Annotated in this window: 54 protein-coding genes and 1 pseudogene (1 of these 55 running past the window's edge); 15 read left to right on the top strand and 40 right to left on the bottom strand. The window is 41.8% G+C overall.

The genetic code is table 11. From position 1 onward, the window contains the following. The 3 genes from ACHEVO_RS12960 to ACHEVO_RS12950 form a co-directional block, all read right to left on the bottom strand. Nucleotides 1-1,996 (bottom strand): ESPR-type extended signal peptide-containing protein (locus ACHEVO_RS12960; protein WP_394125178.1); only part of this gene is annotated, 1,996 nt, incomplete at its 3' end. Between the two features lie 630 nt (nucleotides 1,997-2,626). Beyond that, nucleotides 2,627-3,541: a CDP-diacylglycerol--serine O-phosphatidyltransferase gene (gene pssA, locus ACHEVO_RS12955; protein WP_335731921.1), complete on the bottom strand. Its 915-nt coding sequence runs from the start codon at nucleotides 3,539-3,541 to the stop codon at nucleotides 2,627-2,629. A 26-nt stretch (nucleotides 3,542-3,567) separates the two neighbouring features. Continuing rightward, the gene (locus ACHEVO_RS12950; RefSeq protein WP_394125177.1) at nucleotides 3,568-4,455 is read right to left on the bottom strand and encodes a 23S rRNA (adenine(2030)-N(6))-methyltransferase RlmJ; all 888 of its coding nucleotides are present in this window, start codon (nucleotides 4,453-4,455) and stop codon (nucleotides 3,568-3,570) included. Nucleotides 4,456-4,596: 141 nt separating this feature from the next. Here ACHEVO_RS12950 and ACHEVO_RS12945 point away from each other — a divergent pair, with 141 nt between their 5' ends. Both ACHEVO_RS12945 and dapE read left to right on the top strand, forming a co-directional pair. Next, nucleotides 4,597-5,352: a 2OG-Fe(II) oxygenase gene (locus ACHEVO_RS12945; protein ID WP_394125176.1), complete on the top strand. Its 756-nt coding sequence runs from the start codon at nucleotides 4,597-4,599 to the stop codon at nucleotides 5,350-5,352. A gap of 62 nt (nucleotides 5,353-5,414) precedes the next feature. Continuing rightward, nucleotides 5,415-6,632 carry a succinyl-diaminopimelate desuccinylase gene (gene dapE, locus ACHEVO_RS12940; RefSeq protein WP_394125175.1) on the top strand — a complete coding sequence of 406 codons (1,218 nt, stop codon included), beginning with the start codon at nucleotides 5,415-5,417 and terminating at the stop codon, nucleotides 6,630-6,632. A gap of 142 nt (nucleotides 6,633-6,774) precedes the next feature. On the opposite strand, the gene ACHEVO_RS12935 is transcribed toward dapE, so the two are convergent. The 6 genes from ACHEVO_RS12935 to ACHEVO_RS12910 all read right to left on the bottom strand — a co-directional run bounded on the left by ACHEVO_RS12935 (nucleotide 6,775) and on the right by ACHEVO_RS12910 (nucleotide 11,561). After that, entirely contained in the window at nucleotides 6,775-7,278 is a 504-nt protein-coding gene (locus ACHEVO_RS12935; RefSeq protein WP_238052249.1) for a GyrI-like domain-containing protein, read from the bottom strand. Nucleotides 7,279-7,343: 65 nt separating this feature from the next. After that, nucleotides 7,344-7,553, bottom strand: a complete 210-nt coding sequence (gene iscX / locus ACHEVO_RS12930) for a Fe-S cluster assembly protein IscX (protein WP_021812734.1) — start codon at nucleotides 7,551-7,553, stop codon at nucleotides 7,344-7,346. Between the two features lie 189 nt (nucleotides 7,554-7,742). Then, nucleotides 7,743-8,279, bottom strand: coding sequence for an acyl-CoA thioesterase (locus ACHEVO_RS12925; RefSeq protein ID WP_394125174.1), 537 nt, complete (start codon nucleotides 8,277-8,279; stop codon nucleotides 7,743-7,745). A gap of 279 nt (nucleotides 8,280-8,558) precedes the next feature. After that, nucleotides 8,559-9,959 carry an NAD(P)(+) transhydrogenase (Re/Si-specific) subunit beta gene (locus tag ACHEVO_RS12920; RefSeq protein WP_379543873.1) on the bottom strand — a complete coding sequence of 467 codons (1,401 nt, stop codon included), beginning with the start codon at nucleotides 9,957-9,959 and terminating at the stop codon, nucleotides 8,559-8,561. Further along, a complete protein-coding gene (locus ACHEVO_RS12915) occupies nucleotides 9,956-10,294 on the bottom strand; it encodes a proton-translocating transhydrogenase family protein (protein WP_197707696.1) in 339 nt (112 codons plus the stop codon). Before ACHEVO_RS12915 ends, ACHEVO_RS12920 begins: the two co-directional genes overlap by 4 nt. A 115-nt stretch (nucleotides 10,295-10,409) precedes the next feature. Then, the gene (locus ACHEVO_RS12910) at nucleotides 10,410-11,561 is read right to left on the bottom strand and encodes a Re/Si-specific NAD(P)(+) transhydrogenase subunit alpha (RefSeq protein WP_394125173.1); all 1,152 of its coding nucleotides are present in this window, start codon (nucleotides 11,559-11,561) and stop codon (nucleotides 10,410-10,412) included. Between the two features lie 497 nt (nucleotides 11,562-12,058). Here ACHEVO_RS12910 and yaaA point away from each other — a divergent pair, with 497 nt between their 5' ends. Further along, nucleotides 12,059-12,871 (top strand): peroxide stress protein YaaA, encoded by an 813-nt coding sequence (gene yaaA, locus ACHEVO_RS12905; RefSeq protein ID WP_394125172.1) that lies wholly within the window; start codon nucleotides 12,059-12,061, stop codon nucleotides 12,869-12,871. Nucleotides 12,872-12,965: 94 nt separating this feature from the next. Here the strand turns inward: yaaA and ACHEVO_RS12900 are convergent, their stop codons facing one another. Next, on the bottom strand, nucleotides 12,966-14,570 hold the full coding sequence (locus ACHEVO_RS12900) for a glucosamine inositolphosphorylceramide transferase family protein (RefSeq protein WP_394125171.1): 1,605 nt from the start codon (nucleotides 14,568-14,570) through the stop codon (nucleotides 12,966-12,968). 281 nt (nucleotides 14,571-14,851) lie between these two features. On the opposite strand from ACHEVO_RS12900, the pseudogene ACHEVO_RS13430 reads away from it, so the two are divergent. Beyond that, nucleotides 14,852-14,953 (top strand): annotated as a pseudogene (locus tag ACHEVO_RS13430) (peroxide stress protein YaaA); the annotation flags it as partial. 108 nt (nucleotides 14,954-15,061) lie between these two features. Here the strand turns inward: ACHEVO_RS13430 and ACHEVO_RS12895 are convergent. Genes ACHEVO_RS12895 through ACHEVO_RS12885 form a run of 3 tightly spaced genes read right to left on the bottom strand, consistent with a single transcriptional unit; the run spans nucleotide 15,062 to nucleotide 17,870 of the window. Further along, a complete protein-coding gene (locus ACHEVO_RS12895; protein WP_394125170.1) occupies nucleotides 15,062-15,730 on the bottom strand; it encodes a glutathione S-transferase family protein in 669 nt (222 codons plus the stop codon). 25 nt (nucleotides 15,731-15,755) lie between these two features. Beyond that, nucleotides 15,756-16,934, bottom strand: a complete 1,179-nt coding sequence (locus tag ACHEVO_RS12890; RefSeq protein ID WP_394125169.1) for an aromatic amino acid transaminase — start codon at nucleotides 16,932-16,934, stop codon at nucleotides 15,756-15,758. An 18-nt stretch (nucleotides 16,935-16,952) separates the two neighbouring features. Further along, nucleotides 16,953-17,870, bottom strand: coding sequence for a DMT family transporter (locus tag ACHEVO_RS12885; protein WP_394125168.1), 918 nt, complete (start codon nucleotides 17,868-17,870; stop codon nucleotides 16,953-16,955). Between the two features lie 147 nt (nucleotides 17,871-18,017). Here ACHEVO_RS12885 and ACHEVO_RS12880 point away from each other — a divergent pair, with 147 nt between their 5' ends. Further along, complete coding sequence (locus tag ACHEVO_RS12880; protein WP_057758867.1) at nucleotides 18,018-18,473, top strand: Lrp/AsnC family transcriptional regulator; 456 nt, start codon at nucleotides 18,018-18,020, stop codon at nucleotides 18,471-18,473. Nucleotides 18,474-18,680: 207 nt separating this feature from the next. Here ACHEVO_RS12880 and ACHEVO_RS12875 read toward each other — a convergent pair whose 3' ends face one another. From ACHEVO_RS12875 to groES, 4 genes are all read right to left on the bottom strand, one after another. Next, nucleotides 18,681-19,298: a HEPN domain-containing protein gene (locus tag ACHEVO_RS12875; protein ID WP_394125167.1), complete on the bottom strand. Its 618-nt coding sequence runs from the start codon at nucleotides 19,296-19,298 to the stop codon at nucleotides 18,681-18,683. Beyond that, nucleotides 19,291-20,322 (bottom strand): ParA family protein, encoded by a 1,032-nt coding sequence (locus tag ACHEVO_RS12870; RefSeq protein ID WP_394125166.1) that lies wholly within the window; start codon nucleotides 20,320-20,322, stop codon nucleotides 19,291-19,293. Before ACHEVO_RS12870 ends, ACHEVO_RS12875 begins: the two co-directional genes overlap by 8 nt. A 176-nt stretch (nucleotides 20,323-20,498) precedes the next feature. Beyond that, nucleotides 20,499-22,148 carry a chaperonin GroEL gene (groL, locus tag ACHEVO_RS12865; protein ID WP_101204842.1) on the bottom strand — a complete coding sequence of 550 codons (1,650 nt, stop codon included), beginning with the start codon at nucleotides 22,146-22,148 and terminating at the stop codon, nucleotides 20,499-20,501. A gap of 123 nt (nucleotides 22,149-22,271) precedes the next feature. Further along, on the bottom strand, nucleotides 22,272-22,562 hold the full coding sequence (groES, locus tag ACHEVO_RS12860) for a co-chaperone GroES (RefSeq protein ID WP_057758860.1): 291 nt from the start codon (nucleotides 22,560-22,562) through the stop codon (nucleotides 22,272-22,274). Between the two features lie 476 nt (nucleotides 22,563-23,038). Here groES and ACHEVO_RS12855 point away from each other — a divergent pair, with 476 nt between their 5' ends. Further along, the gene (locus ACHEVO_RS12855) at nucleotides 23,039-23,818 is read left to right on the top strand and encodes a DUF3108 domain-containing protein (protein ID WP_296207610.1); all 780 of its coding nucleotides are present in this window, start codon (nucleotides 23,039-23,041) and stop codon (nucleotides 23,816-23,818) included. A gap of 110 nt (nucleotides 23,819-23,928) precedes the next feature. Here the strand turns inward: ACHEVO_RS12855 and ACHEVO_RS12850 are convergent, their stop codons facing one another. Both ACHEVO_RS12850 and wrbA read right to left on the bottom strand, forming a co-directional pair. Beyond that, on the bottom strand, nucleotides 23,929-24,378 hold the full coding sequence (locus tag ACHEVO_RS12850; protein ID WP_298810399.1) for a hypothetical protein: 450 nt from the start codon (nucleotides 24,376-24,378) through the stop codon (nucleotides 23,929-23,931). A 140-nt stretch (nucleotides 24,379-24,518) separates the two neighbouring features. After that, nucleotides 24,519-25,136 (bottom strand): NAD(P)H:quinone oxidoreductase, encoded by a 618-nt coding sequence (gene wrbA, locus ACHEVO_RS12845; RefSeq protein WP_394125165.1) that lies wholly within the window; start codon nucleotides 25,134-25,136, stop codon nucleotides 24,519-24,521. 256 nt (nucleotides 25,137-25,392) lie between these two features. On the opposite strand from wrbA, the gene ACHEVO_RS12840 reads away from it, so the two are divergent. The 3 genes from ACHEVO_RS12840 to ACHEVO_RS12830 all read left to right on the top strand — a co-directional run bounded on the left by ACHEVO_RS12840 (nucleotide 25,393) and on the right by ACHEVO_RS12830 (nucleotide 30,030). Next, entirely contained in the window at nucleotides 25,393-26,976 is a 1,584-nt protein-coding gene (locus ACHEVO_RS12840) for a YihY/virulence factor BrkB family protein (RefSeq protein ID WP_394125164.1), read from the top strand. Beyond that, nucleotides 26,969-28,585, top strand: a complete 1,617-nt coding sequence (locus ACHEVO_RS12835) for a DUF2254 domain-containing protein (RefSeq protein WP_394125163.1) — start codon at nucleotides 26,969-26,971, stop codon at nucleotides 28,583-28,585. Before ACHEVO_RS12840 ends, ACHEVO_RS12835 begins: the two co-directional genes overlap by 8 nt. A 170-nt stretch (nucleotides 28,586-28,755) precedes the next feature. Beyond that, nucleotides 28,756-30,030 (top strand): cation:proton antiporter, encoded by a 1,275-nt coding sequence (locus tag ACHEVO_RS12830; protein WP_160022600.1) that lies wholly within the window; start codon nucleotides 28,756-28,758, stop codon nucleotides 30,028-30,030. Between the two features lie 78 nt (nucleotides 30,031-30,108). Here the strand turns inward: ACHEVO_RS12830 and ACHEVO_RS12825 are convergent, their stop codons facing one another. Genes ACHEVO_RS12825 through ACHEVO_RS12815 form a run of 3 tightly spaced genes read right to left on the bottom strand, consistent with a single transcriptional unit; the run spans nucleotide 30,109 to nucleotide 32,994 of the window. Beyond that, on the bottom strand, nucleotides 30,109-30,594 hold the full coding sequence (locus ACHEVO_RS12825) for a DUF2127 domain-containing protein (protein WP_379544943.1): 486 nt from the start codon (nucleotides 30,592-30,594) through the stop codon (nucleotides 30,109-30,111). 55 nt (nucleotides 30,595-30,649) lie between these two features. Next, nucleotides 30,650-31,861, bottom strand: coding sequence for a dihydroorotase (locus ACHEVO_RS12820; protein ID WP_290178737.1), 1,212 nt, complete (start codon nucleotides 31,859-31,861; stop codon nucleotides 30,650-30,652). 59 nt (nucleotides 31,862-31,920) lie between these two features. Further along, complete coding sequence (locus ACHEVO_RS12815) at nucleotides 31,921-32,994, bottom strand: aspartate carbamoyltransferase catalytic subunit (RefSeq protein ID WP_394125162.1); 1,074 nt, start codon at nucleotides 32,992-32,994, stop codon at nucleotides 31,921-31,923. Between the two features lie 389 nt (nucleotides 32,995-33,383). Here ACHEVO_RS12815 and ACHEVO_RS12810 point away from each other — a divergent pair, with 389 nt between their 5' ends. Next, the gene (locus ACHEVO_RS12810) at nucleotides 33,384-34,367 is read left to right on the top strand and encodes a class 1 fructose-bisphosphatase (protein ID WP_394125161.1); all 984 of its coding nucleotides are present in this window, start codon (nucleotides 33,384-33,386) and stop codon (nucleotides 34,365-34,367) included. Nucleotides 34,368-34,472: 105 nt separating this feature from the next. Beyond that, nucleotides 34,473-35,267: a TrmH family RNA methyltransferase gene (locus ACHEVO_RS12805; protein WP_201569467.1), complete on the top strand. Its 795-nt coding sequence runs from the start codon at nucleotides 34,473-34,475 to the stop codon at nucleotides 35,265-35,267. A 208-nt stretch (nucleotides 35,268-35,475) separates the two neighbouring features. On the opposite strand, the gene ACHEVO_RS12800 is transcribed toward ACHEVO_RS12805, so the two are convergent. The 8 genes from ACHEVO_RS12800 to ACHEVO_RS12765 all read right to left on the bottom strand — a co-directional run bounded on the left by ACHEVO_RS12800 (nucleotide 35,476) and on the right by ACHEVO_RS12765 (nucleotide 43,263). Further along, nucleotides 35,476-36,408, bottom strand: coding sequence for an electron transfer flavoprotein subunit alpha/FixB family protein (locus ACHEVO_RS12800; RefSeq protein WP_057758839.1), 933 nt, complete (start codon nucleotides 36,406-36,408; stop codon nucleotides 35,476-35,478). 152 nt (nucleotides 36,409-36,560) lie between these two features. Continuing rightward, nucleotides 36,561-37,310: an electron transfer flavoprotein subunit beta/FixA family protein gene (locus tag ACHEVO_RS12795; RefSeq protein ID WP_057758837.1), complete on the bottom strand. Its 750-nt coding sequence runs from the start codon at nucleotides 37,308-37,310 to the stop codon at nucleotides 36,561-36,563. Nucleotides 37,311-37,760: 450 nt separating this feature from the next. Further along, a complete protein-coding gene (locus ACHEVO_RS12790; RefSeq protein ID WP_394125160.1) occupies nucleotides 37,761-38,330 on the bottom strand; it encodes a DUF421 domain-containing protein in 570 nt (189 codons plus the stop codon). A 267-nt stretch (nucleotides 38,331-38,597) separates the two neighbouring features. After that, nucleotides 38,598-38,810 (bottom strand): cold-shock protein, encoded by a 213-nt coding sequence (locus ACHEVO_RS12785; protein WP_057758834.1) that lies wholly within the window; start codon nucleotides 38,808-38,810, stop codon nucleotides 38,598-38,600. Nucleotides 38,811-39,173: 363 nt separating this feature from the next. After that, nucleotides 39,174-39,605, bottom strand: coding sequence for a hypothetical protein (locus ACHEVO_RS12780; RefSeq protein ID WP_101204855.1), 432 nt, complete (start codon nucleotides 39,603-39,605; stop codon nucleotides 39,174-39,176). 297 nt (nucleotides 39,606-39,902) lie between these two features. Continuing rightward, entirely contained in the window at nucleotides 39,903-40,919 is a 1,017-nt protein-coding gene (gene ilvC / locus ACHEVO_RS12775; protein WP_101204856.1) for a ketol-acid reductoisomerase, read from the bottom strand. Between the two features lie 134 nt (nucleotides 40,920-41,053). Next, nucleotides 41,054-41,551: an acetolactate synthase small subunit gene (ilvN, locus tag ACHEVO_RS12770; RefSeq protein ID WP_057758828.1), complete on the bottom strand. Its 498-nt coding sequence runs from the start codon at nucleotides 41,549-41,551 to the stop codon at nucleotides 41,054-41,056. After that, on the bottom strand, nucleotides 41,551-43,263 hold the full coding sequence (locus ACHEVO_RS12765; RefSeq protein ID WP_197411831.1) for an acetolactate synthase 3 large subunit: 1,713 nt from the start codon (nucleotides 43,261-43,263) through the stop codon (nucleotides 41,551-41,553). The genes ilvN and ACHEVO_RS12765 overlap by 1 nt, the downstream gene beginning before the upstream one ends. Before the next feature lie 989 nt (nucleotides 43,264-44,252). Between ACHEVO_RS12765 and ACHEVO_RS12760 the strand changes: the two genes are divergently transcribed. Continuing rightward, nucleotides 44,253-44,750: a DUF4124 domain-containing protein gene (locus tag ACHEVO_RS12760; protein WP_296207630.1), complete on the top strand. Its 498-nt coding sequence runs from the start codon at nucleotides 44,253-44,255 to the stop codon at nucleotides 44,748-44,750. Nucleotides 44,751-44,771: 21 nt separating this feature from the next. Here the strand turns inward: ACHEVO_RS12760 and ACHEVO_RS12755 are convergent, their stop codons facing one another. Beyond that, nucleotides 44,772-46,595, bottom strand: coding sequence for an NAD(P)H-hydrate dehydratase (locus ACHEVO_RS12755; RefSeq protein ID WP_394125159.1), 1,824 nt, complete (start codon nucleotides 46,593-46,595; stop codon nucleotides 44,772-44,774). A gap of 190 nt (nucleotides 46,596-46,785) precedes the next feature. Between ACHEVO_RS12755 and queG the strand changes: the two genes are divergently transcribed. Next, entirely contained in the window at nucleotides 46,786-47,997 is a 1,212-nt protein-coding gene (gene queG, locus ACHEVO_RS12750; protein WP_394125158.1) for a tRNA epoxyqueuosine(34) reductase QueG, read from the top strand. Between the two features lie 146 nt (nucleotides 47,998-48,143). Here queG and lysM read toward each other — a convergent pair whose 3' ends face one another. From lysM to ACHEVO_RS12720, 6 genes are all read right to left on the bottom strand, one after another. Next, complete coding sequence (lysM, locus tag ACHEVO_RS12745; protein WP_057758817.1) at nucleotides 48,144-48,653, bottom strand: peptidoglycan-binding protein LysM; 510 nt, start codon at nucleotides 48,651-48,653, stop codon at nucleotides 48,144-48,146. Between the two features lie 282 nt (nucleotides 48,654-48,935). Further along, nucleotides 48,936-49,172 (bottom strand): acyl carrier protein, encoded by a 237-nt coding sequence (gene acpP, locus ACHEVO_RS12740; RefSeq protein WP_057758815.1) that lies wholly within the window; start codon nucleotides 49,170-49,172, stop codon nucleotides 48,936-48,938. 270 nt (nucleotides 49,173-49,442) lie between these two features. After that, on the bottom strand, nucleotides 49,443-50,171 hold the full coding sequence (gene fabG, locus ACHEVO_RS12735) for a 3-oxoacyl-ACP reductase FabG (protein WP_057758813.1): 729 nt from the start codon (nucleotides 50,169-50,171) through the stop codon (nucleotides 49,443-49,445). Beyond that, nucleotides 50,168-51,136, bottom strand: coding sequence for an ACP S-malonyltransferase (gene fabD / locus ACHEVO_RS12730; protein WP_394125157.1), 969 nt, complete (start codon nucleotides 51,134-51,136; stop codon nucleotides 50,168-50,170). The genes fabG and fabD overlap by 4 nt, the downstream gene beginning before the upstream one ends. A gap of 425 nt (nucleotides 51,137-51,561) precedes the next feature. Continuing rightward, nucleotides 51,562-51,744, bottom strand: coding sequence for a 50S ribosomal protein L32 (gene rpmF, locus ACHEVO_RS12725; RefSeq protein WP_057758809.1), 183 nt, complete (start codon nucleotides 51,742-51,744; stop codon nucleotides 51,562-51,564). 318 nt (nucleotides 51,745-52,062) lie between these two features. Beyond that, nucleotides 52,063-52,656 carry a YceD family protein gene (locus ACHEVO_RS12720; protein WP_102077932.1) on the bottom strand — a complete coding sequence of 198 codons (594 nt, stop codon included), beginning with the start codon at nucleotides 52,654-52,656 and terminating at the stop codon, nucleotides 52,063-52,065. A gap of 181 nt (nucleotides 52,657-52,837) precedes the next feature. Between ACHEVO_RS12720 and ACHEVO_RS12715 the strand changes: the two genes are divergently transcribed. Together ACHEVO_RS12715 and ACHEVO_RS12710 are read left to right on the top strand one after the other, a co-directional pair. Further along, entirely contained in the window at nucleotides 52,838-53,581 is a 744-nt protein-coding gene (locus ACHEVO_RS12715) for an elongation factor P hydroxylase (protein WP_394125156.1), read from the top strand. A 232-nt stretch (nucleotides 53,582-53,813) separates the two neighbouring features. Next, complete coding sequence (locus tag ACHEVO_RS12710) at nucleotides 53,814-54,434, top strand: L-threonylcarbamoyladenylate synthase (protein WP_394125155.1); 621 nt, start codon at nucleotides 53,814-53,816, stop codon at nucleotides 54,432-54,434. Between the two features lie 110 nt (nucleotides 54,435-54,544). Here ACHEVO_RS12710 and rplQ read toward each other — a convergent pair whose 3' ends face one another. From rplQ to rpsD, 3 genes are all read right to left on the bottom strand, one after another. Then, entirely contained in the window at nucleotides 54,545-54,904 is a 360-nt protein-coding gene (rplQ, locus tag ACHEVO_RS12705) for a 50S ribosomal protein L17 (protein WP_021813387.1), read from the bottom strand. Nucleotides 54,905-54,923: 19 nt separating this feature from the next. After that, entirely contained in the window at nucleotides 54,924-55,931 is a 1,008-nt protein-coding gene (locus ACHEVO_RS12700) for a DNA-directed RNA polymerase subunit alpha (protein ID WP_021813386.1), read from the bottom strand. A gap of 80 nt (nucleotides 55,932-56,011) precedes the next feature. Beyond that, nucleotides 56,012-56,463 carry the 3' portion of a 30S ribosomal protein S4 gene (gene rpsD / locus ACHEVO_RS12695; protein WP_057758723.1) on the bottom strand. The gene runs 190 nt beyond the window's last position, so 452 of the gene's 642 nt are visible here — the last part of the coding sequence; its start codon lies off the right edge, out of view; its stop codon occupies nucleotides 56,012-56,014.

Genomic DNA, 56,463 nt, shown 5'->3' with positions numbered 1-56,463 from the left:
CATTGATGCCGTCAGATCCTGCTGGACCTTGCGGACCGATTGGTCCCTGTAAACCATCAACACCATCTTTACCGTTAATGCCATCAATACCATTTAAACCGTCAACACCATCCTGACCTGCTGGACCTTGTTCACCCTGAGGACCTTGCGCGCCATCTTGACCATTGATGCCGTCAGATCCTGCTGGACCTTGCGGACCGATTGGTCCCTGTAAACCATCAACACCATCTTTACCGTTAGTGCCATCAGTACCATTTAAACCGTCAACACCGTTTTGACCCGCTGGTCCTTGTTCACCCTGAGGACCTTGCGCACCATCTTGACCATTGATGCCGTCAGATCCTGCTGGACCAATTGCTCCTGTATCGCCTTTAGGCCCAGGTGTTAGCTCGATCGTATTTATCTGTGTTTGCAAATCTGTCAACTTGCCATCAACTGCAGCAAATGCAGCACCCACGTTATTGTAGTTCGCATTGCTTATTTTATATGTAGGTGCTTGGAACACACCTGTATTACTGAACTGTGCACCCCCACCTAAAGCTGTTGCTACATTACTAAAATAAGAAATGCCTGTTGTTTCTAATTTTTTTAACTGAGCAATATTCACTGCATCAGTATCGGATGTGCCTGCTGCTACACCCGTAATTTGGCGAGTTTTCCAATTATTTGAGTCAGCACTAGACGTATCGCCAACACTAAGTGCTGCCAAAGTAGATTGCCACGTTGAACTAGTATTACCGTCAGCTGAATAACCTGCTACACTTGCATCTACAGTAGTGACGCTTCGCTCTCCTAGAGCAATGCTGTTATCAATATTAGCGGTCGCGTTTGACCCTACGGATAAGCTATTGGCGCCTGATGCCCTACTAAAACTACCTATCGCTGAACTAGAAACACCTGATGCAATATTGTAGTTCCCCAATGCTGAACTTCTTTCTGCTAACGCTTGATTACTAAAACCCAATGAAGAGCTATCGTTAGCTGAGGCTGTATTATTGTAGCCTACTGCTGAACCACCTAAACCAGATGCTATATTGTTGTAGCCTACTGCTGAACTATTATTACCTGATGCAGCATTATTGAAGCCTATTGCTGAACTGTTGTTGCTCAAAGCCTGATTATTGCGACCTAACGCTGAGCTACCCTCCCCAGAGGCATTATTACTAGAGCCTACTGCTGAACTATCATTACTTGATGCAGTATTACCATACCCCACTGCTGAGCTACGTTCTCCCGAAGCAGTATTATTAGAACCTAGCGCTGAACTACGCAACTTAGAAGCTACGTTTAGACTACCAACTGCAGTACTACGCTCCTCAGCGGTTGAGTTGTCGCTACCTATTGCTAAGCTATAATCCCCTGCAGAGGTATTGACGAAACCTACTGCCGAACTGAATCGGCCAGAAGCTACGTTCTTATGCCCTGCCCCTAAAGCCATTTGCCCGTTTACTGTATTACTAGAACCTACTGCCGTACTATAAGTATTGTTCACATGGTTTAGTATGCCTAATGCTGAACTTCCTAGGCCATCAACATTGTTTTGCGAACCTATGGCTGAGGTGACATTACCTTTAGCGATGTTATAAGAACCTATCGCTGAACTACCTTCACCAGAAGAGATATTTATAGTACCGACAGCTGAGCTATAAATATTTGAAGCTGTGTTGTCATAGCCTATTGCAGTGCTACGAGTGCCTAATGCCTCGTTTAAAAACCCACAGGCTATAGATTCAGATGATGCAACACTGTTACTTGGCATGAAATTTTCTGTCAAACACACTTCTGCCTGACTACTCATCGCCGTCAATCCTAGCACGCCAGCAATAGCAACCCCTATAGCACTCCGGCGTAGTGAGTTGCCTAGTTTCGCAGCTGGCACTGTGCCCACTTGACCTGATCTATTGTTAGACTTTCCACCCGACTTGCTGATTTCACTAACGGCGGTATAGCAACCCGTAGAACGATTAAAAACAACGCGGTAAACATGGTTTAACATGAGAGTATCCTGTATATATAAAGTCGCTATTAGGGCAACTATATGATGGCTATATAAATAGACTGATAGTTAAGCTATCGCTATTAGACATAGACGTTAGTGTTGATAAATAGTTAAACAAGGAAGCTATTAGTTAAGTGTTTCTATGAACGGCCTATCCACTAGAAAATTGAAATATTATTCTTGAAGTTTTGAGAGCTAAAACTCTCATCTCTAGAAATATTTCTGTGTAATTTTTGATATAAAAGGGAACATTACAAATACATAATGAAATATTATATGTTAATTGTAAAGTTCTTGTTTTGAATTTGTAACTTATAAATATATTCTTTAAAGAATATATTATGAGGTTGGAACAGAAAATACTGGCTAATATATATGTTTGACGAGTATTGGTTTGATGGAGTTATCTATTACATGTAAATGAGATTACTCATTAACCTACGTATGACAGTATGCAAGTCATCAAGAGAATAATAATTTTTCATAAGACACAAAAAAGCCGCTTATCAATAGATAAGCGACTCTTGTAAGATATGTTTAGAGTTGTTTTAGTATTAACTAACTTAAATGGTTAAAATTTGAAAATAACTCATAGCAATCTAAAATAGCATATGGAAGATATCAAATTTAGTGTTTAAAATTTGCTTTAATCGTAGTCACGATACCTGATAACGCATAAATAATACCGATCGCTAAGATACCAACAGGAATATCATAGAGCACGATGCTCATGACTAGCACCCCAATGATAAGCACTACAAAAGGCACTTTCTTTTTATCAAATTCTTTAAAGCTATAATATTTGACATTGCTGACCATCAGTAGACCGCAAGTGACGACCCAAGCCGCAAACAGTAGCATGACGGCTGTATCGTATTGACCAATCCACTCATTATGATCGACTGCGACCATTACAGCAGACGTCACCAGTATAGCGGCCAGTGGACTTGCTAAGCCAACAAAGTATTTTTTATCGACAATGCCAACCTGAACGTTAAAGCGTGCAAGGCGAAAAGCAGCACAAGCGGTAAAGACAAATGCACAGCCAATGCCGATACGACCTAACGGCTCTAAAGCAAAGCTATAAATCAATATAGCAGGCGCAACACCAAATGCTAGCATATCTGCTAAAGAGTCATATTGCTCACCAAATGGACTTTGCGCATTGAGCATACGTGCGACACGACCATCTGCGCCATCAAGAATAGCGGATAAGAAGATAGCCAAAGCTGCCTTATAGAACTCGCCTTGGGTACTCGCCAAAATCGAGTAGAAGCCTGACAATAGCGATAAAGTAGTGATCAGATTGGGTGCCAAATAGACACCGCGACTAACAACTCGCTTACCTTCGGCTACTTCAGCTTCAATCACCTCAAATGTCAAACCATCATAGCTATCGTTATCCGCTAGGCGGATATTAAACTCATGCTCATCGATAAACGGTGGCTGAGTCGCTGCATTATCTTGCAGCGAGCCGTCATTTAAGGACGAATTATTCAAAGGTGCATTATTCGGCTGGCCGATAGGTGGCTGAGTCGTCATCTTAATATCCTTATTGGCCGTTATTGCTATTCGCCGACGAGCCAGCGCACATTGGTCGCACTATCAGGCGTCAAGTTTGGCGCGTCTTCTACTTTTAGTACTGGCTGTAAGAAACGTAATATCTCACGTGCATGGTTATCAAATTGCCATGGCGGATTGATAACCAGTAGACCTGTACCGTTCAGACCAACCGCAACATCATTAGGATAAATATTTAGCTCACAAACCAGCTGACGTCTCATTTCAGTACGTTTGAGCTTTTTATAGAAGAGCTCCACGGCTTCGATGTTTTTGATTGGGAACCAAAGCGCATAAGTACCTTGCGGCCATTTGTTATAAGCCGCGACTAATAAATCGATAAGGCGCGTAAAATCTTTGTGCTCTTGCTCATAAGGAGGATCAAGGAAAATCAAACCGCGCTTTTCTCTTGGTGGAATGACAGCGGTGATACCTTCAAAAGCATCACGATGCTGGATACCAATTGGCAACTTATGTAGCTGATAGTTCAACGCATCGTATTCAGTCGCTTTGGCTTCAAAAGCCTCAGCACGCACGCCAGCATCAGGCTTTTTAGCTGCGGTTTTTTCGACGTGATGGGCCACCCACCATGGCGAACCAGGATAGACTTTATTGTCGTAAGTGAATTTGGCTTGCTTAATGCCTTCCATATAATCTTTGACAGCAGCTGGGGCTTTTTCGGTATCTGCTTTTAGAAAAGCTTGAATACCGCCTTTGGCCTCACCTGTTTTGCGCGCTTCTTCACTGCTTAGTGAATACAGTCCACGACCGCCATAAGCGTCAAGCACATAAAAAGGTTTGTTTTTCTGCCCCAGTTGATTAAGCAGTTGTACCAATAAAATGTGTTTAACCACATCAGCAAAGTTACCAGCGTGGTAGGCGTGTTTATAGTTCATAATCTCAAAAGTTTAAATAAGAAAAATTGCATCTATGGTAGCATAGGCAGAGTAAAAGATAATGTGGTTTTAGTAAGTGCTTTCAATAAAAACGCATTGAATGACGGTATATTGACAGCTGATTGATAATAATGAGATGAAATGACGCAGATTATTAGCAACCTTAACAAGACAGCGTTGGTCGTTGATCATCCGATAGGTCAGGATAATCCACCATTACTGCTGCCTGATACTCATAATGATAGCCAAGAAATTCCTACTCAGCACGTATTGCAAATGTCTGACTTTGCGGTGGACTGGGAAGATAAGCTGACGGATAAACAGCTCGATACCTTTGTCACTGACGGCTGGCTCATCATTGATGACGTATTCAATAGTACTGCCTTATTAGCACTACAAGCAGAAAGCGGTTTTATTGACTATCGTGATGCAGAACTGACCGCTGGTGTTCGCATCAGTGATATTCGCGGTGATAGAATACGCTGGATTACTGAAGACTTTTTTGCAGGCTACTATTATCTGCAAAGCATAAATGCTTTGGCCTCGCTATTCAATCGTAGTTTATTCGCTGGTATTCGCCATAGTGAAGCGCATTATGCGTGCTATCCGACTGGTTTTGGCTATCAATGGCACAGTGACAACCCTGCTGGACGTGATGAACGTGTTATCTCGGCAGTGTTTTATCTCAATGATGATTGGGAATCAACCGATGGCGGTGCAATAGAGGTCGTTGATAAACATGGTGTCCACCATGAGGTTATGCCAGTCGCCAACAGACTGATTATCTTTGACAGTGATTTACGTCATCAAGTACAAATTGCGCATCGTCAACGCTACTCTATCGCCACTTGGATGCGCCGTGATGGTCTTGTACCCTTTGTAGAAGTAGCCATTTAGCATTTATTCTCTACTATTCATTTATATTTACCATTTCAATTTATTATACAAAAGGCTTATCCATGTCTGACTCTCATAACCAATCAAGCGCGTCTCAACACAAAACCCACCAGCAAGAAACCTTAGATTTAAGTATTGCACTGTTAGAGCGCCCTTCAGTGACGCCCGATGACGATGGTTGCCAAGATATGTTGTCAGCACGGTTAGAACAAGCAGGCTTTGATTGCGAGTTTATGTATTTTGGTGATAGAAAACAAAGCGGCGAACATGCCGAAGTTAAAAACTTGTGGGCACGCCGCGGTACTAGCGATCCAGTGATTTGTTTTGCTGGTCATACTGACGTCGTGCCAACGGGTGATGAGAAAAACTGGACCTACCCTCCGTTTACTCCAACTATCGCTGATGGGTATCTATGGGCACGCGGTGCTGCCGATATGAAAACTGGTATTGCAGCTTTTACTGTTGCAGCTGAACGTTTCGTTGCCAATTATCCTGAACACAATGGCTCGATTGCTTTTTTAATTACTTCAGATGAAGAAGGCCCGTCAATTAATGGTACGGTCAAAGTAATCGAGACTTTAGAAGCACGTCAAGAAAAAATCACCTACTGTCTCGTTGGTGAGCCATCAAGTACCGATACGTTAGGTGATATCATCAAAAACGGTCGTCGTGGCTCGCTAGGTGCAGAGCTTACCGTTACAGGTAAACAAGGTCATGTTGCCTATCCACATCTGGCATCTAATCCAATTCATGCAGCGATGTCCGCCCTTGCTGAATTGACATCTACCGCATGGGACAACGGCAATGACTACTTCCCAGCCACATCATTGCAAATATCAAATATCAATGGCGGCACTGGCGCAACCAATGTCATTCCTGAAACGCTAAACGTGGTTTTTAACTTCCGTTTCTCAACTGAAACGACTGAAGATGAACTAAAGGCAAAAACGCATGCTATCTTTGATAAGCACTTTGCCAACAGTAAAGCGAGCTACGATATTCATTGGAAGTTATCTGGTCAGCCGTTTTTGACCCCTGAAGGAAAACTGGTTTCGGCCTGTCAAAATGCCATCAAAAAAGTGACCGATGTCGATACCACCCTATCGACTTCTGGTGGTACCTCCGATGGACGCTTTATCGCGCCAACTGGTGCCCAAGTCGTTGAACTGGGTGTGCGTAATGCGACGATTCATCAAGTGGATGAAAAAGTAGAAGTCGATGACCTAGGAAAGCTTGCGCAGATTTACGAAGGCATTTTGGAAAATTTGTTGCTAGATTGAATGTAGTATTAATTGCGACTGTCTAATTGATGACATCCGCTCAAAGAAAAAAGCGCTACCTGATTTAGGTTAGCGCTTTTTTTGTCATTATTTTATCAAAAATGGCTTGATCAGCTTAAGTTACTTAAGTCAATTAATAGCTTTATTCAATACCAATATAGACATCAACTTGACCGTATTCTAAGTTACCACCGATATAATGCTCAAAGTCTACATTAAACGTTCGGGTATGCTCGCAATCGGGCGCATTGAAATACTCCCAAGCACTTTCCCATGCATTCATCACAGTGTTAGGCATGTAACCTTCTTCAGAAAATACCAAGTACTTTCCTGCAGGAATATCAACCGTCACTACATTACTAGCATTAGCCACATTGTCGCTTTCTGACTGAGCATCTTGCTCGCTGGCTACTTTCCAACTGGCCACAACGTCAAACGCCCCTGCCAGATCATCGCTTTCATAGTTGTGATAGACACCATAAATGTCTTCACCTTCAGGGAGTTCACCCGCGTGATTTTGATAAAACTTTTGCCATAATCTACCAAGTTTGGCAGTGTCATGGCTTATCTCAGCGTTATTAGTGGTACGAACGCTGATACCGCGACAAGCTATCGCTTCTGGTAGCTCTTTAATTTGTGAGGTCATGATGCGGCCTTTTCTGTCTGTTTATTTAGTTTTCTATTTATAGCAATGCTGACAGATCAAATCGATTAATCTGCTTCATCAATCCAATTCATTTGAATGGCTTCTAAGATGCCTTCATTTGATTTTTGTGGATCATCATCAAAGCCTTCAAGCTCAGTTACCCAGCGATGCAAATCAGTAAAACGAATATACTGTGGATCTGTTTCTGGGAATTTCTCATAAAGCTCAATCGCGATATCTAAGCTGTCTGTCCATTTTAATTTTTGTGGGGTCATAACGGTACCTTATTTTTAGTCGTTTTGAGAATCATCATTTTAAAAACGATGCTATCGTCCTAATACTGACGACTTGATGGGCTCTATCCTACCAAAATTCAGCAAATGATTATAGCCAAGTTATTTTACGATATTGTTTTTCAATACTGGGTTTCAATACTAGGTTTCAATACTGTTTTGCGATGTGGCTTAGGCTGATTTAGTCGATCTTACCGCGACTTGATGCTCATTCCATGTATTAATGGTATCCGTCAACTGCTCGCCCATCATATCTAATACTTCTGGTGTGCGCATGCCTTTACTATCTGTAAAAACAAACTTGGTCATACCAACGCCCATCAGCTGATTTTTAACAAAGAACCGATGCTCAAAATACACATATTTATGATCCCATCCTGCGACTGCACTGCTAAGCGTCATTTTATCCAAAAATTTAATTTGCTTAAGATAAATCATCTCTTGCATGGCAATCACCCAATTCAGCGGTTTAATGCCTTTTTCATGACAGCACGCCTTTACCCAGCGTGTCACGTTTAGCTCAATAAATGATAAATAACGATAATTGGGTAAATGATCGCGAAACCCCATATCGTGGGGCAAAATTCGATAATGGCGGACGGTCGGTGCAGTCAATGTCTCTAGACTGATAGTTTCGCTCGTCGATTGATGCTTGAGCTGTTGCTTAAGTAAGCTAACCATAATAAAAAAACGCAGTAACATGTTCATAAATCTTTCTCTTATTTCATCGTATTTATAATTGGTAATCGTCTAACGTTGAAGCTGTTCAGATGGGTTAAAAGGTTAATCAGGCGCAAATCGTATACTGAGTAGATAAAGCACAGTTAATATTATGATTATTAAAAACTCACCGTAATTGGAAATAACCTCAGTCTATAGTCGGCTCATAAATGCCGCCCACTTTAACGCAAAAAAAGCCACCTCAGTGACTTTCTTTATCTAAAAACTTATCTGCAAATAATAATGGTTAAAAACATAGCTTAGAGATTAATGACCGCCGCCATTGATAGTACGTACCATCTCTTCTACCATTTTCTTAGCATCACCAAAGATCATCATGGTTTTGTCCATGTAGAATAAGCTGTTATCCAGACCTGCATAACCGGTACTCATTGAACGCTTGATGACCATGACCGTCTGGGCTTTGCTAACTTCTAGAATCGGCATACCAAAGATTGGGGAAGTAGGATCATCTTTCGCAGATGGGTTTACAACGTCGTTTGCACCGATAACCAACACCACATCTGTACTCGCAAAGTCTGAGTTGATCTCGTCCATTTCTAAAATATCATCATAAGGTACATCAGCTTCAGCCAATAGGACGTTCATATGGCCTGGCATACGACCCGCGACCGGATGAATGGCAAAGCGAACGTTAACGCCTTCTTCTTTTAATAGCTCATATAGCTCTTTTACTGCATTTTGTGCACGGCCTTGTGCCATACCATAACCTGGTACAATGACCACACTGCTAGCATTAGACATGAGGAACCCTGCGTCTTCTGCTGAGCCTGCTTTGTAGTTCTTCGGTGCACCATCATCGCCGCCTACGGCAACAGCTGACGTACCCATACCACCGAATAAGACATTAAGTAGTGAGCGGTTCATGGCTTTACACATAATATAAGACAAGATCGCACCTGATGAACCGACTAGCGAACCCGCGATAATCAGCATCGAGTTGCCAAGCGTGAAACCAATACCTGCTGCTGCCCAACCTGAGAATGAGTTCAGTAGTGATACAACTACTGGCATGTCACCGCCACCGATTGGCGCAATCCACATCCAGCCAAAGATAACGGCAATCACTGCCATCGCATAAAATGCCGGTAATGAGTCAGTGACGAAATAGACGCCGCCGAAACCAATCATCGCAATGAATAGTAGCGCTTGGACCGGTTTTACCCAGCCGCCAACCAATGTTTTCGCCCAACTTTTCGCGGCCAATTTACCAAAGGCAAAGACCGAGGCTGAGAACGTAATTGCACCGATGAAGCAACCGATAAATAGCTCGATGCGAGCAACGGCACCATGCTGTTGTTCAGTGTGTAATACCGTCGCAAGTGCAATCGCAACCGCTGCCAAACCGACGAATGAATGCATTAAAGCGACTGTTTCTGGCATTTGCGTCATCGCGACCGTTTTTGCTTTCCACATACCAACGAGAGCACCCAACACCATCGCACCGATGATCAACCAAAGCACAGGGCCTTCTGCTAAGAAGAACGTCGTGACGACAGCAATTGCCATCGCTGCCATACCAAAACGGTTACCGCGAATCGCTGTCTTTGGACTAGACAAACCACGTAACGTTAAAACAAAGAGAATAGCGCCGACTAGATAGAACCAATCTGCATTTGCTGCAATCATTGCTGAGAAATCGTTCATGCGTCACCTCCGGCATCAGTGGTTGCTACTGGTGCTTTTTTCACTTTCGGTTTAAACATCGCAAGCATACGCTCAGTCACAGCAAAGCCACCGAAGATATTGATACTGGCTAAAAATACCGCAAAGGCACCAAGCAAACTGGTCGGTGTAAACATTGAACCATCAATCGTGACGGTTTGTAGCATCGCACCCACGATGACGATACTTGATAAAGCGTTGGTTACCGCCATCAATGGCGTATGTAATGCAGGCGTTACGCCCCAAACCACGTAGTATCCGACAAAAATAGCGAGCACAAATACAGTGAAAATCGCTACAAATGGTGTGCTACTCATGGCCGCACCGGCTGGCGCTGCAGCTAAAATAGTGGCAATCATCTAATCCTCCTAAAAATTTATTCATTACTGGCAAATGTGTAGTGACAAAATATGTGGTAATAGGCTGTTCAAACTAGCGTTTGGCCAGTCGTACCTGACTATCATGTGTCACTGCCAGTGCGCCCTGAATCTCGTCTTCCATGTCTAAGTTAAGTGCCAAGCTGACTGATGCATCATCGCCAGCAGGTGCAATCAATGTCGTAATAAAGTTAACAAGGTTATTGGCATACAAATCTGAAGACTGTGCGGCTAGCTGTGAAGGGATATTGGCGGCACCAACGATACGTACGCCGTTGTCTGTCGTGATGGTTTCGTTAGGCACGCTGCCTTCGACGTTACCACCAGTACCGGCCGCCATATCGATCAGTACGGAACCTGCTTTCATTTTGGCAAGCGTTGCGCCATGTACCAAGCGCGGTGCGTTGCGACCAGGAATCTGAGCTGTGGTAATAACGATGTCAGCGTTGCTCAATGCTTTGTCCACGACAGCTGCTTGATCTTTGACATATTGCTCTGATGGCGTCCATGCATAACCACCGGTAGACTTAGCTGTTTCAGCCTCCTCTGCGCTCATCGGCACGTCAAGCCATTTACCACCGAGTGATTCTACTTGCTCGCGAGCGGTCGGACGTAGGTCACTGGCTTCTACCACTGCACCCAAACGCTTGGCTGTCGCAATTGCCTGTAGACCTGCGACACCAACACCTAGGATAACGACTTTAGCTGGCTTAACTGTACCCGCTGAAGTCATAAACATCGGGAAAGGACGCGAATACTCATTGGCCGCGAGCAATACTGCTTTATAACCAGCGAGGTTGGCTTGTGATGACAATACATCCATATTTTGTGCGCGTGACAGTGTACGAGGCAATAACTCCATCGCAAAGACTGTTGCGCCTTTGGCTGCATAAGTGTCAAGCTGAGTGTTACGATACGGGTCAAGCATGCCAATGACGATCTGACCAGACGACAAGCTTTCAGTGGCTTCCGCTGGTAGGTCATTGACGGTGGTAATAATCTTAGACTGGGTAATCACCTCGGTACGACTACTGGCAATGTCGGCACCCGCAGCCTGATACAACTCATCAGCATAGTATGCTGCTTGGCCTGCACCTGACTGAATGACGACTTCAAACCCAAGTTTACGCAATTTTTTGACTGCGTCTGGGGTTATGGCTACACGGCTCTCGCTCGTGATATCTGCACTTATTACACCGATTTTCATACCGTCTCCTTACTTACGTCCAATGACTATATTTACGTCTCACGACTACCTTTAATACCCTCAACGCACATCTAAAAAGCACAGGGGACAAAACCCATTGATCATGATTAATCCATTACAGCGACCAAAGGTTATCAATTTAATAAATGATAGCTACTTTACCATCATGCCTTTTTATTATAGAGATATCGTTCATCAAGTTTCATTGTCTAATGATGACCCACAAGTAAAATAAAAATTTAGGTATTTACACCATTGGCATACTTTTTGTTGGTATATTAAAGCCTTTTATTTTTCTGAAAAACGCTTAGCCCTTATAGGTACAGGCCTAACTCCATTTATTTCCTAATGTTAAATCCGTTCTTTTATTAAACAAATAACGTCAATAAACATAAAATAAGCAAGGTGAAGTCAAGTTCCACCCATGCATACCGTATAATAAGAATACTTGACACTCGAAAAAACCCGTCATCGATTCATTATAATAAGGAATAAACATGTATTTTTTGCTCTCCCCTGCAAAATCCCTGAACGAAACAGATGCTATACCATTAAATTTAGGCAACTACTATAGCCAGCCCGAGCTAATCGAGCGCTCACAAGAATTGATGAAAGTACTGAAGTCAAAAGAGCCCGTTGACCTACAAGAATTGATGAGTATATCTGACGATTTGGCTCAGCTTAATGCTACGCGCAATCAACAATGGCATTGGAGCGAAGAGCAACCATTTACTAACGATGCCTCTGATAATGCCGCTAAGCCTGCAGGCTATTTATTCGATGGCGATGTCTATACTGGACTTGATATGTATCATATGGACAAAGATACCGCTACTTATGTCAATGAGCACTTAGGTATTTTGTCTGGGCTGTATGGAGTACTAAAGCCACTAGATCTGATCCAGCCATATCGCTTAGAGATGGGCACCAAGCTGAAAAATGAGCGCGGTGACAATCTTTATGAGTTTTGGGGTGAGGAAGTGACTAACGTTATCAATGCGCGTATGGCTGACAGCGATGACAAAACATTGGTTAATTTAGCTTCTAATGAATACTTTAAGGCGGTAAAAAAGAAAGCACTGAAGGCAGATATCGTCACGCCACGATTTGAAGACGAGAAAAATGGTCAATACAAAGTGATTAGCTTTTATGCCAAAAAAGCCCGTGGACTGATGGTGAAATATGCTGCTGATAATAAGCTGACCAATGCTGAACAGCTAAAGCAGTTTGATTTGGCAGGATATTACTATTGTGAAGATGCGTCCGATAATAAGACGTGGACGTTTAGAAGGGATGCGGCGGATCAGTAACTTGATATAATATGAGTCACAATTATAAAAAACCCATCATAAGCCGAAACTTATGATGGGTTTTTTATTCTCCAACCACTAAATGTTTTAGTACCTATATTCTAAAACGCAACTTATCTCTTGATACATCAAGTACCACTGTTTCATCATAAATATTATAGGTATGGAGACGATCAATATCTGTCTCCCAGTCCGGTTCAATATAACGTACAAAAGTTTCTTTATAAGACGTCGGTGTTAGCTCTTCTACTAGGTACAAACCAATCCTACGCCCGTATCTAATAGTTCCATCTTGAGCAGTACGAAATAACTGACCGTTTTTTCGGAATAATGCGCCTGCTAATCGAGATCCACGCACGTCAATTTTTAGAGGCGCCGAGGGATGAATGGTCCAATTATCTGCTTGCAGCTTGTCAGACGTATAAATATACAACTCTAAATCCATAGTGAATGCTGAAATTGAACCGTGAGTTGTGAAAAGATACCATAATCCATTATGCTCAATCACAGCGCTATCCACGGCCTGAACGTCTGAAACTAACTCATGAACTTTTTCCCACTTACACGGAAAATCTGTCGCTTTTAATAAGCTAATACAATTGGTTTTTGCAGCCTCTGGAATCATATAGACAGCATCTTCATACTCGAATACATTGGGAAAGCTTAAGTGCGTGCTAATACCCAAATCAGCTTGTCCTGAACTAATAACTTGATGGCTTTCATTCAGCTCTATCCACTCTATTCGACCAATATTCTCTTTATAGTTCAGACTCTCAAAAAATATGTAACGTCTTGAGTCGTGTTCAATATAAAAAGGATCAGCCCAAAAGCAGCCTTTCGCAGGCATTATTTCTGTATATGTATGTATTGGTTGATCAACAGATCCAATAAAGAGGCTCCACTGATTGAGATAAAAACTCTTATAAAAAGTTTTGACAGTATAATATTTTAAGAATCTAGGTAAGTGTTTGATGGTCATTGATAAGTCGGGTTTGTGATGAACCGTGTGTTCGCCAGTTGTCTTAATAGGCTTTCCGGTATTAACTCCAACTCTATTCCTATGGAAGTACCAATATAATACCGATGCTGCTATCCCATTTGACTTACGCTTAGTTAAGTTATAATCCCAATAAAATAGCGTGCCATAACCCTCCCCTACAACTTTATCTACATTAAGATGTTCATTTAATAATTGCAGAGTCACGACACTACTTTCCCATTGTTCAGCAAACTGCCAATATAACGTAGGCTTATCATGTTGTATCGCATTGTTGCCATAATGAAAAAAAAGCACGCCATTTTTTGTAATACTTAAAATTTTTCCTGTCAGCGCTCTGAAACCAATATTAAGCAGGTAATCTAAATCCGCCGCTTCGATTTTCTCAATCACTGAATCTTCAATTTCTTCAGTGTACTCACCCTGCTTCGGTATAGACATGATAGTAGGCATTGAGCCATTTTTTGATAAGTCGTGGATAGAATAATGCTTAGCATTACTCTTAGTTCGAGAAAGAGAAGAGAATATTTTTTGATTAATTAGGGGAATAGACTTTAGTACACTGCGTTTTTGTTTTATATTTCGTTGAATAGCGATACAAACCTCGACAACTCCTTCATCCACTAATGACTTAAGTGGTTCAAAGTTGTACCACGCCAAGGTCTTATCTTCTACAAGGATTCCAAGTCTAATCTTCTTCATCGTGATCACATTAAATGGCACACGATATTTTGCGCATTCTGACCCGCAACACGTGTCCAAACTCCTTTTAATTGAATTGTCACTCCATTATATATTTAAATAATAACATATATAGTAGTACATATTAAAAGAAACTCACCATTAAATTAGACACAAAAAAGCCCTGCTATCTTTCGATAACAGAACTTCTAATAGCCAAATAGGTTTTATGACAAAATCATACTTTTAGCGAAACGCGATTCATCGAGAAAGGTGAGAAAATGGTCAATATAAAGTAAAAGGCTGAACAGCTAAAGCAGTTTGATTTGGCAGGATATTACTATTGTGAAAACGCGTCTGATGATAAGACATGGACGTTTAGACGAGATGCGGCGCTTCAGTAGCTTCATATAAAACTACATTTACTACAATCGCTAGAAGTCATTAGAATCATTGCATTCAGTGCTTCTAGCCCAGTCATCACATATCTTTTAGTTGAACATATGAACAGATTACAACAACCCTTCTTGTGCCATCATTTCTTGTATCGAGGCACGGTTTAGCATGGCTTGATAATGTGCGTTTAAATGTGTCCAATCCTGTGCTCGACTCGCATATCGCTGACTCCAGTGAGCAATCATAAATAAATGAAAATCAGCCCCACTTAATTTATCGCCTAACAACCATGGACCATTATTCGCCAATCCCTTTTCAACAATATCCCAACAGTGGGTTAGCACATCATTCGCTTTATCTTTCACTTGCTGCAAATTGTGCTCGTCACTGATGTACTGCTCGGGATGCGCCCAGCGATTAGCAGCTTCTTGCAGTGTAGAAGACATCCAAAACAAATACTGGTAATAGACACCGCGCCTAGGGCATCCTGTGTCAGGTGCTAGCCCAGACTCTGGGTGCTGATCTAACACATACGTTAAAATTGCCACAGACTCATAAATAACCTGTCCCTGATGCACCAACGTAGGTACTTTGCCATTTGGATTAATGGCTAGATACTCAGCTGATTTTTGCATGTTCTTAGACAGGTCTATTTCTATCATTTCATAAGAAACGCCTAGCTCCTCAAAGACAGCATGGGTGGCCATATTGGCACCACCCTTATCCCAATATAAAGTATAAATAGTCGTGTCCTTCTTGCTGTGGCGATTGGTTGATAAAACCATTGCACTGAGCGATAAGAATTATTCTCTAACGTGAAATAATCGACATGATAGCGTCCGCCAGTTGAGGGATTTCCGTCATTTTCAAACCTGCAATATTGATTCTACCATTTGGCATACCGTAAATCGCGAACTCATCTTGCAATATCAGCATTTGATTTTCTGTTAGCGGTAATAGAGAAAACATGCCTTTTTGGTGCGAAATGTCCAAAAACTCTGCAGGTGCACCCCTATCTTGTAATGCTGCGCCTAATGCTTGGCGAATAGTATCTACCCTATCACGGTAGCTTGCTAGTTCGTCTAGCCATGCGTTTGGTTTGTCTAGCAAATAAGAAGCCACTGCGGCACCGTGATTGGGCGGCATAGAGTAGTTAGCGCGTGTGATGGTTTCTAATAGTGTCTGTATATCTGCATGACGCTCATGGTTCGTCGTCATCACCGTAGCAATACCCGTCCGCTCATTGTATAGCCCCATGTTCTTTGAACAGCTGGCGGCGATAAATGCAAAGTCAGCGTCTTCAATCATTAAACGAAGTCCTGCAGCATCGGTATCAGGATCATCTCCAAAACCTTGATACGCCATATCAATAAACGGGACAATATTTTTCTGTTTACATTTATCAGAAAACAGTTGCCACTGCTCTAAAGAAGGATCTATACCGGTAGGATTATGGCAGCACGCATGTAATAACAACACGTCTCCTTCTTTTGCTTTTTCTAACGCAGCAAAACACGCATCAATATCTAACTGGCCATTTTTATTTTGCCAAGGATACGTATTAACCGCTAACCCAGCACCTTCCATTAGCGGACGATGATTGATATAGCCAGGGTCACTGATCCAAACGGTTGAATCTGGAGAGAGCGTGGCGATCAAATCAGCAATGAGTCGTAACGCCCCTGACGCTCCAACCGTTTGAATCGTACATTGGTTTTTTAGACTTGGACTGTTACCCAGTACAAATTTTGCCATTTGCTGGTTAAAATTAGCGTTACCCGATAACATGCCATAAGCCTTCGAATGAGCTTGATGAGCAAGATGTATTTCTGCGTCTTGCACGGTTTTCATTACAGGTGTATTGCCATGCTCGTCTCGATAGACACCAACCAATAGATCTATTTTATGTTTACGTTGGTCAGCACGAAACCTACCTAACAAGGCCCACAGTGGATCACCATTGATAACAGGCATATTATCTAACATCATGATACTTCCTTAATTAATTTATGTCGCTCGATTGGACAAAATGACGCCAATGGTACTGAGTACGATGCCGCATATCATAATAACTGATAGAGACTCATTGAGTATCAGCATGGCTAGTATAGCGGTTAATCCTGGGGATAAAGAGCCAAGTAATAAAGTACGAATGGAGCCCAGCTTTTTGACAGCATAAGAAAACGCAATGGTTGATACCACCCCTACACCAAGTCCTTGTATTAGTATAAATGGAAGCGCTTCATCAAAAGATATAGAACCTATATTGGTCTCCACAATACCAGACAGAACCATTATCAGTGTCAGAAAAAACGAGGTATAAGAGAGCACGATAGCGATAGCTATTGGACTCAATTTGGTGCTTTTTAACCCTAAGGTATAACCCGCCCAAATCAGGCTTGCCATCAACAATAACCCCACACCGTACAGAAGACTATTAGGTATTGACTGTGCACGCCCGCCAATCATCGTAGCGATACCAAAGAGAATAAGGATTAATGCGGCAAATTTCCTCAATGATATTCGTTGACGATAAAAAATAAAAGACAATATTGCGGCAAAGAAGACTGGTGTCCCTGTCAAAATAGTACCAACGTAAGCTGCTGGTACCGTACTTGCACCAAAAGCAGCCAATAAAATAAAAGGCACGCCACCAAGTAAAACGAACATGATATCTGGCAGTCTTATATTTTTGACTTCATGCCAACTAGAGAGTACCCAAGGAGTCAATAAGACCAGCGGTACACTAAAGCGAATGAGCATGACATCCGCAATACTTAGCGACGATGCTCCAACCGCTCGTACAGTCAACGCAAAGCCTGACCAAATCAATAATACGACGCTCATCGCCACATAGCCTTTGGTTAGTGGCGACATTACAAACAAAGGATTTTTGCGCGATGAGGGGTGGAATATCGTATTCATAGTCGTGTCTTATGCTGCTATACAAAGACCAATTATCGATTAAAATACGCGCTTTTATCTCTATTTATTCATTGCAATTTTACAAATATTTGGTGGATAATGCTAACTAAATCAAAATTATTGGCTTAAAAATCCAAAAGGTAAATTATGGACAAAATCGATCGCCATATCTTGGAAGTGCTCCAAAAAGAAGCGCGCTTATCTACGGCGGAACTGTCCGAACGTATAGGGCTGTCGCCGTCTCCTTGCGCGCGACGCCTAAAGCGTTTGGAAGACGAAGGCTATATAGAGAACTATCAAGCGAACGTAAATAAAGCCAAAGCGGGTATTGCGATGAGTTTCTTTGTGGAAGTCAGTCTCAACAGCCACCAAGAAGAATCTATCGCAGCCTTCGAACGCGCTCTGTCCAATATGGACGAGGTGATTAATGGACATGTGGTATCGGGTTCTTATGATTATTTATTAGAAGTAGTGAGCCCCAATCTCGATGGTTATGAGCGGTTCACCCGTAAGCTACACAAGCTTGCTAGCGTAAAAGACATACATACTCATTTATCGGTGAGAAAGGTAATCAATAAGACGACTCTACCTATTTTTGTGTGAGATTCTTTTGTACCGATTAGGAGAACAATGTCTCACTCGATCATTCGTGAGTGGCAAGACCCATAATGAGTTCATTTGAATTTGACAGAATATTGCTATGATAAAGAAGTGTCTGATGATAAGACTTGGGTTTTTAGACGGGATGCGATGGAGCAGTAATGTTTAAATCTTATTTTGAAAGAATCACCCTCAAGAAATGTAAAAAACTTATATTTTTATCAAATTATAAATTACTTCTACTAAATTGTTAATGAACTCCACCGAGTTCTCAACATCATTCGCTTTTATTATCTGAAGTTGATTTTGAAATGCATCAAAGTCAGCTTCATGGACAATCTGATTTCTTCTTATTATTATATTTTTCAACTCAACTTTTATTGTGTTTTGATCACTTCCTAACTGAGAAGCAATGGTCTGCCATTTTTGGCTGTCATCCCAAAAAAGACTTAGAGCATCTGCAATTTTTTTAGGGTCTTGGAAAGATAGGTGGCTATGCTTTCTATCAATTATATCTCCCAAAATTATATCAGGATCTTGGCTAATAGTAGGATTTAGAAAGGTTTTTAAATCACCTATATTAATTTGAAAGTTCGAGCAGGAGTTTGTTAGCTGACGTTGACCATTATAAGACTCGATTATACCTACTTTTACGATATCATGTATAAACCTATCAAGTGCTGAAACCACACTTACTAATTCGCTTCTAAGAATATCAGAGATCATATCATGAGGAAACTTGGAGTTATCTAATAAATGATCATATAAAGAATGCATTGTCTTTATTCTAGAATAAGAATCATCAAACCTACTTTTAGCTTCAAACATAGTTTTCTTTGATATGTAAAATTTGTTCTGCTAAGGAGATAAATAACCTGTTAAAATCTTCACGCTTATCTTGCATTTGCTCTAAAACCTTACCTTTATAGTTGATTTCGCTATCAGTAAGTGCAAATACAGGCACACCTACTTCATTTGATTTTTGTAATAGGCTTTGAAAATCAGGTATTTCAGCTAGACAGTAATCTTTAGGTATAACTCCGTCAGTATACATCTCATCACTTAATAACATTTGATTTTGCTGAAAAGCAGGTACTAATTTTTCAGACACTGCTTTAAGTATTTCATTCATATTGTCACGGAAAGGTTTATTGGGTTTTCCATTCCTTATATTAAACCTTTGGATTAATAGCCCTCCTAATTTAGGGGATCTAACAGGGAAGGGATAGGATGAATCTGCAAACATACCCTGCATTTGAACTGCATGTTTAGTCCAACGTGGTAGAACAGTTGATAAAGTATTAATTGCCATCAGGGAAAATGGATCAGGATTTGTAGGTATTATAAATAAATCAGAAATTGAAAATAAGTTTTGGTTAATGGCACCTAAACCAGGGTTGACATCAAAAATAACAAAATCTATTTGATTTTTTTCAACTATCAAATCTATCAGTGCATTGAATGAACCTGGAAGATTCTGCATAGTACTAAAAGCATTATTTGAGTTCTGGGCAAAGCTTAACTGTGGTTCAAGTTCTGTCAAATTCGGATGGCCAGGTAACAGAAACAAGTTTTCATTTTTAGAAGATTGAACGCAATCGAAACCGATTATAGCTTCAGGTTTACTTTCAAACGCGGAACTAACTCCGTCTTTTAAATTATTACTCTTTGTAGCTTCTTCTATATAATACTCGTCGAAATCATTTTGTAGCATTAATCCTGTTAGATTACACTGTGGATCTGCATCAACAAGTAAAACTCTTTTGCCTAATTCTGCTAACTTCCAACCTAAGTTAAAAGAAGTTGTGGTTTTACTAACCCCTCCTTTATGATTAAACAGTATTATTCTCATGAAGACCTCAATAGAGTTTATATGCTATAAAGTGTTATATAGATTATCAGTTATTTTTATACTTAATTAGATGATATATGCCAAGATAATAGTCGTTCTGTCATTTTTTTACAATAAAAAAAAGAGCTAACAAGAAAAATGTTAGCTCTTTTTGATCAGTGGAAAATTAGTACAGCTTACATCATGCCGCCCATTCCACCCATACCGCCCATTCCAGCACCGCCGCCCATAGCAGCCATACCGTCATCACCTTGCGGTAAGTCAGTGATCATAACTTCAGTCGTTAGCATTAAGCCTGCAACAGATGCAGCATTTTCTAGCGCTGAACGAGCAACTTTAGCTGGATCAAGGATACCCATCTCTAGCATATCGCCATATTCGCCAGTCGCTGCATTGTAACCGTAGTTACCACTGCCACTCTTCACTTCGTTAACCACAACTGAAGCTTCTTCGCCAGCGTTGGTTACGATTTGACGTAGTGGTGCTTCCATCGCGCGACGTAGGATGTTCATACCAGCGTTTTGGTCATCGTTATCACCGCGTAGTTCAGACAATGCATTCATCGCACGAACTAAGGCAACACCGCCGCCAGGTACAACGCCTTCTTCAACCGCTGCACGAGTTGCATGTAGCGCATCGTCAACACGGTCTTTCTTCTCTTTCATTTCTGTTTCGGTTGCTGCGCCGACTTTGATCACTGCTACGCCGCCTGCTAATTTAGCAACACGCTCTTGTAGCTTTTCTTTGTCATAGTCAGAAGTAGACTCTTCGATTTGACGGTTGATAGACTCAACACGGTTTTCGATGTCAGCTTTGTTGCCAGCGCCATCAACGATAACGGTGTTTTCTTTACCGACAGTCACTTTCTTAGCAGTACCAAGTTGCTCTAGAGTAGCAGTCTCTAAGCTTAGGCCAATCTCTTCAGAGATTACAGTACCGCCAGTTAGCGTTGCGATGTCTTCAAGCATTGCTTTACGACGATCGCCGAAACCTGGTGCCTTAACAGCACAAGTTTTTAAGCCGCCACGCATGTTGTTTACAACTAGTGTCGCTAGTGCTTCGTTTTCTACATCTTCAGCGATGATTAGCAACGGCTTGCTCTGCTGCATTACTTGCTCAAGTAATGGCACGATTTCGCGAATGTTGCTGATTTTTTTGTCAACTAGCAAGATATATGGGTTTTCAAATTCAGCAGTTAGGCTGTCTTGCTTATTAGCAAAGTACGGGCTGATATAACCACGGTCAAACTGCATACCTTCTACAACTTCTAGGGTATCTTCGAAGCTTGAACCTTCTTCAACAGTGATAACGCCTTGCTTGCCTACTTTTTCCATCGCTTGCGAGATCAGTTCACCGATTTTGGTGTCTGAGTTTGCAGAGATAGAACCAACTTGAGCGATTGCTTTGTGATCGTCAGCTGGCGTTGATAGTTTATGGATTTCTTTAACCGCTTCACGTACCGCTTTGTCGATACCGCGCTTAAGATCCATTGGGTTCATGCCAGCAGCAACTGACTTCATGCCTTCTTGTAGGATTGACTGAGCCAATACAGTCGCAGTTGTTGTACCATCACCAGCAACATCATTAGTGCGACTAGCCACTTCACGTACCAACTGTGCGCCCATGTTTTCGAATTTGTTTTCTAGTTCGATTTCTTTGGCAACTGAAACACCATCTTTAGTGATGGTAGGTGCGCCAAATGATTTGTCGATAACAACGTTACGACCTTTAGGGCCTAGTGTTACACGTACTGCATTTGCTAGAACGTTTACGCCGTCCATCATTTGTTTACGGGCATCAATGCCGAATTTTACGTCTTTTGCCATGTTAAATTACTCCACTATTATAAGTATGAGAATACAATTGATTGATTTGATAGTTGCTTATCAAAAGCGATTATTAGAAACTGCTATCAAAATGTGCTGAGTATAAAATAATACTCAAAAGGACTAGCCTTCTAGCACACCCAATACATCAGACTCTTTCATAATCAATAGTTCTTCACCGTCAACCTTTACGGTTTGACCAGCATATTGACCGAACAAAACTTTGTCGCCAGCTTTTACATCTAACGCACGAGTTTCACCGTTGTCACGAACTTGACCATTACCAACTGCAAGCACTTCACCTTGTGAAGGTTTCTCTTGTGCTGAACCAGGAAGCAAGATACCACCAGCAGTCTTTGTTTCTTCTTCTATGCGGCGGACGACAATACGGTCATGTAAAGGACGAATGTTCATCGATATGACTCCAAAAGTTGGTTAATAAAATTAAGGGTTTATTTGAATTAATGGTCTCAATACCAGTATCTATAGGGAACACTGCCAAAAACAACGCTTTATAGATAAGCCTTGAGCTTGTAACAAAAAGTGGGGGCAAGGTGAGTTCGGTTCAAGTGTAAAGCCCAAAAATTTACAAGATTATTTTGCAAAAATTGATCAACCAACATCTAATATCGATGCTTTACGTTTAATAAAGCCGCTATGCTATTCAAATAAGGACAAGAAGTAAGAATATTTAAAATATTAGTGAGCTGAATTTATATTTTGACCAATGCCAAATTAACTATAGAAACATTTGCTACAAGCACTACACGAAGCGGTATGACACCACGCTTGAAAATGTAACAGCGTATGACCATTATAGGTCTGGTAAACATAATAAGAACGAACGAAAAAAATTGCTATATCGGCAATAAATTAATGAAGGGGTATCTATGAGTTTTTCATCAATGCACAAAAAGTCATCAAGCGACAATGTTGATAATGCTAATAACGCAAAACGCAGTCCATCTAAATTTTTATCTGCCTTAGTAACAGGCATCAGTATCTCTACCGTTGGAGCTTTGAGTATGACCGCACCTACCCTTGCCAGCGCAAAAACCGTCCAACCATCAACTGCCGATTATAGTTTTACCGTTGAGGACAAATACAAAGGCACAGCAACTCGTACGCTAAGCAAATCTGGTAATACGTGGAAATATAATGTCAAGGCTCGCGTCGCCGGTGTGGCTAGTGCCTCGCAAAACAGTACTTTTACGCTTAATGGTAATAATGTCAGTCCCACACAGGCAAGCACTACGTACAAACTACTTGGCATGGGTCGCACACATAAACTAGACTTTAACCCAAGCAGCAAAAAAGTCACCAGTAACTATAAGGGCAAGTCGACGACTATGAACATGTCGCAACAAGCCTTTGATGATTTGAGCCTTGAGGTACAGATTCGTCAGGATTTATTAAACGGTAAGTTCTCTGGTAATTACTACATGGCAAAAAAAGACAAAATCGAGAAGACGCCATTTAAAAAATCAGGCAGCACTAAAATTACCGTACCAGCGGGTACCTTTGATACGGTACGTGTTGACCGCGTCCACGATGACGATAGCCGCTCTACCAGCTTTTGGTTAGCCCCAAGCTTGGACTATATGCCAGTTAAAGTTAGCCAAATTAACGATGGTAAGAAAATGGATTTAGAATTAACTAAGATTAATTAATCTACTTATCTTGAAAGTTATAAACAAAAAAGCGGCGCTCCAGATGGGGCGCCGCTTTTCTATGGTTTTAGATTAATGGATATAATTTATTAGGCTTCAGGTAAGTTTAATTATTGGCGAGGTTTCTTCACAACATTGTTCATCGAAGGCAGGCGTTTAAGCAGAATAAATAGCCAAACATTGATAGCAAGCAATAGTAAAAAATCCGCTAAATACACGGCGATTTCTGCCCAGCTACTGCCATATATACGAGTAAATAGCACCACGCCACTCGCGCCCAAATATACTAGGGTAAACATACTGCTTATCAACAACGCATAAGGTGAACGACCGCGCAATATCCATGGCGTCAAAATCAACGCTGGCACTAGCCATAACGCCTGCCAAGCAATACCGCCAACGATATCAGGGCTACTAGGATTAAAGATACTAATAAAGATAGGCAATCCGAGCAGTCTATAAACGAGCCAAATTAACCACGTAACCTTTAAGCGCTGTGCAATAGGTGCGATAGCCTTAACCGTTTTAAGAGGCTTTGTATTAGAGCGGGTTGTGGCCATTAGATATTTTGATTTCCTAAATGAATAATATACTGCTGAATATGAATAGTTAGTGCGTGCTTATAACCGAGTGGTTATAAGCATTGAATCGTAGATTTTGAAACTTAGACGATTCTAGACAGCAGGTTTATAAAAGTTGCTTATAAGCTCCAATTAGCCTGTGCTAATGCAGCCGCAGTAATCGCTAAACGGCGACCCTGCGCAATACCCAAATCTCGTTCGTCAGTAGATATAGGCTGATCATGCGATGCACCGCTGACATGGCTAGCACCATAAGGCGTGCCGCCGCGATGAGTACGGTTCAATGCTGGCTCTGCATAGGGCACACCTACGATGACCATACCGTGATGCATCAACGGCAACATCATCGTCAATAATGTCGTTTCTTGGCCACCATGCATGGAACCTGTCGCCGTAAACACCGATGCAGGCTTGTTCTGTAGGTTCCCTGCCAGCCACAAGGTCACAGTATTATCCCAAAAATACTTCATGGGTGCGGCCATATTACCAAAGTGCGTTGGGCTACCAAGCGCAAGACCGCTACAGTCCTTGAGATCGTCCATCGTACAGTACAAATCACCTTCATCAGGTATCGCAGGCTTGCTTGACGTGGTTTCAGGTGCCACTGTCGGTACCGTACGGATACGCGCGGTCATGCCAGCATCTTCAATACCTTGCGCGATAGCATATGCTAATGTCTTAGTCGTACCGTAATTAGAATAATAAAGCACCAAGACATAAGGGTCGGTCTGACTCATTAGCAAAGCTTCCTTATAAAATCGTTAGTCGTACTGGCCATTAAAAATGCGGCGAAATATACGACTAACTAGCATTGTAGAATATGTGCACATTATGCCCGAGTCATTCACTGTCATGCAAATAACCATGATTGATAACCTGACTTATATTGTATCTGATGTGCTACGTGGTGCACTTTGACACAATTAAACCGCAGATGATAACCGTTCATCTTTGTTACACTATTGTCACTCTTACTTTTGCTTAATGGTCGACATGGAAAAATTATCTCAAAAACTCCCGTTTTTACAGCAGCGCTGGTTTCAGTTCTTACGGTTTTTGACTCGGCATTTTTTTGAAGATAATTGCCAGCAAAAGGCAGCTTCACTGACATACACCACTATGCTGTCGATCGTGCCGGTATTGACGGTATTATTGATGATTTTGTCATCCGTACCAGCACTCGCATCAGTTAGAGCGCAGATTTATGACGTCATTTATAGCAATCTGTTGCCGCAATCGAGCATGCAAGTTAGTGAGTACATTAATAGCTTTGCCGAAAAGTCATCTAATCTAACCATTATCGGTGCCATGATTTTATTCTTTACAACTATCATGACCTTGACTACTATCGAGCGCGCGTTTAACCAAATCTGGCGAGTAGAAGATCGCTCTGGTGGCATTAAAAGCATGCTGCGTTATTGGACTATCGTTACCCTAGGACCGTTAGTATTGGGCACCGCTTTTATCGCTTCCAGTACTGTACAGAGTCTGAGTTTTCTAAATCGTCAAATTGCAGGCTACGGTATCGACTGGAGCTTTTGGGTACAAATGGCATCGATTGGTATTACGATGGCGGGCTTTGTCGGTATGTACTGGTTTATTCCAAAGGCGCGCGTACCAGCGAAGAACGCAGCTATCGCTGGCGTGTTTGTGGCCATTGTCTTTGAATTAATGAAGCATCTGTTTGGTACAGTGATGGCTAACTTTACCAGCTACGAAGCGATTTACGGCGCTTTTGCCGCCTTGCCTATCTTTCTACTATGGATTTATCTGTCGTGGAATTTGATTTTATTAGGCGTTGAAATCAGCTATACCTTGACCATTTTTGAGACAGAAGAAGTCTACCCTCGTCACCCGTTACTCAGCTTGCTAGATATGTTGAACTTGGTTTATACCCACCACTTAAAAGGTGAAGCCGTTAGCGAACAAGCGCTGCGCAATGTCTTAGGTCGCAAAGAGCTGCCGAAATGGTATACCTATATCAACTACCTACAAGACAGCAATCTGATTACCATGACAGATGATGATGACTATGTGCTCAAAAGAGATTTGAGTAGGATGACGTTATGGGACTTTTATCGTACCTTGCCCTATCCACTTCCTATCAAGGACGAGTTGGATGAGATGAAATTGGAAGGTCAGAAGCCTTGGCTGAGTTTATTGGTAAAACGTTTTGAGAATACTGAAGCGTACGCCAAACAGCAACTGCATCTGCCGCTAAACGCTATCTTTGCCAATAGCGAACCGCGGAAACAATCTACTAGTAAGCATGGCGATGACCGTAAACTATTTAGAAAAACCTCTGCCGCCACTGAAAACGTACAACGACATGATAATCTAGATGGATATAGCCAGAGTTCTTACAACGGTAATGATCCACATCTAGAAGCATCACCGCACCTAGAGCCAATGGCGTATGACAAAGACAGTGATATTGAGTATGACGATCACGACAATGAGGCCATCATACCTCTGGGAACTAGTGATAGTCATACTGAGACAGATATGACCAGACGTACGCATAAAAACGCTATTATTACAGAAGCAGATAACCCTAAGGCTCATCACAGTGAATAAAAATGATGGAGACAGCATCTGGACACGTACGATCAATGCAGGTCAAGACAGGCTTAAGCAGTTCACTAAGTTGTGGTCAATACAAACGCTGACCGACTTGCCTGATCGCTTGAGTAATCTGTGGCAGTGGCTGATTGGCTCCTATTGGTTTATCCCAACCGCTTGTGTCATCGTCGGTATTTTACTGGCTCCTTTGCTAGTCGCGATTGACCAAAACTTTGATCGTGAAACGGTAAAAGAGATCTCCTTCGCCTTTACTGGTGATGACGAAGCGGCGCGCGCGATTATGACAGCCATCGCTGGTGCGGTACTGGGTGTGGCCGGTACAACGTTTTCGATTACAATCGCCGTCCTGTCGATGGCATCTTCACAGTTTGGTCCAAGACTGCTACGTAACTTTTTGACCGACACTCCAAATCAGTTTGTCCTTGGCGCTTTTATCGGTACATTTAGCTATAGCTTACTGGTCTTAAAGTCTATCCATAAGTCTGACGTGGCTTTTGGTGTGCCGCAATTGGCAGTGACCTTTGCCATTATCATGGCAATTATCTGTGCGCTGCTTTTAGTTTATTTTGTACAGCATATGGTGCATGCCATTCAAGCGTCACACGTCATTCAAAATGCTAGCAACGATGCGATTGCAAACATTTACTATTGGTATAATGATCGATGTGATATTCAACATCAACGCGATGCTGAGCACCATGATATCGAGCAGTTCCAAAACTGGCCTGCTATGCCTATTTATTCACCAAATTCCGGTTATCTACAGCAGATTTATCTTGAGTCATTGATTGCGCTGTCACAAGATTATGGTGGCGTGGTACAAATGCATGTCAACCTCGGTAATTACGTCACTGACAAAAACGTCATTGGCTACTTTTATCAGCGGCCTGCATCTCATCCAAATAATCAAAAGAAGACAGCGACCCCGCATCTGTCAGTAATACCGCGAGCGCCCGATGGACTGTTTTGGCAACGTCTTGCAGGTTGCCTGCGACTTGAGCAACGATTGGCGCACTCTAACGACATCGCCTATAGCTTAGGTCAGATGACGGAGATTGCTGTACGCGCACTATCTCCTGGTATCAATGATCCAAAGACTGCGGTCAATTGCGTCCAGTCTCTAACCAGCTGTCTGAGTATCATGATGCGTCGTCAGCCACCAAGCCCTTATCATTTTCACATACCGCAGTTGGACACTAACGATAGTTCTGAAACTACTATCAAACAGAAGCGACTGGCCATATTGGCACTAGTCACTCATATCCCCAAAATTTCTGACTTTATCAATGTGTCACTCGGTGAGATACGTCGTTATGCAGCTGCTGACCTAATGGTCTTAAAAGCATTGTGTCAGGCAATGGTCAATCTGAATTATGCACGGGTAAACAGCGCACAGCAGCAAACGCTATTACATGAATTGCATCTGATTCAGCGCGCTGGAGAAGAGAATTTAAATTATCAAGAATTGGTCGATGATTTGGTCGCTATGTGCGAACAAGCCAAGCAATTTATCCTTGATAAGGATGCTCAGCACAAGCATTTTAATTATGTGAGTGATTTTGAAGCTGATATTCGTCAAGCGTTACAGACACAGTCTAGTTAATGATATGACCAATTAACTGTTTAAATAGATGGCCGTATCAACCTTTATAAACACATTACTTATAAGCACAACACCTATAGCTAGCAACACCTATAGCTAGCAACACTTATAACGTCCCTATAAGCCCTGCGCTTTAGATACTTTTTATATTTATATGAGACCTAATTTTTATGGCATCTGCAACCAGCCTAACAATCCTAGAAATCAGCGCCATATTTTTGTCGATTACCGCTTCATTAACTTATATCAATCACCGTTTTATTGGTCTGCCGACCACTATCGGTGTCATGGTCATCTCTATCTTACTGTCAATCGGTGCGATATTTTTAGGCTTCTTAGGGTTTGATCAGCTGATTGATTACGAAGTCAGTTTATTGGAGCAACTTGATTTTACCGAAGTACTCTTAGACGGCATGCTATCGATGTTGTTATTCGCAGGCGCATTACACGTCAATATTGGTGATTTAAGACGCTACAAGCTACCTATCGGCATCCTTGCTGGTCTTGGTACGATCATATCGGCGATGCTCATTGCGACTGCGATTTACTTTATGTTGCCGCTCTTCGGTTTCGGCCTACCGTTTCTCTGGTGTCTGTTGTTTGGTGCACTTATCTCCCCTACCGATCCTATTGCCGTCATGGGTATCCTTTCGTCAGCAGGCGCTCCAAAGAGCATCGAGACTGTCATCGCTGGCGAGTCATTGTTCAATGATGGTATCGGCGTGGTTATCTTCGTCTTATTGCTAGGGATTTTATCTAGCGGTGATATCCCTACTGCCAACTACGTTGCACATACTTTGGCGGTTGAAGCTGGTGGCGGCGTTGTTTTCGGACTGGTACTTGGTGCGATTTTGTACTACTTGCTCAAAAGCATTGATAGCTATCAAGAAGAAGTGTTATTAACATTAGCAGGCGTCATCGGTGGCTACGCGCTGGCCAGCCATTGGCATTTATCAGGGCCACTCGCCATGGTCATGATGGGTCTGATGGTTGGTAATCGTGGTCGCGAGCTAGCCATGAGTGATAAGACACGGCACTATATTGATTTGTTCTGGGAATTGATTGATGAGATTTTAAACGCCATTTTGTTTGTACTCATTGGTCTAGAAGTGGTAATGATTGCTTATTCAGGCAATTTATTTATTGCAAGTGGTTTGACGATTTTAATTGCGCTGATTGCTCGATTTATCGTGGTAGGTATGACGACAAAAACCTTTCATCGTCAGCTTGATTTGCCTACGGGCGCATGGAAAGTCCTAACATGGGGCGGTTTACGCGGAGGTATCTCAGTTGCGTTAGTATTACAGCTACCAATCGGGGCTGAACGAGAGATTTTATTGGCACTCACTTATGCGGTGGTGATTTTCTCTATCTTGGTACAAGGCCTGAGCGTTGGAAAAGTCGCTAAAAGCATTCGTACGGATGAAAAAACAGTAGACGTATAAGCCAAAAATATATCAGGCACAAAAAATCCAGCGTAAGACAAGTATCTTATGCTGGATTTTTTAACTTAAATTTAAATGCTATATCAAGCCCTTTCGTTTCATATTACGATAAACCACGATAATAATAAGCAGATTAGAAACCAATATCCCAAGCTTAAACCAGTCAAACGGGCTAACGATCAGATAGTAGATTTCTATAGGAATAAAAACCCCGTAGCCCAGCACCCCGAACCAATATGCCCATGTTTTGTCATGCCATAAGCCGTAAGCTTCGAGGAAACGCAAACTGGCATATGCAAATATCAATAATAAAAACATCGGCCAGTTTTTACTTGCCTGCTGAGCAATACGTACGGCACTGTCTATTTGCGGGGCAAGCATATGGCCGAAGCTGCGCTGCCAAGTAACAGTTGCCGTCGTCAGCCAATGCTCAAGATTGGTATGCCACCACCATAATGCCCCTGCTCCTAGTAACGCACCAACACCTTTGACTACCTCATAAATGGCCACCGCTTTGATAGACTCGCTCGCCGTACTGCGCGATTTTTCTTGCTGACCATTCATAGTAACCCCTTTATCCTTCAAGGATGGCGGCAGACGGTCATCCTGTCGGGGCAAATTAGCCAAAGAATGTCTCCACAACACGTCCTTGCAACTGCTGATTGAAAAACGGCGTGTTCTTACCACTTGATAGCATAGATTGCGCGGTTACTTGCCACTCAAGATTAGGATCGACCAATACTGCACCGCCAATCGCTTCATACTGCTCGCTAATACCTGCGATTTTTGCAGGATTCAGGCAGATTTTATCTACTAATTGCGAGAGTGTTAAGACATCGTCATTTACCAGCTGACAAGCCAACGCCATAAACGTATCGAAGTTTGAGATACCTGGCGTACTTTCAGCAAATGGTGCTTTTTTGGCGGTACTGTTCAATGGCTCGTGATGACTACAGATAGCATCGATAGTGCCATCCTTTAATCCACGGCGGATTGCCTGTTGGTCAGTATTGCTACGTAGCGGTGGCAACACATATGCCTGAGCATTAAAGCCTTCAAGATTGTCATCAGTTAAATACAGCTGATGCATCGCAACATCACACGTAACCGGCAGACCTTTGTCTTTTGCCCAGCGCATGAGCTCAATGGAAGACTTACATGATAACTGGCTAAAATGAGCAGCGATTCCAGTCTCTTCCACCATCAATAGCTGCGTAGACAGTGCAACAGTTTCTGCAATCCAAGGAATCCCTTGCAGACCATGATAAGAAGCAATATAGCCCTCATGTGCCACGCCATCTCCAGACAGACTTGGCTCATCAGGATAAAAGAATACTTTCATACCAAAAGTCGCCGCGTATTCTAATGTACGTAGCAATACTAAATCATTACGAAAAGGTCTACGCGCATTGGATACTGCGATACAACCGCCCTTTTTAAGCCCTGCGATGTTAGAGGGTCGTTCGCCCTCTAACCCTGTGGTCAATGCACCCAAAATATGCAAGTAAATCCCGCCATCACTTAAGGCGCGCTCACGCAAGCCCTTTAAAAGTGAACCATTTTCTAAAATAGGATTGGTATCAGGAGGTGTGACTACATGCAAAAATCCATTACCACGAGCTGCGCTGCCTTCTGATTTTAGCGTGCCGTGTTGCTGCTGGCCTGGCTCACGCAAGCGCGCGCATAGATCTACTAGTGGTGGCAATAACCACATCTCACGGTCAGAATCGAGTGTAGACAGTTTTTCTGTTGCAGTTTGTGGCAATGCATCTTTAAATGCTTTTGGTAAATGGTCAAGAATGGGTGCATCCGTATTAAGCATGGTAGACATAACGTTATTACCGTATCAATAAAATGAAATAAATGAGAACAAGTCGCGCGGCAGGCTGTTTACTTGCCAGCCGCTTGATGAGCGCGTTGACCTTCCATCGCAAGCGACAAGACCGCCATGCGAATGGCAATACCGTTATTTACCTGCTTTAAGATAACGGATTGTGCGCCATCAGCCACACTAGAGGCAATCTCAACACCGCGGTTCATCGGCCCTGGATGCATAACTAGCGCATCAGGTTTGGCAAGCGCTACTCGCTCCGGCGTGATCCCATAATGCTTATAGTACTCACTCGATGATGCTAAGAGCGGCGAACCGATACGCTCATTTTGTATTCTTAATCCCATGATCACATCACAATCAGTGACACACTCATCCATGTTTTCATATACTTGCACGCCAAAACGTTCGATACCTTTAGGCAGTAGAGTACGCGGCGCACACACACGGATGTCTGTCACACCTAGCGTTTGCAATGCACTGATATCAGAGCGTGCCACGCGTGAATGCTTAATATCACCAACGATTGCGATAGACAGCTCTTCGAATGGGCGCGGTGCCTCACGATGAATGGTCAACATGTCGAGCATTCCCTGAGTAGGATGCGCATGCCAGCCATCACCGCCATTAATAATTGCGATATCAGGCGTCACTTCTGTCGCCATAAAATGCGCGGCACCTGATGCTGAATGGCGTACTACAAAGATATCCGCGGTCATTGCCTGTAAATTCCACAGCGTATCACGCAGACTCTCGCCTTTTTTGGTACTAGAACGTTCGATATCGATATTGAGCACATTGGCACCCAAGCGTTTTTCTGCCACCTCGAATGTCGTCCGTGTACGAGTCGATGGTTCAAAGAACAAATTCATGACCGTATAGCCGTCTAACTCAGGACGATTGATTAGCTGTCCATTGTCATCAAAGAAAGTCTCTGCTTTTGCAATAATAGCTTTGAGTTGTGCTTTATTAAGCCCTTCAACACCTAAGAAATGCCTGATACTGCCATCTGTGTTGAGCTGCGGACGACTCAATGACGTATTGAGCCTTTGATGAATCGTACTGGGATCAAATTTTGCATAATCAGTCGGTGAGACTGGTTGTGTAGCGCTACTATCGATAGAATTTGACATAATGGCGAGTCTTTATTGTGGGTTTATATGAGTCTATAGTAATCACTTATTCATCTTTGTTCGATCATTTATCACTGATAGGCATAGATACAAAGGACATTTTGACGCTTATTTGCTACAATTTACCGTAATCAAATTCGACCGAAAAATAGCCTCAGCAGACAATCAGAAAGCGTGAGTAGACATGCTGTATTCTCATAGAGAATAATTCTGACAAAACTACAAATGAATAACAATAGATATAGTGTAGCCGATTTTGTGGTCGGGACAAAGATGCCGTATGAGCTATTTAAGAATTTACCTATTTCAGGTGTGCTAAATGCCACCTACTTCTTTACTTTGACACCTATCCGTTCTTTTACTTTCCATACCCTTTATTAGGAAGCCTTATGACGACTTTAGCAGACTATCTAAACCAACATGCCACTAGCCCTGCACTCAATGACGTGATTACCACTGTCACTGATGTCGGTAAGACGATTTCACAATTGCTCAGAAAAGGCGCTTTAGCAGATATTTTAGGCGAAGCTGGTAATCAAAACGTCCAAGGCGAAGATCAGAAAAAACTAGATGTACTGGCCAATGACCTACTTCTGGATGCATTGGCAAAAAATACACATTGTGCTGGTGTCGCTTCAGAAGAGCTCGATGATGCCACCTCTGCTAATGACGATGGTAGCCTATTGGTACTATTTGACCCATTAGATGGCTCATCAAATATCGACATCAATATGGCTGTAGGTACGATTTTTTCTGTGTTACCGTATGAGCGCCAAGGTCAAACCAGTGAAAACAGCGACTATTTGCAAGCCGGCAATAAACAGCTAGCAGCCGGTTATCTGCTATATGGTACCTCTACTGTTCTAGCGCTAACCATCGCTGATAAAGTCGTGATGTTTAGCCTAGATCCAGAGACTTCTGACTATGTGCTGATAGAAGACAACGTGCAAATCGATGCCGATACGAGCGAGTATGCTATCAATGCCTCAAATTATCGCTACTGGCGTGCACCGATGCAACAGTACATCGATGAACTTATCGCTGGTGAAACAGGTGTACGTGGACGTGATTTCAATACGCGCTGGGTAGCAGCCATGGTTGGTGACGTCCATCGTATCTTATGCCGCGGTGGTCTGTTCACTTATCCGTTTGATACCAAATACGCTCACAAAGCGGGTAAATTACGCTTAATGTATGAAGCCAACCCAATGAGCCTATTGATTGAACGTGCAGGTGGCGGTGCAACAGACGCCGTCAACCGCATCCTAGATATCGAACCGACTGATATCCATCAACGTGTTCCTGTGGTACTCGGTAGTAAAAACGAAGTCGATTACGTAAAAGACTTACACGTCAATTATTCTGAAAAATAATTGATTGACGCACCTGTTAAGAGTAGCCAACATAATGCTAAATCAATAATAGGCATTATGCTGGTTATCTAAACAACTCCTTTACTCTTCTCTAAGCGATCCACTATGGTAACAAATCCCACCGAGCTGATTACCTCAGATAAGAACACAACAGTGAAGCTTGTAAAAGCACTGTTGTCCCAAGCACGCCAGCGTAAAAAGAACGGTCAGACAGTCATAGAAGGCGTCCATTTGATAGATGCTGCGCTGCGTAGTGACTATCCTTTCGTCCAGATACTACTGTCTGAGTCAGCGCATAGCCACCCTGAAGTTCAGCAGGTATTGACTCGCCTGCCCACTTATACGCCTATTCTTACTTTATCAAACTCACTCTATGAGAGTATTCGTAGCTTGGGTACTGGCATTGATATCATGGCGATAATCAAAGTACCAACGCCTAGCCTATCGATGATCGATGAGGACTGCTTAATCTTGAACGACGTGCAGGATAGCGGGAATGTTGGTACGCTGCTACGCACAGCAGCAGCCGTCGGTATCCGCAACATCCTATGCACCAGTGCGACCGCTCAAGCTTGGTCTCCTAAGACGCTACGAGCAGGTATGGGTGCACAGTTTGCACTGACTATTTATGAAGGCTTGAGTACGCAAGATATTTTAGATCATGTACAAGTGCCGCTTTTGGCGACTAGCTCACATACAGATACTATCATTTACGAGCATGACTTATCTGCGCCTGTAGCATGGATTATGGGTCATGAAGGCCAAGGCGTTAGCGACGATTTGATGCAATGTGCCACGCCGATAGCCTTACCGCAGCCAAATGGTCAAGAGAGCTTAAATGTAGCGATTGCAGGCTCTTTATGTTTGTATGAGACCTTGCGTCAAAGACAATACTCTTAGCCGCCATTTATAACTACTATCAAAACCCAATCTATCAAGCATAAAAAAAACCCACTACCAATTGATAGTGGGTTTTTTTATTATACGTCTACTACTGATATAGTCAAAGAAGTCTAAAACGGACATAAGGCAGCCGACTGCAGATTGTACAAGTAGTACATCTAAGGAGGGTAACGCCGTAGCCGTTTAGTAGTTCTGTGACTATATATTAAACCTTGCTAGTTAGCTCAGGCAATGCTTCAAATAGATCAGCTTCTAAGAAGTAATCAGCAACGCTAGCGATAGGTGCTTCTGGGTCATTGTTGATAGCAACGATGACTTTAGAATCTTTCATACCAGCCAAATGCTGAATTGCACCCGAGATACCAGCTGCGATATATAGCTGCGGTGCGACGATTTTACCCGTTTGACCGACCTGCATATCGTTTGGTACATATCCTGCGTCAACAGCAGCACGTGATGCACCAACAGCAGCGCCCAGCTTATCAGCTAATGGCTCAATGTATTTGGTGAAGTTTTCACCGTTTGCCAATGCACGACCACCAGAAACAACGATACCAGCTGACGTCAATTCTGGACGGTCAGACTTAGCCATTTCTTCGTTAACAAAGCTAGCTTTACCAGTTTCTTGTACGTTATCGATAGTTTCAACAGTAGCTGAACCGCCTTCGCTTGCCACTGGGTCAAACGCAGTGGTACGTACTGTTAGTACGACTTTGTCTTCTGTTGTTTTTACTGTTGCCGTCGCATTACCTGCGTAGATAGGACGCTCAAAAGTTTGCGCATCTACCACACCTGAGATTTCAGACAGCATGCTTACGTCAAGTAACGCAGCAACGCGTGGCATAAAGTTTTTACCAGTCGTGGTCGCAGCCGCTAGAATATGGCTGTAATCACCAGCGATATCAGCAACCAATAGCGCCACGTTACCTGCCAATTGATGCTCATAAGCAGCGTTGTCAGCCAATAGTACTTTAGTCACGCCTTCTGCTTTTGCCGCTTCATCAGCAACAGCTTGGCTACCACTACCAGCAACCAATACATGGATATCATCACCCATTTGTTTAGCAGCAGCGATGGTGTTTAAAGTTGCCTTTTTTAGACTGGCATTGTCATGTTCTGCATATACCAAAATTGCCATGGTTTTAGTCCTTTATATATTCGTATTATCTATTCATGCGGTTGTTTGTGTACAAAGCTATTTGAGCAACTATCATTTAGTATGAAATAAAGCAGTCAAATTTAAAGCCTTGTACAGGATATGCCGTAGCGAAGTATCCAATCATTAAAACATTAAATGACTTTTGCTTCGTTTCTTAGCTTATCGACCAACTCATCAACTGACCCTACTGTAATACCAGCTTTACGGTCAGCAGGTGGCACGACTTTAATAATCTCTTGCTTAGATGTCATATCAACACCGAAATCTGCTGGCGTTTTCTCATCAAGTGGCTTTTTCTTCGCTTTCATGATGTTAGGCAATTTAGCATAACGTGGCTCATTCAAACGTAGATCAGTCGTGATAACTGCTGGCAAATCAAGAGCAACAGTTTGTAGGCCGCCATCGATTTCACGCGTTACGTTTACTTTGTCGCCTTCAACTTTCACTTCTGATGCAAACGTACCCTGACCGATACCCATCAATGCCGCTAGCATCTGACCAGTTTGGTTGTTGTCATCATCAATCGCTTGCTTACCTAATAAGATAATATCAGTGCTTTCAGCTTCAGCGATGCTTTTTAGAATCTTAGCAACTTGTAGTGGATATGGTTTTTCGTCACTTACAACTAATACACCACGGTCAGCACCTAGCGCTAGGGCTGCACGAATCTGCTCTTGTGACTCTTTTGGACCGATTGAAGCAACAATGATCTCATCAATGACGCCAGCTTCTTTTAGACGAACCGCTTCTTCTACCGCGATTTCATCAAAAGGGTTGATTGACATTTTAGTGTTTGATAAGTCAACGCCAGAGTTGTCGGCTTTTACACGAACTTTTACGTTATAATCAATGACACGCTTGACCGCTACTAATGCTTTCATACGTTCCTCGTTTATTAATGTTATGAGTTAAAAATTGTCAGTTAAGAACCAAAGGTTCGTTGTGGTTCAAATTGTCGTTCAAAATACTGCTCAAGGTTATTACTACATCAACAGAATATTGTTAACTAAGAAAGATGAGCCAATATCTAAAAGCATATTAGCATTGTATCTCTTACTAATGAAATCTGCTAAAGCTAAGCCAACCGTTATTATCAGACCTATGTATCTTGCGTCAGCAGGCAGATAAGGTCAAGACAACGCCGTGAATAATGCGTCATAAATTTGTCAACACTCTATAATAAATAGTCTATAAGCACATTGTTTCACGATTTTCATTATTTAACAGCTTAAAATGCTCATACCCTTTATAGCATTCTAAGCCTTAGCTTTACTTAATATTTTGTTATTATTTATCTCTTCAAAGTTAACGGATAAGAATAATTAATCGAGTCAGATCTGCGAATTACCATTCTTACTAGTACCAAGCAATAATTCGCTATCACGTATATCGTCAAATAAAGACCAGTCAGGTTCAACATCATTACTTTTGATAACGCTCATATCACCTGTCGTCTCCATAATTACTGCAAACACTTCTGTTTTCGCTTTGATACCATTTTTACGCAGCACTTCCTGCACATCGCTGGTACTAAGATTGGCTTCTTTTAAGTTATCTTCTAAATATTCACCATGAGCCATTAGGATAATAGCTTGATTATCTATCAAAGCTTTTAGCGGTTTTATCTTGCGTCTGATAATTGAAATAACACCCTGTATCAAGAATAGCACCGCAACAGCAAACAATCCTTGAAGTAGAGAGGGCTTATCTGACAATACCGTCGACGCCAATATACTACCAATACCAACCGTCATCGCAAAATCATGACTTGATAACTTGGAAAAGCTGCGTAAACCCATCAATCGAGTAAACAGCATCAGCCCTATATAAAAGCCTATAGCAGATAAAGAAATTCCGAGCACCTGTTGCCAGTCAATTGAAAGCCAGTTTTCCCACTTCATAGTACAACCTTATCTATTACATCTTTATTAAATCATTGTTCGCTATTACCTGATGATGTTGATCGTCAAAATCAATAGCAGCTTACATTAGCAACACTTTGTCATACCAAAAAAGTCCCATAAAAAAAGCAACCTGATAAGAGGTTGCTTCTTTTTAAAGTCAATACAGTATTTTTATTGTTTTAACAAACAAAGTAATCAATGCATATTGATAATCTTATTGTCATTAAGTTTACTGACAAGCAGTTAACCTAATAATAAATGAGATTAGATAGCTTCGATTTGCTCAGCTTGTGGGCCTTTTTTGCCATCACCTAAGATGAAAGACACTTTTTGGCCTTCGGCTAGAGTTTTGAAACCGTTACCTTGGATAGCGCTGTAGTGAGCGAATACGTCTTGTCCGCCGTTGTCTTGAGCGATAAAACCAAAACCTTTAGCTTCATTAAACCACTTTACAGTGCCTTCAACTTTATCTGACATAAATTTTCCTGACTCTTTAACTGTTGGCGAGACTTGTGTCATCACCGATTAATTGATATATACCCTAATATTTTTTGCTAAATGCGGCGACCAAAAATGCTAAATGTTCTTAAAGAAAATTTGGATTTTTTGCCTCAAATATTTTGAGTACAGTCTGATTATAACAGTTTTCCATGGTAGGAACAGTCTAAATTGCTGATTTTTGTAAATAAATACTAACCATTGTTGCAAGCTAACATCGATAGTAATCAGATCCATATCTTATTGATATAAAATAGTTTTTATTTATAGATGTACTACAATTTCATCAGTAAACCACTAATTAAATAAGTAGAAATAGATGATAGTAGGTTGGAATGTCAGTTACTGCAATGGTGATGTCGGTAGCCATGCTGAACTCAATACGAGCAAACATAACGCAAAAAACACCAATGAAAATGACTGACTATAGGCAATATACTTGGCTGGAATGACTAAGTCTTTAGGAGAGTCAGGGATGCCTTTGCGCTTCAGCAGCTTGGTACCATATATCCAACCGAAGGTCGTGTATATGCCATATGCTGCAGGCACTGCGATAGCTAACGGGGTCAAATCAATAACGTATAAAATCACCACTGATATGAAGAACCATAGAGTATCTAACAATGAACTAACTTTGAAGAACTTAGATTGAGGCAGTTTACCATCGGTCTGTTTGAGCATCTCCCCTTCTATCCAAATTAAAACTGCTACCACAGCGCTAAGAGTAATATATACGAATTGCGGCGTTAGCCAGTCTGAATAAGATATTTGCACAGCATACAACCTATTATCTATAGAAAGTGAGAATGAAGCATCCGCCCGCTTCGAATACTTAGAAACGGGTAAGAACAATGATGAATGTTAATCGCAAAGGCGCTTTGGCCAATGTTAAGGTGCCTGCTTATATTGGGCAGCAATTAATGGTTTTCAACCGATAACCCAGATTCAAATCAAAGCGAAAAGTATCTATCAAATACTTTGCATAAAAAAACCCATGCTATCAAGTGATAACACGGGCTACTGCATCTAAATCAGATTTTTATCTGAAAAAGACTTTTATCTGTATAAAACTTAGTTTTTGTCTTTATCGATGATTTTGTTACCACCGATCCATGGCATCATGCCACGTAGCTTAGCACCAGTGATTTCGATTTGATGATCAGCGTTGTTACGACGACGCGCAGTCATTGATGGATAGTTGGTTGCGCCTTCAGAGATGAACATCTTCGCGTATTCACCAGACTGGATGCGTTTTAGTGCATTACGCATGGCTTCACGTGACTGCTCGTTGATAACTTCAGGGCCAGTAACATATTCGCCGTATTCAGCGTTGTTACTGATTGAGTAGTTCATGTCAGCGATGCCGCCTTCATACATCAAGTCAACGATAAGCTTTAGCTCATGTAGACATTCGAAATAAGCCATTTCTGGTGCATAGCCCGCTTCTGTTAGTGTCTCAAAGCCCATTTTAACCAGCTCTACTGCACCACCACAAAGTACGGCTTGCTCACCGAATAAATCCGTTTCAGTCTCATCTTTGAACGTTGTTTCGATGATGCCTGAACGACCACCACCAACACCAGCAGCATATGATAATGCTAACTGTTTGGCTTGACCAGAAGCGTCTTGATAGATAGCGATAAGATCAGGGATACCGCCGCCTTTAGCGAACTCTGAACGTACAGTATGACCTGGTGCTTTTGGTGCAACCATGATGACATCAAGATCGCCACGTGGTACAACTTGGTTATAATGAATCGCGAAACCGTGAGCAAAAGCTAGTGTAGCGCCTTCTTTGATGTTTGGCTCGATCACATCATTATAAAGCTCTTTTTGGAACTCATCAGGCGTTAAAATCATGATAACGTCAGCAGCTTTTACCGCTTCTTCTACTTCAGCGACTTTTAGACCAGCATTTTCAGCTTTTTTCCATGAGCTTGAGTTTGCACGTAGACCAACAGTTACATCGACGTCTGAATCTTGTAGGTTAAGCGCGTGTGCATGGCCTTGTGAACCGTAACCGATAATGGCAACTTTTTTACCTTGGATAATAGATAGGTCACAATCTTTGTCATAATAAACGTTCATAAATAGAGTCCTTGTTCTCAATCATGGCTTGCCATGGATAGTAAACGCTTATGCTGTAGTCAATATAATAACTAAGATAAGCGCTTTGTTGATTAGATAAATAAATATTGGTTTAAATTGGTTTTGATAAATAATTAAATGCTTAGGGTTTTTTCACCGCGGGCAATACCGATAACACCTGAACGAACCACTTCCATAATGCGCTCACGGCCAATCACATCGATAAAACCATCAAGTTTGGCTTTGTCGCCCACGATTTGAATCGTATATAAGTTCGAATTTACATCGACGATTTGTGCACGGAAAATATCTGCGCTACGTTTGATCTCTTCACGAACACCGCCTGTTGCACGGACTTTAATGAGCATCAATTCACGCTCAACGTGTACGTTCTCCGTTAGGTTAAGCACTTTAACCACTTCAATCAATTTATGCAATTGTTTGGTGATCTGCTCAATTCTTTCAGGTGACGTAATGGTCGTAACCGTTAGACGTGAGATACTTGGGTCATCAGTAGGCGCGACGTTCAAAGTTTCGATATTGTAGCCACGTTGTGAGAACAAGCCGACTAACCGCGACAACGAACCCGCTTCGTTTTCCATCAATACCGAAATCAGATGTTGTTGTTGCATTAGGTACGCTCCCCTTTTGTTAACCACATATCACGCATGGCCTGTCCAGCGATTTGCATTGGATATACATGCTCATTACGATCGACGTAAACATCGATAAATACCAGTTTGTCTTTCATAGCCATTGCTTCAGCCAATTGTGCTTCCATAGTTGCAGGGTCAGTAATTTTGATACCGACATGACCATAGCTTTCAGCCAACTTGACAAAATCTGGTAAGGAGTTCATATAAGACTGGGCATGACGACCTTCATACAGCATATCTTGCCACTGCTTCACCATACCAAGCTGCGCATTGTTAATGTTCAGAATTTTAACTGGTAAGTTATATTGCAAGCAGGTCGATAGCTCTTGGATATTCATCTGAATAGAGCCTTCACCAGTAATACAAACCACATCACGCTCAGGATTGGCAAGTTTGGCAGCCATTGCATACGGCAGACCAACACCCATGGTACCAAGACCTCCTGAATTCAGCCATTGACGTGGCTCATTGTAAGTATAGTAAAGTGCCGCAAACATCTGATGCTGACCGACGTCACTTGTGATAATAGCATTACTGTTAGTCACTTTATCTAGAGCTTGTACGACACTTTGTGGCTTAATGCCATTATCTGTGCTGGTGTCATAGCGCAAGCCATGACGCTTACGCCACTCATTAATTTGTGACCACCAATCGAGCAATGCGTGCTGCTCTAACTGCTTGTCTTGACCAACAATCTCTAGCATGTCCGTTAAGACTGACTTCACATCACCTACGATAGGAATGTGCGCAAGAATCGTTTTTGAAATTGACGCAGGATCGATGTCGATATGAATGATAGTTGCGTTAGGGCAGAATTTTTTAACGTTATTGGTCACACGATCATCGAAACGCGCGCCGACGGCCAAAATCACATCAGCATGGTGCATACTCATATTGGCTTCGTAAGTACCGTGCATGCCAAGCATACCTAAGAACTGACGATCAGAGCCAGGGAATGTACCAAGACCCATCAAAGTATTAGTCACTGGTAAATTCAGACGATGTGCAAGATCTGTTAACTCTTCGTGCGCATTGCTCCAAATCACACCGCCGCCTGCATATACAACAGGACGCTGCGCTGCTAATAGCGTTTCAATGGCTTTTTTGATTTGACCGCTGTGACCTTTGAGTGAAGGCTGATACGAACGTATAAATACTTCTTCTGGATATTCGTAAGCGAATTTTTCGCTAGGCGCAGTCATGTCTTTTGGCACATCAATGACAACAGGGCCTGGGCGACCAGTCTGGGCAATATAAAATGCCTTTTTTACAATCATTGGAATTTCGCTAGCATGGCGTACTTGGAAGCTATGCTTAACGATAGGACGTGATACGCCTACCATATCGGTTTCTTGGAAAGCATCTTCACCGATTAGGCTGCTTGGCACCTGACCTGCGATTACAACCATTGGTACAGAGTCCATAAAGGCAGTAGCAATAGCTGTCACGGTATTGGTCGCACCAGGGCCTGATGTGGCCAACACGACGCCAGTATTACCAGTCACTCGCGAATAAGCATCGGCCATGTGGCCCGCTGCTTGCTCGTGACGTACTAAGATGTGCTCAATATTTTCTTGCTGAAACAGCGCATCATAAATGTGTAAGACCGCGCCACCTGGATAGCCAAAGATGTATTCGACACCTTCGTCAGTCAGTGCTTGCACCAGCATTTCAGCGCCCGATAGCATCACAGGCTGTGCACTACCTTCTGCAAGACGTTGTTGCTTTTGTTCAAAATTTTTGGCGGCATTACCCGTTTGGGTATGTCCCGTCATGTTCGGACTTTGCGTGGTTTGCGTCACTGTCATCACCTTTTTTTGCGGCGAGAATTTGCGGGATTCTATGAGTAAAAATAATTACTTACCGTCGTTATTTTCACTTACTGAATGATCGCTAATTCTTGTCCATATCAAGAATATCTGCGTAATAGGTTTGATTAAAACTGTCTCATAGGACAATACTAATCAAACATAGCAGTGTATTTTAGGTCAGCTTTGTGATGGATGTTTATCGATATACAGTGACAAGATGCGAGTGCATCTATAAAAGAGAGGCTTATTATTGAGGTTCGATACTAGCAAGTACCTATTGTAACTTTATTTGTGTGACTTTATTTGTACAGATGCATCGATATACACAAGCAAAAAAACTTCATAACCAATGCCAAATTATAAGATCTTTAGAACTTACAATAGGCTTTGGGGAAATTTCTTAACGGCGTACTATATCGCGTTTGATACAACTGCTAAAAACACATTTAGCACATTTCAAATAATAAGTTTATCTTAGTCATTGTAGACAGATAAGTCCGGAGACAATGTATCGCTATCAACAGTGGTCGTTGTGCCACCATACTTGCTATATCATTATCACAAAGGAAATAAAACTGCATAAGCTACCGATAAGTAACTTGTAGTTCTCTTTCTCAAGTGCCACGGCAACATCGTAAAAGCCGCTCACTGACCAATCAACTGCTATTATATTCGATGGTTTACGAGTTATTGTCAAGAAAAACTTCTAAAGCCTATCCCAAACTATTAGTTATTAAATAATATACATTGATAAGTATTATTTGCTAGAATCGATAGTCGATACATTATTACTACTAATTAAACGCTCAAGTGTTATATTTACACCTATATACATTTGATTTTTACTACATGAGAGGATTGCTATTATGGCATATGCGTCTAAGATAAATACCGCAGCCAAATTATTAACGAGTACCGCGTGTATGCTAATGTTGTCTATGAACGCCAGTCAGGCTATTCAGGTTTATAAGTCTATCGGAGCGCATGGCGAAGTTAAATATAGTCAACATGCCCCTCAGACCGGTAAAAATATCGAACTGATTGAATTTCGTAGTGACGGTAGACAAAGTAACGCAGGCCAAATGGCAGGAAAAACAGATCCCAACCAGAGTAATAATGCCCAAACTGCAGAAGAGCAAAGAATTGCACAATTGGAAGCACGTATTAAAGAGCAAGATGCAAAAGAAAATGCTCAGCGCTGCCAATCACTACGTAATAATCTAACTAACCTCAATGTCGGCGGCCGTATCTATGAAATGGATGCCAACGGTAAGCGTCAATATCTAGATGGTCGTGAAATTGAGCTTAAGCGCGAGCGTGTACAGCAGGCGATTGATCAATACTGTGCTAACTCTTCTACTTAACTCTTTATCTCAAGCAATACATCAAACTATCATAAGCTGCATTACGTGACGAATGGCTGCTGGCATATCTTGAGCTTGTAGCCCTCGTTGCCCCACTAGCAATGTATTAATATCGCTATTCGCTTGATACACTAATACATCTCCTGCAAACCCATGTATAAGAACCGCTTGATGTAAGCTACGTGCCTCTGCTGATAAATCTTGCTGTGCTAATAGTCCAGCGGTCACTCCAGATAACACATCACCCATGCCAGCGGTTGCCATGCCAACATTCCCTACATCACAGACGTATACTTGCTCTTTTCCCTCTTCTTGTTCTAACACTAACGATCCTGCCCCTTTTAATACCCAGTCACCACCATATGTTGCAGCGCACTGTTTTATAGCTTGCAGTCTATTGGACTCAATCTCACTTATCTTTTGCTCAAGCAATCTAGCTGTTTCCCCACTATGCGGCGTCAAGCAAACCCGATGATCAGTACTGTATTCTCGTAGCTTTGTTATTAGCTCATGATTACCCATGTGCAGTGATGCCAAGTGATAAAGACCATCAGCATCGATCACAATTGATTTTTCATTTTCTATAGCAGCTTGTACATAATCAATAAATAATGCTCTGGCTTTTTCGTCACGGCCAAGCCCCATCCCAATAGCAACGACACTGGCCTGCTTAATCAGACCTTTTACGCCGCTTGCGTCATGCAAATTAATGGTCATCGCATCTGGCAATGAAGTCAATAGTGACCCATGAAAAGACTCATGGCAGGCAACTGTTATTTTACCGGTGCCTGTCGCCATCGTACTGGCCGCAGACAGTATGGCAGCACCGCCCATACCTTGAGAGCCATCAACACGATTTCCGCCAATGACTAGCACATGACCATAGCTGCCTTTGTAGCTGTTTTGGCGACGTGGCTTCATACTATGTGCAGCCGTCAGCAGCATGGCAACTGGCTCAAATACTTGACTGGCATTTTTCAGAGCTATCGTATGATGGCTAGCTGTCTGGTGAAGCGTCATTTGATAAGGTATCAACGGTATATCGATTATGTCTCCGCTATAGTCTGTACCGTCTTTAGTGTGTAGACCAAACTTACGCGCAATCAAACATAGAGTCACGTCAGCTTGTATTGCCATGCGCTCGAACACTTCACCAGTAGAAGCCACTAATCCACTTGGAATATCAACTGCTATTGCTAGGGCGTTATTTTGCTGAGTAAGACTATTGAAGGTATTGATAGCTAATTCATAAATACCTTCTGGTGCACGATCTAAGCCAATACCAAATAATGCATCGATATAAACATCAGCTGGCAAGTTTATTTTATCCGCATCATCGTGACTAATAATGCCCTCAAATCGTTGATAGTTGCAGCTGCTAGCTAGGGCTATCTGTAATGCCTTTGTCGCGTCAGTAATATTGCTACTATCGCTTTGTTTATCGCTAGGAGTTTTTGAAGTTACTGATTGATCATGGATAATCAAATCATCTTTACTAAAGCTAACCGTTATTACTTCTACTTGCCAGCCAGCTTGCTGTAAATAATGAGCGATAAGCCAGCCATCACCGCCATTGTTACCTTTCCCTACCCAGATACTTGCTCGACGCGAATGAGCACTACGGTGATAAACGTTAGTATTAGCAGAATGGCTAGTACTGACGGTTTTTCGATCATAAATCTGCTCTATTTGCTGTGTCATTTGCCAAGCGGCTTGTTTCATCAAACCAAAACTATCGTACCCCTCTGCAAACCAAGCCTGCTCCATCGCATAAACCTGCTCACTATTATATAGCGCAATAGGTTTTGTATTTTTTATAGGTGATAAATTGGTATTATTTCTCATAACTTATCCTTGGTGTTTCTACTCATTTTTTATTTTATCTAAATTTGGTTGCTCATTTCTCATATCAGCTTAGCAAAAGCTTACCTCGACTTATGTATCAATATGAATGTGAGTTTATTTTCTTTTATACTTGCACTCATTGCTCACTGGCTTATCATAGCGGTATTTACATTATCTCTGATTGTCAGATATGAATAATCTGATTAAAACAAACGAGAAAACATCTAATAAGCACCTACTCTCTATGCCTACTGATAAAAACAGAATTACCATTACGAACCCAACTGTATTTGCAACCACAGCTGATGTTAAGCAATGGATCAAAGCACAAGCACAGGCACTAGGATTTGCTGATTGTGGTTTTTTATCTGTGCATCATCCTTTGTTTACTAAGCAGATTGAACAACTACAGAAGTGGCTTGATAAAGGCTATGAGGGTCAACTGCAGTTTATGCATAATAATCATGATCTGCGCGCTCATCCTGATCAGCTAGTCGAGGGCGCAAAGACCATCATCAGCGTACGTATGGATTATCTAACTCAATCACCGACGCCGCGTGCTGTCACTGATAATGATCATCCCAATAAGGGCATCATCGCGCGTTATGCAAGAGGGCGTGACTACCATAAGACAATGCGTAGTCGTCTAAAGCAATTGGCTTTGAAGATAGAAACAATGCTGCCTGAATGGCAACATTTGGATATCGGTTCAGAGAAAGAGTTTGTGTTTAGACCTTTTAGCGATTCGGCGCCTATCTTTGAGCGGCCGATTGCAGATGCAGCAGGTCTCGGTTGGACAGGTAAACATACACTACTTATAAATAAGCAAGCTGGCTCATTTTTTGTGCTCGGTGAGCTGTTTTTGAGCCTTGAGCTACCCGACGATAAACCAGTCAAGGAGCATTGCGGTAGTTGTAGCGCTTGTATTGATATATGTCCTACTCAAGCAATTGTAGCGCCCCACGAGCTTAACGCCTCTGCTTGTATCTCTTATTTAACTATTGAACATGATGGCGTCATCGATACCAAATATAGACGCGCAATTGGCAATCGGGTCTTTGGCTGTGATGACTGCCAGTTAATCTGTCCATGGAATCGTTATGCCAATCTAACTACCGTTGATGACTTCGCACCAAGGCATGGATTGGATAATAGTAGCTTGCTTGAACTATGGCAGTGGCAAGAAGCCGACTTTATGAAGAACACTCAAGGTAGTCCGCTTAGACGCACCGGCTATGTGAATTTTTTACGTAATATCGCTATCGGACTTGGCAATGCTAATGCCAGCTTAGAAGTGGTCGAACAGTTAAAGTCCAAATTGGCTTTACATGGTGACATGCTAGACGAGCATATCGAATGGGCTCTAGCTGAGCAGCATAATAAGCTAGGCTTAACCAATTGACCAATCACTTTATGGCTATCAAATATTCCTGAAATAAAGTGGTTATTTGAAGTGTACAATATAAAAAAAGCCTCTTAATAATAAGAGGCTTTTTTTATTAGAATATCATATTTAAAATATTATTTTTCTATACGCTTTTTCTAGAATTATGGCTTAGGAATGCGTAACACTTGACCTGGATAGATTTTATCTGGATCAGATAACATTGGTTTGTTTGCTTCGAATATCTTCATATAATCGCCAGATGAACCATACACTTCTTTAGCGATTTTAGACAGACTATCACCAGACTTTACCGTATACATCGTAGATTCAGGCGCATCTTCTTCGATATCGATGTTATCAATAACTTTTGCAACGTTTTGAACATTACCGATAGCGATAATGGCTTTTTCACGATCAGCTTGAGTTTTGGCATTACCACTAATTTCTGCAGTATCTGTAGAACCATTATATTTAATTTTTAGGTTACTGATATTGAGGTTCTGCTGCTGAATACGGCGCAACAAAATATTAGCCACTGATTGTGCACTAGGCTCACTGCTTTGTACTGGTGTATTAGCATCTGCTTTTGTCTCTGTCTTAGCATCATGCTTTTCGTCATCACGGTTAAAAATCTTATCACCGATATCTTTTGCAAAGCTAAACATACCCATATATCTACTCCTTGAAATATTATTATTTATCATTCTTTTAATAAAACACATAGTCAGACAATATACTGAAAATCTAACTGGCGTTTTTTTCTACGACTTACTATTATGAGTATAGATAAAGTGAGTCGATGTAGATAGTAATAGTATGTTGAATAATGTTGAATTGACGTAGTCAATGTTAAATTCGATTACTGTGCTTAAAAATAACAATCACGCGCCCATAAAAAAACCGCCTATCTAATAAGATAGGCGGCATTATAAATCTGCTAAATAAGTAGCAAATTATAGTTGGGCTTGTACGTAATCGATTGCTTTTTGAACAGTCGTCAATTCTGCAGAATCTTCATCAGGAATAGTGATACCAAAATCACTTTCAAATGACATAACCAATTCAACTAGGTCTAAAGAATCTGCACCTAGGTCTTCCATGAATGAAGCATCGTTGTTGATGTCTTCAACATTCATACCTAGTTGCTCAGCTACTGCTGCTTTTACTCTTAGCTCGATATCATTACTCATGTAGATCACTCCGTTATCATCTATTATTTTTAATAAACTGCTATATCGCCTTATTTAACGCTATAGCATGGTATATAAAATGCGTTTGCCAGACCAGCAATGCTGTCTGAGTACTCTATGACATGTTATACAGTTTGTCTGATGTCTAATAAAGCCCTGTTATCATACAGGGCTTTGACTCAAAAGTATCCGTCATTATAGCACCCTTTATTATAGTTTACACTCGTTCACACAGTTTTTTATTATAACTATGTAACGCTCGTATATTGACTACATATACATGCCGCCATTGACAGGAATGACAGCACCTGTAATATAGCTGGCCTCGTCGCTAGCCAAGAAATGTACCGCTGCAGCGATGTCTTCTGGCTGACCAAGACGGCTGATAGGTACAGCATCTAACATAGAGTTCAATAGGCGCTCATCAAGCTCATCTGTCATATCCGTTTCGATCAAGCCTGGTGCCACGCAGTTGATGGTCACTTGGCGTGAACCAATCTCACGTGCAAGCGTACGGCTAAACCCTTCTACGCCAGCTTTGGTCGCCGCATAGTTAGATTGGCCTGCATTGCCCATTTGAGCGACGACAGAGGTAATGTTGATAATACGACCACGGCGTGCTTTCATCATACCGCGTACGGCACGTTTGCTCATGCGATATACTGATGTCAAATTGGTATCGATGACATTTTCCCAATCTTCATCTTTCATGCGCATCAGTAGGCCATCTTGAGTGATACCAGCATTGTTAACCAATACTTGTACCGCGCCGTAGACGCTTTCAATCTCTTCAAATAATTTGTCAATTTGAGCAGTATCACGTACGTCTAAAACGCGACCAATACCGCCAGTATCATGAAGGTAATCATCAATAAGCTCTGCGCCCTTTTCAGTGGTCGCAGTTCCAATGACAAAATGTCCTTCTTTAGCAAAACGCTTGGCCACTGCCTTGCCAATACCTCGGCTAGCGCCAGTTACTAATGTAATCGTACGGCTCATGATAACACCTCCAATAATTTTTCTAGACGGGCAGGCTTGTCAGTAGGATAGCTTGCGATTGGCTGCGCCTGACGCTTCGCCAAATTGCTCAGTACATTACCACTGCCACATTCGATTAAGATATTAATTTGCTTATCAGCCAACTCTTGCATGGTTTTTGACCACAATACTGGCTCACTCAGCTGTTCAGTCAATGCTTGCTTGATTCCAACCGCACTGGTTTCAACACGTGCGTAGCGATTTTGTATCACAGGAATGGTTGCCTGATCAAACTTGATACCCGCTAGTATCTCAGCCAATGCATTGCTGGCAGGTTCCATAAGTGCGCAATGAGACGGCACACTCACTTTTAGAGGAACAGATTTTTTGCCAGTATTTTTGACTTTATCAATAACAGCATTAACACCAGCAGCGTTACCCGAGATAACCACTTGTCCTGGACTATTGAAATTGGCTGCCCCAACAACGGCATCTTCGACGTGTTCAGTTGCTTGCTCACACAAGTTTTCAACTCGGTTGTCTTCTAGTCCTAATACGGCAGCCATAGCAGTATCAACACCTACAACGGCCTCTTGCATCAACTGACCGCGCTTATGTACTAAAGTGACTGCATCACCCAGCGATATCACATTGGCAGCACACAGGGCACTGTACTCGCCCAGAGAGTGACCAGCTAAATAACAAGGCGTCTCTTCTATTTTTTGTTGTAGGACACGCCAAATAGCAATACTAGCTGTCAAAAGCGCAGGCTGAGTATATTGGGTTTGATTGAGTTTTTCTTCGTCCTGACAGATTGCCCACAAATCCTCACCAAGCGCCTCACTCGCTTCGGTAAATGTATCGCGTATCTCTGGATAGATTTCGGCAAGCTCGCTCGTCATCGCGACTGCTTGAGATCCTTGTCCAGGAAAAATGACCGCGATACGAGCGGGTTGCTTTTTTACCATATCGGGTACAGAAGCCATAACCAATATTCCTTATCTGATTAGAAATATCCCTAAAAACAATGGGGTGTATTATATTATTAGATGTTATACAAGGCCGCTACTTCAAGTATTTATGCAAGAAAACGGATTGTCAGTAAACTATACACTGACAGACACTATTATCATAGCGGATGCAAACCAAACAGCAAGAGTAACGCTGCTCAAATTAAAGGAGCAGATTATATCAGCACATTTTTAAATCTACTAAAAATAACAAGCGAATTAAGCAATAAGTCTAGTTATAAATAACAAAAAGCCAAGTTATCCAGCCACATAATATATGATAGCGAAATAACTTGGCTTTTTTTAGCTCAAAGCTTATTGACTAATAATAACTAGGCAAAAACAATAATAGTCACCAGTACTATTACTATCTTCGCCTAAGCTATCATAGAGCCAATGTCTTAGGCGTCTTGGCTGACTTTGAACAGTTGACGACCACGGTAGAAACCATCTTTAGTCATGTGATGACGACGATGTTTTTCACCAGTAGTAGCATCTACGCTTAGTTCAGCAATTTCCATACGGTGATGTGAACGGCGCATGTCACGACGAGAACGGCTTTTACGACTTTTTTGAACAGCCATGATATAGCTCCTATACTTAAAAGGGATAAGCTTGAAATTCAGCTTAAGTCGATACTGACAGAGGCTATATAATCATAACAACCTAAGTCTTAAGCATCATTAGTTAAATAGATTGCCACTCACATAAAGCACTGACCAAGGCTGTATTTTATAAAAAATTTACCCAGTCAGTTTCTATCAGCAAGCAACAGGTTGCTCGAATGCAATAAACCGGACATTATACGCATGTTTATTAAATTAATAAAGCCCTGCCTCGCACTCTTCTGTACAAAGCTGATAAAAGGTTTTTTAAATGCATCGATTAGATAATTTTGGCGCTTATAGTTTGCCTTTTAGTGAGGCTAAAGCAGCGAAAGGATTTTCACCTTCCTCTTCTTCTGGTATCTCACCAAACTGCTCAACAGACATCTCACAATCGTCATGCTTTGGCGCCATTGGCGTTTTGAGCAGGATCTCGTCTTCCACCAACTTCTTAAATGGTAACAGACGCTCTGGAGATTGCTCGGTGACGATTTCATCCAGTAATAAATAATCTTGCTCATCTTTAACTAAACGAACCTGACTATCATTTTCGAGTAGCGCGATGTCATAATCATCAGACAAGTCTATCGCGATTGGTTGTAAACAGCGCTGACAAGTTAGCCAAACATCACCTGTCAAAGTAAATGCTAAATGCAAGACGTTGTTGCGACGATATAAGTTAGCGTTGAGCTGTATATCTGACTGCTCATGTTCAGTACTCAAAGTAGTAGCCAGACGATCAAACGAGCTTGGTTTGACCTCTCCTGACCATTCATAACCAGTGTCTGCCCACTTATCTAAAGAGATGTGCTCAGGCATGCCAGTAGATACAGGCGCTTTTTTATTGTCAGCGTGAGGTGCTGACGGTTTAGTTTCTGGAGTGCTTGACATGCGCGGCCTCATTCATAAAAACGGTGTATAATATTGCCTGCCATACTAACGGAAAGTGCCATATTCTGCTAGCGCTAGTATGTTAAGATTTTTTGATAGTAAATTTGTTTAAGCTCTTTTACTACTTACCTTTTACCTAAAGTTTTTTGTCTTTAGTATTTATTAAGTCAATGTCTTCTCTATGAATCTATCCGATAATAAAATTAATTTTTCTGATTTACTTTCTCCTACTGAAGCAAGTTCGTTACTACAACAACTTATTCAATTAAAGAGTCATACTGAAAGGTCATCTAGCAATATACTCTCTCATGATAAAAATGAGTATTTAAAAGAATGCAGAAGTCAGTGGCAAGAATTGTCTAGTACCCAATCTGACGATATTTACTCAGCAGAATCGATAATTGATAGCGAACGATTAGCTACCGACTGGCTCATACAGTTATTTAATATTTTATTTGCTGATCAGCAAGTTATATTGGTTCGTAGCAATGATGAACCCGAGTATTTTCCAGCTCAAGATAATGAACCCGCTCGAATTGAATTCGCTCATGGCTTTTTTGCCAGTGCTTTACATGAAATCAGTCATTGGTGCGTAGCTGGCGACGCTCGTAGACAACTATCTGACTTTGGCTACTGGTATGCCCCAGATGGACGATCAGCGGCGCAGCAGCAGGCATTTGAGCGTGTAGAAATCAAACCTCAAGCATTAGAGTGTTTGTTCACCTTGGCGTGTGGACGAAATTTCCAAGTCTCGCAAGATAACTTGTTTGCCGACTTCGACACCAGTAGTAGCACCTTTGCTAGTGATGTCTATCAGCAAGTCCAAAGCTATATAGCCAAACCTCATACTCTGCCGCGTGACGCTAAGACTTTACTGACTGCATTACTTAGCGCTTGCACTTCTTCATCTGAGATCAGCGCTTAGTTTAAATTACTAAGCGTTCCTACTTATTAACGATTTTCTACGGTTGGTAACGCCTTGCCACTAAACTTATATCTACTTTGAGCTATACTGATAACTGAAGTGGTATTTTGAAAATATCGATCTGCTTTAGTTCTAGAGTAGTTTTTCTAATATATCTAGTAATTGAACCACATCTAATTAATGAAAAGTTTGTCTCAATTAAAAACCAATAATTATAAAATAAGGAACCACTATGGAAGTCTTCTATATTCATCCCGATAATCCGCAGCCACGTCTCATTGAGCAAGCCGCTGACCTATTACGCAGAGATCAGTTAATTATTTACCCAACTGATACCAGTTATGCTTTTGGTTGCCGTTTGGGAGCAAAAGATGCCCTAGCTAAGCTTAAGCAAATCCGTGAACTCGATGATAAGCATCAATTTACATTATTGTGCCGCGACTTGAGCGAAATTGCCAACTATGCAACAGTTGATAATGTGCAATTTAAACAGCTAAAAGCCCACACCCCTGCCCCAATTACTTTTATTCTTAATGCCACCAAAGACGTACCCAAGAAGTTGGCGCATGCAAAGAAAAAAACCATTGGTATTCGTGTGCCTAGCAACCCTATTGCTCAAGCATTGTTAGAAGCGATGGATGAACCTATCTTAACCAGCTCACTTATTTTGCCTAATCGGGACGATATTTTGGATGACCCATTTGAGATTGAAGACTTACTAGGTAACCAAATCGATGGACTGATCAATGCAGGTATAAAGACAACCAAGCTTACTACTATCGTAGATATGACTAGCAGCGTTCCTGAAGTTATCAGACAAGGTGCGGCTGATGTCCATTCCTTATTACTCTAAGCAGCTAGTTATTGCTTTAAACAACTAATAATATATTTAGTCAAATTTAAGACAAAAAAAAGCTCCAATTGCATTGGAGCTTTTTTATGGAATATGTCTTAGGTGTAAAACTAGTCACGATCAACCAATTCTACATAAGCCATTGGCGCATTGTCACCATCACGGTAACCGCATTTTACGATACGCAAATAACCACCTGGACGCGTCTGGTAACGAGGACCTAACGTGCCAAATAATTTGCCTACCATAGCTTTGCTACGCATACGGCTGAATGCTAAACGACGGTTAGCAACGCTGTCTTCTTTAGCCATAGTGATCAATGGCTCGGCAACGCGACGTAGTTCTTTAGCTTTTGGTAAAGTTGTTTTGATCAGTTCATGCTCAAATAATGAGTTAGTCATGTTCTGAAACATTGCCTTACGATGACTGCCGGTACGACCCAGCTTGACTCCACTCTTACGATGGCGCATAGTCAAAAATCCTTAAAGTTTAACGGCTACGATAAGAAAAGCGATCATCAACACGTAAATCAGCTGGTGGCCAGTTATCTAGGCGCATACCGAGCTCTAAATCTTTAGACGCTAATACGTCCTTGATTTCTGTCAATGATTTCTTACCAAGATTTGGGGTTTTTAGAAGTTCAGTCTCTGAACGCTGTACCAAATCACCGATATAGTAAATGTTTTCAGCTTTCAAGCAGTTGGCTGAGCGAACCGTTAGTTCAAGATCGTCCACAGGGCGTAATAGCACCGGATCAACCTCTTCTTTCTCTTTCACAGGCTCAGGCGCTTCTTCAGCTTCTAGGTCAACAAAGATAGAAATCTGTTGTTGTAAAATAGTGGCTGCTTTACGAATTGCTTCTTCTGGATCTATAGTGCCATTAGTTTCAAGCTCAATGATAAGACGATCAAGATCAGTACGCTGCTCTACACGAGCGTTCTCAACCTGATAAGCAACACGAAGCACAGGACTAAAACTTGCATCAAGCTTTAAACGTCCAATTGCTTTAGTATCACCATCTTCACGGCGCTGGTTTGCTGGCTCATATCCACGACCCATCACTACACGCAAACGCATCTTAAGATGACCACGATCGCTCAATGTACCCAAGACCAATTCTGGATTGATGATGTCAACATTGTGCGGCAACGCGATGTCTGCAGCAGTAATAGTGCCTGGACCTTGTTTATCCAAGGTCAAAAATACTTCATTTTGGTCATGAAGAGTAATTGCTAAGCCTTTTAGGTTCAAAAGCAAATCAAGTACGTCTTCTTGCAGGCCTTCAAGCGTTGAGTATTCATGGTCAACACCATCAATCTCAGCTTCAATGACTGCAGCACCAGGTAATGAAGATAACAAGATGCGACGCAGAGCATTACCTAGGGTATGCCCAAAGCCGCGTTCTAACGGTTCGAGCGTGACTTTCGCAATCGTTTCGTTAACCGTATCCACATTAATGGCATTCGGCGTTAGAAACTCAGTTGCATTTAGCATCATGATGTCACCTCGATTTATTAAACTGGTTTAATTAACGTTAATTGCTCAATGCCATTTTCATAACATTGAGCATTACGTCATTACTTAGAGTATAGCTCAACGATCAAGCTTTCGTTGATTTCAGCAGGTAGATCAATACGATCAGGCGCATGTTTAAACGTGCCTTGTAGTTTGCTGTGGTCAACATCAAGCCATTCTGGAATACCACGTTGTGTCGCTAATTCGATAGCGTTTTTAATACGTAGCTGTTCGCGAGATTTCTCTTGGATAGCGATGACATCACCATCTTGAAGCTGAATTGAAGGAATGTTCACACGAACAAACTCATCACGGCCAGCTTTTTTTACCATAACAGTACGATGACTGACTAGCTGACGTGCTTCTGCGCGAGTTGAGCCAAAGCCCATGCGATATACAACGTTATCTAGACGGCTCTCAAGCATTGCTAGCAAGTTTTCACCAGTAGCGCCACGCTTACGAGCAGCTTCTTTATAGTAGTTCGCGAATTGACGCTCTAGTACACCATAAATAC

Origin of the sequence: Psychrobacter nivimaris (assembly GCF_043419765.1) — a bacterium.
Taxonomy (GTDB): domain Bacteria; phylum Pseudomonadota; class Gammaproteobacteria; order Pseudomonadales; family Moraxellaceae; genus Psychrobacter.
Note: the sequence above shows the minus strand (reverse complement) of the source record. Positions and strands in the feature narration are given on the sequence as shown.

Coding starts and splice junctions, on each gene's coding strand:
- pssA (WP_335731921.1), bottom strand. CDS start 3,541: ATGACGACTCAGCCACCTATCGGCCAGCCGAATAATGCACCTTTGAAT.
- ACHEVO_RS12950 (WP_394125177.1), bottom strand. CDS start 4,455: ATGAACTATAAACACGCCTACCACGCTGGTAACTTTGCTGATGTGGTT.
- ACHEVO_RS12945 (WP_394125176.1), top strand. CDS start 4,597: ATGACGCAGATTATTAGCAACCTTAACAAGACAGCGTTGGTCGTTGAT.
- dapE (WP_394125175.1), top strand. CDS start 5,415: ATGTCTGACTCTCATAACCAATCAAGCGCGTCTCAACACAAAACCCAC.
- ACHEVO_RS12935 (WP_238052249.1), bottom strand. CDS start 7,278: ATGACCTCACAAATTAAAGAGCTACCAGAAGCGATAGCTTGTCGCGGT.
- iscX (WP_021812734.1), bottom strand. CDS start 7,553: ATGACCCCACAAAAATTAAAATGGACAGACAGCTTAGATATCGCGATT.
- ACHEVO_RS12925 (WP_394125174.1), bottom strand. CDS start 8,279: ATGAACATGTTACTGCGTTTTTTTATTATGGTTAGCTTACTTAAGCAA.
- ACHEVO_RS12920 (WP_379543873.1), bottom strand. CDS start 9,959: ATGAACGATTTCTCAGCAATGATTGCAGCAAATGCAGATTGGTTCTAT.
- ACHEVO_RS12915 (WP_197707696.1), bottom strand. CDS start 10,294: ATGAGTAGCACACCATTTGTAGCGATTTTCACTGTATTTGTGCTCGCT.
- ACHEVO_RS12910 (WP_394125173.1), bottom strand. CDS start 11,561: ATGAAAATCGGTGTAATAAGTGCAGATATCACGAGCGAGAGCCGTGTA.
- yaaA (WP_394125172.1), top strand. CDS start 12,059: ATGTATTTTTTGCTCTCCCCTGCAAAATCCCTGAACGAAACAGATGCT.
- ACHEVO_RS12900 (WP_394125171.1), bottom strand. CDS start 14,570: ATGAAGAAGATTAGACTTGGAATCCTTGTAGAAGATAAGACCTTGGCG.
- ACHEVO_RS12895 (WP_394125170.1), bottom strand. CDS start 15,730: ATGGTTTTATCAACCAATCGCCACAGCAAGAAGGACACGACTATTTAT.
- ACHEVO_RS12890 (WP_394125169.1), bottom strand. CDS start 16,934: ATGATGTTAGATAATATGCCTGTTATCAATGGTGATCCACTGTGGGCC.
- ACHEVO_RS12885 (WP_394125168.1), bottom strand. CDS start 17,870: ATGAATACGATATTCCACCCCTCATCGCGCAAAAATCCTTTGTTTGTA.
- ACHEVO_RS12880 (WP_057758867.1), top strand. CDS start 18,018: ATGGACAAAATCGATCGCCATATCTTGGAAGTGCTCCAAAAAGAAGCG.
- ACHEVO_RS12875 (WP_394125167.1), bottom strand. CDS start 19,298: ATGTTTGAAGCTAAAAGTAGGTTTGATGATTCTTATTCTAGAATAAAG.
- ACHEVO_RS12870 (WP_394125166.1), bottom strand. CDS start 20,322: ATGAGAATAATACTGTTTAATCATAAAGGAGGGGTTAGTAAAACCACA.
- groL (WP_101204842.1), bottom strand. CDS start 22,148: ATGGCAAAAGACGTAAAATTCGGCATTGATGCCCGTAAACAAATGATG.
- groES (WP_057758860.1), bottom strand. CDS start 22,562: ATGAACATTCGTCCTTTACATGACCGTATTGTCGTCCGCCGCATAGAA.
- ACHEVO_RS12855 (WP_296207610.1), top strand. CDS start 23,039: ATGAGTTTTTCATCAATGCACAAAAAGTCATCAAGCGACAATGTTGAT.
- ACHEVO_RS12850 (WP_298810399.1), bottom strand. CDS start 24,378: ATGGCCACAACCCGCTCTAATACAAAGCCTCTTAAAACGGTTAAGGCT.
- wrbA (WP_394125165.1), bottom strand. CDS start 25,136: ATGAGTCAGACCGACCCTTATGTCTTGGTGCTTTATTATTCTAATTAC.
- ACHEVO_RS12840 (WP_394125164.1), top strand. CDS start 25,393: ATGGAAAAATTATCTCAAAAACTCCCGTTTTTACAGCAGCGCTGGTTT.
- ACHEVO_RS12830 (WP_160022600.1), top strand. CDS start 28,756: ATGGCATCTGCAACCAGCCTAACAATCCTAGAAATCAGCGCCATATTT.
- ACHEVO_RS12825 (WP_379544943.1), bottom strand. CDS start 30,594: ATGAATGGTCAGCAAGAAAAATCGCGCAGTACGGCGAGCGAGTCTATC.
- ACHEVO_RS12820 (WP_290178737.1), bottom strand. CDS start 31,861: ATGTCTACCATGCTTAATACGGATGCACCCATTCTTGACCATTTACCA.
- ACHEVO_RS12815 (WP_394125162.1), bottom strand. CDS start 32,994: ATGTCAAATTCTATCGATAGTAGCGCTACACAACCAGTCTCACCGACT.
- ACHEVO_RS12810 (WP_394125161.1), top strand. CDS start 33,384: ATGACGACTTTAGCAGACTATCTAAACCAACATGCCACTAGCCCTGCA.
- ACHEVO_RS12805 (WP_201569467.1), top strand. CDS start 34,473: ATGGTAACAAATCCCACCGAGCTGATTACCTCAGATAAGAACACAACA.
- ACHEVO_RS12800 (WP_057758839.1), bottom strand. CDS start 36,408: ATGGCAATTTTGGTATATGCAGAACATGACAATGCCAGTCTAAAAAAG.
- ACHEVO_RS12795 (WP_057758837.1), bottom strand. CDS start 37,310: ATGAAAGCATTAGTAGCGGTCAAGCGTGTCATTGATTATAACGTAAAA.
- ACHEVO_RS12790 (WP_394125160.1), bottom strand. CDS start 38,330: ATGAAGTGGGAAAACTGGCTTTCAATTGACTGGCAACAGGTGCTCGGA.
- ACHEVO_RS12785 (WP_057758834.1), bottom strand. CDS start 38,810: ATGTCAGATAAAGTTGAAGGCACTGTAAAGTGGTTTAATGAAGCTAAA.
- ilvC (WP_101204856.1), bottom strand. CDS start 40,919: ATGAACGTTTATTATGACAAAGATTGTGACCTATCTATTATCCAAGGT.
- ilvN (WP_057758828.1), bottom strand. CDS start 41,551: ATGCAACAACAACATCTGATTTCGGTATTGATGGAAAACGAAGCGGGT.
- ACHEVO_RS12765 (WP_197411831.1), bottom strand. CDS start 43,263: ATGCTATCGGGCGCTGAAATGCTGGTGCAAGCACTGACTGACGAAGGT.
- ACHEVO_RS12760 (WP_296207630.1), top strand. CDS start 44,253: ATGGCATATGCGTCTAAGATAAATACCGCAGCCAAATTATTAACGAGT.
- ACHEVO_RS12755 (WP_394125159.1), bottom strand. CDS start 46,595: ATGAGAAATAATACCAATTTATCACCTATAAAAAATACAAAACCTATT.
- queG (WP_394125158.1), top strand. CDS start 46,786: ATGAATAATCTGATTAAAACAAACGAGAAAACATCTAATAAGCACCTA.
- lysM (WP_057758817.1), bottom strand. CDS start 48,653: ATGGGTATGTTTAGCTTTGCAAAAGATATCGGTGATAAGATTTTTAAC.
- acpP (WP_057758815.1), bottom strand. CDS start 49,172: ATGAGTAATGATATCGAGCTAAGAGTAAAAGCAGCAGTAGCTGAGCAA.
- fabG (WP_057758813.1), bottom strand. CDS start 50,171: ATGAGCCGTACGATTACATTAGTAACTGGCGCTAGCCGAGGTATTGGC.
- fabD (WP_394125157.1), bottom strand. CDS start 51,136: ATGGCTTCTGTACCCGATATGGTAAAAAAGCAACCCGCTCGTATCGCG.
- rpmF (WP_057758809.1), bottom strand. CDS start 51,744: ATGGCTGTTCAAAAAAGTCGTAAAAGCCGTTCTCGTCGTGACATGCGC.
- ACHEVO_RS12720 (WP_102077932.1), bottom strand. CDS start 52,656: ATGTCAAGCACTCCAGAAACTAAACCGTCAGCACCTCACGCTGACAAT.
- ACHEVO_RS12715 (WP_394125156.1), top strand. CDS start 52,838: ATGAATCTATCCGATAATAAAATTAATTTTTCTGATTTACTTTCTCCT.
- ACHEVO_RS12710 (WP_394125155.1), top strand. CDS start 53,814: ATGGAAGTCTTCTATATTCATCCCGATAATCCGCAGCCACGTCTCATT.
- rplQ (WP_021813387.1), bottom strand. CDS start 54,904: ATGCGCCATCGTAAGAGTGGAGTCAAGCTGGGTCGTACCGGCAGTCAT.
- ACHEVO_RS12700 (WP_021813386.1), bottom strand. CDS start 55,931: ATGATGCTAAATGCAACTGAGTTTCTAACGCCGAATGCCATTAATGTG.